Source organism: Actinomadura rugatobispora, assembly GCF_055379765.1.
Genome location: NZ_AP029191.1, coordinates 9,657,187 through 9,714,857, shown reverse-complemented (window position 1 = coordinate 9,714,857; position 57,671 = coordinate 9,657,187). Strand labels below are relative to the sequence as shown.

Here is a 57,671-nt window from a genome sequence, read left to right as displayed (position 1 = left end):
TAGCGGGCCGCGATGACCTCGCGCAGGCCGGCCAGCCCGGCGGGCTCGTACCCGGGGCCGGAGCTGTAGCGCGGCAGTTCGGCGACCGCGGCGGCGACGGCCTCCTCGAAGATCGCCGGCGCGCCCGGGGTCGCGCAGCCCAGGTCGATGAAGCCGGGCACGTCGGCGGGCGCGTGCGCCATCCCGAACCGCCCGTCCGCCGCGCCGGTCCGCACCGGCGCCGGGCGGGGGGCGAGCGCGGACATGGTGGTGGGCGGCAGCGCCGTCCAGCTGCCCGCGCCCTGCCGGCTCTCGACGTACCCTTCCTCGCGCAGCCGGTCGTAGGCCGCCGTCACCGTCGTGCGGCTGACCCCGAGGGCCGCGGCCAGGTCGCGCTCGGCGGGCAGGCGGGTGCGCAGCGCCAGCCGCCCGTCCAGCACCAGCGCGCGCACCGCCCGGGCCAGCGCGGCGTAGTACGGCCGCTCCTGCGGCACGTCCCCCAGCATCCGGGCCAGCTGCGACCCGCCCACGTAACGCGTCCCCATAAAGGCCACTTTTCCACATTGGCCCTTCAATCACCAGGCCACCGGCGGCGAGACTGGCCATCATCATCGGTGGATCTTGGGAGGGTTCGCGAAAATGGCCCTGATGGCACGCAGGCTGGTGCAGCTGTACGCGGGATTGGCCCTGTACGGGCTCGGCATCGCGCTGCAGGTGGCCTCCACGCTGGGCAACGACCCGTGGGACGTGTTCCACCAGGGCCTGTCCCGGCGGTTCGGGCTGTCCATCGGCGCGTGGATCATCATCGTGGGCGCGCTGGTGATGCTGTTCTGGATCCCGCTGCGGCAGCGCCCCGGCCTGGGCACGATCAGCAACGTCGTGCTGGTCGGCCTGTTCGCCGACCTGTTCCTGTGGCTGCTCCCCGACCCGGGGGCGGCGGCCGCGCGCTGGGCGTACCTGGCCGCCGGGATCCTGGCGGGCGGCGTCGCCACCGGCTGCTACATCGGCGCCGGGCTGGGCCCGGGACCGCGGGACGGCCTGATGACCGGGCTGGCCGCGCGCGGGCGCTCGGTCCGGGTCGTCCGCACCGCCATCGAGCTGACCGTCCTGGCCGCCGGCTGGCTGCTGGGCGGCACGGTCGGGATCGGGACGCTGCTGTACGCGGTCGCGATCGGCCCGCTGTCGCACGTGTTCCTGCCGATGCTGGAGATCAAGGACCCGAAGGCGGCGCCCGCGGGCGAGCCGGACGCCGAACCCGGGCCCGGCCCCCGATCCGAGCCCCGTCCCGAGCCGGAGGCCGCCCGCCCCTGACGGCCGGCCGCTCCGCCGGTCAGGCCAGGCGGAGCCGGACGACCTGCTCGGCCAGGTCGGCCAGCAGCCGGTCGGCGGAGCCGGTCAGCTCGTCCAGGGTGCGGGCCCCGTCGGCCAGGCTGAAGGCGGCGGTGAGGCCGAGCGCGTGCAGTTCGTCGAAGGGCCCGGCGACGCTCCCGGCCAGCGCCACCGCCGGCACGCCCCGCTCGCGGGACAGCGCGGCCACCACGGAGACCGCCTTGCCGCCGGCGCTCTGGCCGTCCACCCGGCCCTCACCGGTGATCACCAGGTCGGCGCCGTCCAGCGCGGCGGGCAGGCCCACGGTGTCGGCCACCAGGTCGGCGCCGCGGGCGGGCTCGGCCCCGAGCAGCGCCACCAGCCCGCCGCAGGTGCCCCCGGCCGCGCCCGCGCCGGGCAGGTCGTGCACCCGGACGCCGGTGTGCTCGGCGAGGACGTCGGCGAGCCGGGTCAGCGCGGCGTCCAGCGCGGCGACCTGCTCGGGCGTGGCGCCCTTCTGCGGGCCGAAGACCTCGGCCGCGCCGCGCGGCCCGACGAACGGGTTGGTCACGTCGCAGGCCACCCGGAACCGGGTCTCCCGGACCTCCTTGGACAGGCCGCTGTCGTCGATCGCGGCGAGCCGGGCGAGGGCTCCGCCGCCCGGCGGCAGCTCCTTGCCGGCCGAGTCCAGGAAGCGCACCCCGAGGGCGCGCAGCAGTCCGGTGCCGCCGTCGGTGCTGGCGCTGCCGCCGATGCAGACCAGGATCTCCCGGGCGCCGTGCCCGACCGCGTCGGCGATCAGCTCGCCGGTCCCGGCGGTGTCGGCGCGCAGCGCGTCCAGGCCCGAGTCGGCGAGCAGCGGCAGCCCGGACGCCGAGGCCAGCTCCACCACCGCCGCGTCGCCGTGCGCGGACAGGGCGTAGCGGGCCCGGACCGGGCGGCCCAGCGGATCTTGGGCGGTCAGCACCAGCTCCTGGCCGCCCAGGACGCTGAGGAAGCAGTCCAGGGTGCCCTCGCCGCCGTCGGCCATCGGCACGGACGTCACGTCGGCGTCGGGGTAGGCGCGGCGCACGCCCGCCTCCACGGCGGCGCACACCTCGACGGCGCCGAGGCTGCCCTTGAACGAGTCGGGCGCCACGACGATCCGCGGCGGACGGGACTCCCGGTTCAACGAAGGCTCCATCCGGTCACGGCTCGGCGGTCAGCGTGGTGAGGACCGAGGCGAAGTCGGCGGGCAGCACCAGCGCGTCGTCCTCGTACCTGGTCTCCAGCAGGGTCATCTCGCCCGCCCGCCACCAGTACAGGTGCGGGCTCAGCGACCCGGGCCCCTCCTCGTAGGCGGTGTGGGCCTGGCTCTGCAGCTCCTTGGCCGCGGCGACGGCCGCGCGGTAGCGGGCGCGGGGGCCGCCCTCGGCGGGCTGGATGGGGTGGGCGACGATGAGGCTGCGGTTGGGGGCGATCACCAGCGCGCCGTACGGGCCGATCGGCAGGTACTCCTCCAGCCAGGCCAGATGGGTGACGGCGTAGAACGTCCAGCCGTGCAGGGCCGCCACCCGGACGCCGCCCACGTCCTGCTCCTCCAGCTGCAGCGGCCCGTCGGCGCGGACGTTGGCGCGGCCCAGCATGAACAGCGCGTCGCCCGAGACCGGCCAGCCCTCCATCTCGTCGGTGGTGACGGTGCGGACGGTGGTGGGCGTGTCGACGACCACCACCTCGATCAGCCCGGGCGCGAACGGCCGTGCGGCGAGCACGCCGTTGTCGGCCTCGGCCGGGTAGATGCGGGTGCGCAGCAGGTGCTGGGCCAGGTCGAAGTCGCTGAGGTCGAGGGGCTCCTCGATCGCGGTCACGATCGTGGTGACGTGGTCGGAGACCAGCGCCGGCCAGTCGTCGCGGGGCACCAGCCGGGCCAGCTGGCGCAGGTTGCGCATGCTGACGTGCAGGCGGTTGGCGCCCTCCAGCAGCATGACGTCCCCGGGGACCCGCCGGGACGCGTAGCCCAGGCTCTCGGCGACCAGCACCAGGAGGGAGTCCAGGGTGCCGTCGTCCGAGGGGTCGGGACGGGCGTGCCGCCCGCTCATCGCACACCTCCCTGAGGCGCGGCGGCCAGGGTCAGCGCGCCGGTGTCGAGCCGGTGGGGGGCGCCCAGCTCCAGGGTCAGCTGGCACGGCCCGTGCCCCGCGGGGAGCCCGGCCAGGATCGGCACGCCGAGCGGCGCCAGCCGCCCGGCCAGGACGGCCTCGACCTCGGCGGGGTCGCCGCAGCCGGTCCAGGTGCCCAGCGCGATCCCGGCCGCGCCGTCCAGCCAGCCCGACCGCAGCAGCTGGGTGAGCATCCGGTCGATGCGGTAGGGGGCCTCGGAGACGTCCTCCAGGAAGACGATCCGGCCGGCGGCGGGCGGCGGGTGGTCGGGGGTGCCCAGGAGCGCGGTGAGCAGCGACAGGGTGCCGCCCGTGAGGAGGCCCTCGGCGCGTCCGGGCCGCAGGGCGCGGGTGCCGGTCACCTCGCCGCTCCCCCGGCCCGCCGCGGGGCGCCTGGGCCCCTCTTCGGCGCCGTGCGCGGCACCGCCGGAGGTCTGGGGGGCGTCGCCGGCGTCCGGGGCGAACAGGACCTTCCGGAAGTGCTCCAGGGAGCGGTCGCGGTCCTCGCCGCGGCCGCCCGCGAACACCTCGCCCGCGGGCATCGGCCCAAAGGAGGTGGTGACGCCCAGCCGCGCCCCGAAGGCCACGTGCAGCGCGGTGACGTCGCTGGAGCCGTGCAGGATCTTTGGAGCGGTCCCTCGGCCCGCCGCCGCCATCGCGTCCCAGTCCAGCAGGCCCAGGAGGCGGGTCGCGCCGTAGCCGCCGCGGGCGCACAGCACGGCGCGCACGCCGGGGTCGCACCAGGCGGCCCGCAGGTCGGCGGCCCGGTCGGCGTCGCCGCCGGCCAGCCGCTGCCAGCCCTCGCGCGCCGGTCCGGCCAGGCCGGTGCGGTCGAGCGCGTGCGGGGCCACCGTCACCTCCAGGCCGAGCCCGGACAGCACCGCGCGGCCGGCCTCGAGCCGATCGGGGTCCACGGGTCCGCTGGGAGCGATCACGACCACTCGGTCACCCGGGCGGAGCCGGGCGAAGCGCCGGGGCCCGGAGGCGGGCGCCCGGCCCGGTTCGTCGCCGGGATCGAGGCCCGGATCGCGCTCCCCGTCGCCGTCCGATCCGGACAGGCGATCGGAGGTACGGTCAAGTGGCCGGTCGGACACGCTCCGGCGGTCGTCCTCTGCCCCCGCGCGGGCGACCCCGCTCACCAACCCGATCCCTCCTCGCTCCGCAACGGATAGAGCTTGTCAGGATTGAGCCCCGAGGGGAAGAGGGCGCCGGTCACGACCCGGCGACAAAGCGTGGCCCTCCCCACGCCGGGGCGGCCTCCGGTCGCCGTCGCGGCACGGACCGTCACGGCGCGGAGCCGAGGGCGAGGGCGACCAGCCGCGGCAGCGTCTCGCCGATCGGCCTGCGCAGCACCGCGTCGGCCAGCTCGTCGTAGGGCGTGGGCTCGGCGTTGACGATCACCAGCCGGGCGCCGGTCTCCACCGCCTCCAGGCACAGCCCCGCCGCCGGCTGGACGGTCAGCGAGGTGCCCACGGCCAGGAACAGCCCGCAGGAGCGGGCGGCCCGCAGCGCCGCGTCCAGCACGTCCTCCTTCAGCGCCTGCCCGAACGAGATCGTCGCCGACTTCTGGATGCCGCCGCAGTCGGGGCAGGGCGGGTCCTCCTCGCCCGCGTCCACCCGGGCCAGCACCTCGGGCATCGGGGTGCGCAGCCCGCAGGACAGGCACTCGGCCTCGCGCATGGTGCCGTGGATCTCGATCACCGCCGACTCGCCCGATCCGGCGCGCTGGTGCAGCCCGTCGATGTTCTGGGTGATCAGGGCGCGCAGCCGGCCGGCGCGCTCCAGGTCGACCAGCGCGGCGTGCGCGGCGTTGGGCTCGGCGTCCCAGGCGGCGTGGTCGCGGCGGGACCGCCAGGCGCGCCGCCTGACCTCGGGGTCGGCCAGGTACGTGCCGATCGTGGACATGGCCTCGGCGGTGGGGTCCTTGGTCCAGACGCCCTGGGGCCCGCGGAAGTCGGGTATCCCGCTGTCGGTGCTGATTCCGGCTCCGGTGAGTACGGTGATCATGCCCGACTCCGGCAGCCAGCCGGCCAGGGTGGTTGCGCTCATGGTCACAGGCTAGGACCGGAACGCCCCATTCTGGACTGATTATCCTGGCAGGCTACGGGGAGGACAGGAGACGCCCGGAACCCGGGCCCGCGCCGAAGTGAGAGACTGGGCGGTGGTATGAAGGCAACGCCGCACATCCTGGTGATCAACGGGACCAAGGTCCGGCGCCCGGTGTTCGTGCTGGGCTCGCCGCACTCCGGTGCCGATCTGCTGGCCCGCGCCGTGAAGCGCTCCGCCGGCTTCCATCTGACGGTCGGGCGGCCCGGCGTGCTCCGGGTGACCTACGCGTTCGCGCGGCGGCCGTCGATCGCCTCCGACCGCGGCCGCGGCGCCGCCCGGGTCCTGCGCGATGCCTACGCCGAGGCCTGGCAGATCTCCGGGCGCGGCTGCGCCGAGTGCCCGGCCGAATGCTGGGAGGCGGCCGGGCTGCGCCCGCTGCCGGAGGGCGGCGACCCCGAGTCCGGCCCGTGCGCGGAGCCGCGCGGCGTCGACCGCTTCGCCGACGCCTCCCCCGACCTGATCTACAGCGCGGACGTGCTGCTGGACGCCTTCCCCGACGCCCAGCTGGTCCAGGTGATCCGCGACGGCCGGGACGTGGTCGCCGACATGCTCGACGACGAGCGCTGCATGGCCTGGTTCAAGCCCGGCCTGACCAACCTCGACGAGGTGTTCCCCAACCCGTTCCTGGGCGTGGAGGAGGTCATGGAGCGCGCCCGCTGGCCCCGCGCGGCCGCCGCGGTCAAGTGCGCGCTGCGCTGGCGCGGCTCGGTGCGGCTCAGCGCCAGGCTGCGGGCCCAGACGCCCGAGGAGCAGCTGCTGACCGTCCGGTACGAGGACCTGGTGCGGCGGCCGGGCCAGGTCTCCGACGAGGTGTCGGAGTACCTGGGCTCGCAGATCTCCAAGCTCGCCCTGACCAACCTGGCCCGCGAGGCCGGGGCCCGCGGCGGCGAACCGCGCCGGGCCGAACCGCGCCGGGCCGAACCGCGCCGGGCCGAGCTGCGCAGGCCCGAGGCGCGCCTCGGCGACTTCCTGCGCCCCGACCTCCGCAAGGCCGACCCGCGCAAGACGGACCTGCGCAAGGCGGACCTGCGCAAGGGCGAGGGCCGCAAGGGCGACCGCGACCCGGCCGGCGCCGGGGGCTGGCGCGAGCGTCTCACGCCGCGCCAGCTCGCCCAGGTCGAACGGATCGCCGGTACCGAGCTGAGCCGCCTGGGCTACCCGCTCAGCGCCGGCGCAGCAGCCCGGACGGAGCGGCCGTGAGCCGCGGGCCGAGCCACCCGATGGCCACCCCCGCCGCGCCCAGCCCCACCAGCATGACCGTGTAACGGGCCGGACCGTTCTTGGCCACCTGTGCCGCGCTGGGCACCGGGCCGATCGTCAGACGCACTTTGCCGCTCCTCTTCATCTCCATGTCGATCCCGCCTGTCGTCCACCGCGCGCGGGTGACGGCGGCGCGCACCGGCGACCGCCGCGCCGGGACGCTCCGTGCGGACGCCGGCGCCGCGCTGACACTCTGTGCTGAACTCTGACGCGCGCGGATGGCCGCCGGGTTGCCGTCCCGGCGCGGCGAAAGAAAGACAAGGAAACCGCATCCGAAGCGCGGACACGGGTGATTCCCCGGAAACCGGGGGTTACTCCTGGGAAAGCAGGGACGCGGCCCGCCCGCCGCCGTCCCCGTCGCCCGCCTGGCGGGCGAACTGGGTCCGGTAGAGCTCGGCGTACAGGCCGCCCTCCAGCAGCAGTTCCTCGTGCCGGCCGCGCTCTGCCACCCGGCCGCCGGAGATCACCAGGATCTGGTCGGCCTCCCGGATCGTCGACAGCCGGTGCGCGATCACCAGCGAGGTGCGGCCCGCCAGCGCGGTGCGCAGCGCCCGCTGCACGGCCGCCTCGGACTCGGAGTCCAGATGCGCGGTGGCCTCGTCCAGGACCACCACCGACGGGGCCTTCAGCAGCAGCCGGGCGATCGCCAGCCGCTGCTTCTCGCCGCCCGACAACCGGTAGCCGCGGTCCCCCACGACCGTGTCGAGCCCCTCGGACATGTCCGCGATCAGCTCGCCGACCTGCGCGGCCTCCAGCGCGGCCAGGATCTCCTCGTCGGTCGCGTCGGGACGGGCGTAGCGCATGTTGACGCGGATCGAGTCGTGGAACAGGTGGGCGTCCTGGCTGACCACGCCGACCTGCGCCCGCAGCGACTCCAGCGTGACGTCGCGGACGTCCTGCCCGCCGATCCGGACCGCGCCGTCCGACACGTCGTACAGGCGGGAGACCAGGTGGGTGATGGTCGACTTGCCCGCGCCGGACGGCCCGACCAGCGCGACCAGCTGCCCCGGCGCGGCCGTGAACGACACCCCGTGCAGCACCTCGCGGCCGGGCGCGGTGTCGGTGCGGGCGATCGACTCCAGCGAGGCCAGCGACACCTCCTCGGCGGAGGGGTAGGCGAACTGGACGTCGTCGAACTCCACCGAGGGGGCCTCCGCCGGCACCTGCCCGGGCCCGGCCGCGCGCGCGTGGCCCTTGCCCAGGTCGACGCCGCCGCCGACGTCGAGGACGTGGGGAGCCCCACCCGTCCCGGAGGCGGACCGCCCGTCCGGGCTCGCCGGGCTCTCCGGGCCGTCCGCGCGGCCCCGGCCGTCCAGGGCGTCCAGGTCGCCGCCGGGCGAGGCGGCGCCGTCGCGGCCGCCCAGGACGCGGGCGTCCTTCTTGTCGGCGATCAGCGGCTTCAGGTCGAGGACCTCGAACACCCGGTCGAAGCTCACCAGCGCGGTCATCACGTCGACGTGGACGTTGGACAGCGCGGTCAGCGGGCCGTACATCCGGGTCAGCAGGGTGGCCAGCGCCACCAGGGTGCCGAGCTGGAAGTTCCCGTCCACGACCAGGAAGCCGCCGACGCCGTACACCATGGCCGTGGCGAGCGCGGCGACGAGGGTGAGCGCGGTGAAGAACACCCGGCCGTACATCGCGGCGACCACGCCGATGTCGCGCACCCGGGCGGCGCGCTGGGAGAAGTTCTCCTCCTCCTCGGCGGGGCGGCCGTACAGCTTGGCGAGCATCGCCCCGGCCACGTTGAAGCGCTCGGTCATCAGCGAGCTCATCTCCGCGTCCAGCTTCATCTGCTCGCGGCTGATGCCCGACAGCCGCTTGCCGACCCACTTGGCCGGGAAGATGAACACCGGCAGGAGCAGCAGGGCGATCAGCGTGACCTGCCAGGACAGGATCATCATCGTGATCAGCACCAGCACCAGGCTGATCACGTTGGAGACCACCGAGGACAGGGTGGTGGTGAGGGCGCGCTGGGCGCCGATCACGTCGTTGTTGAGCCGGCTGACCAGCGAGCCCGTCTGCGCCCGCATGAAGAAGGCGACCGGCTGCCGCTGCACGTGCCCGAACACCTGGGTGCGCAGGTCGTAGATCAGTCCCTCGCCGACGCGCGCCGAGTACCAGCGCTGGGCCAGCCCGAGCACGGCCTCCAGCAGCGCCAGCCCGGCCACCGCCACGGCCAGCCAGACCACCAGGTCGTGCCGCTGGGGCACGATGCCGCGGTCGATGATCGCCTTGAGCAGCAGCGGGTTGGCGACCACGATCAGCGCGCCGAGCGAGTTCAGCGCCAGGAACAGCACCAGCTCGCGCACGTACGGGCGGGCGTAGCCCGCGATCCGCTTGACGGTCCCGGGCTTCAGCCGCTGCTGCGTGACCGACCCGTCGCGGCGGAACGAGGCCATCACCTGCCAGCCGTTGCCCGGCATTCCCGGCATCCCCACTTGCAGCCTCCGAGATCTCTGCGGCACCGCCCACATCGACACGCGCGCCCCGGCCGGGGGCACGTAATCAAGTAAGCATCTCAGTGTCCGCCGACCAGAACGCCCCGCGACCGCCGGGGCTTCCCCGCTCCGCTCACGGCGTAACGCCCGGGTCACGCGTTCGGCTCAAGAAGGTCGATATCGGGCCACCGGCTGGACGCCCGCGGTCCGGCGGGTTACAAGTGATCGACATCGTCAGGCTCATCACCCCCTGGAGCCCCCGTGACACGACGTCTCACACGAGGCGGCGCCGGCGTGATCACCCTCGTCGCCGCGCTGCTCGCCACCGCCGCGCCGCCCGCCGGGGCGGCCCCCGCGCCGCCGCGGATCAAGGTCGAGAACGGCCAGACCCAGCCGGTCTTCTCCCGCGCCGAGGCGGTCACCCAGACCGTCAGCATCGAGACCACCGTCGACAGCGACCGGGACGGCGTCCGCGACCGGGTCCAGCTGCGCGTCATGCGGCCGAAGGAGACCGACCGGGGCCTCAAGGTGCCGACCATCCTGGAGCCCAGCCCGTACTGGGCCGGCACCCACGACATCCCGCTCTACCCCGTGGACGTCGACGGCGCCCAGACCCGCAAGAGCGCGGCGCCGAAGCGGAATCTCGCCGAGATCTTCCCCGGCTACTACGACAACTACTTCCTGCCGCGCGGCTACGCCGTCGCCAACCTCGACAGCATCGGCACCGGCGGCTCCACCGGCTGCCCGACCTCCGGCGACCGCGCCGAGCAGGCCGGCACCAAGGCCGCCGTCGACTGGCTGAACGGCCGGGCCCGCGGCTGGGCGCCCGACGGCACCCCGGTCACGGCCGGCTGGTCCACCGGGAACGTCGGCATGATCGGGCAGTCCTACAACGGCACCCTGCCCAACATGGCGGCGGCCAGCGGCGTCGAGGGGCTGAAGGCGATCGTGCCGATCGCCGCCATCTCCAGCTGGTACGACTACTACCGCGCCAACGGCGGCGTCGTCGCGCCCGGCGGCTTCCAGGGCGAGGACCTGGACATCCTGGCCAAGGTCGTCCTCACCCGGAAGGACCCCGAGGTCTGCCGGACGGTGATCGACGAGCTGACCGCCACCCAGGACCGGGAGACCGGCGACTACAGCAGGGTGTGGGCCGAGCGCGACTACGTCGGCGACGCCCGCAAGGTCCGCGCCGCCGTCATGGTCGTGCACGGCCTCAACGACTGGAACGTCAAGGTCAAGAACTCCGTGCAGTGGTGGAACGCCCTCAAGCAGTCGGGCGTGCCGCGCAAGCTGTGGCTGCACCAGGCCGACCACGCCACCCCCTTCCGCTGGCGGCTGGAGGAGTGGCTGCGGCAGACGCACCACTGGTTCGACCGGTGGCTGTACGACATCGACAACGGCGTCACCCGGGAACCGCGCGTCGACATCGAACGCGCCCCCGGCCAGTGGGAGACCGCGCGCGACTGGCCCGTCCCCGGCACCCGCAGCGTGCCGCTCAGCCTGAACGCCGGCGCGGGCGCCGCCCAGCCGGGTTCCCTGTCGCCCCTCCCGCGCCCCGGCGCCGCGCAGTCGCTGGTGGACGCCGGGCGGACCCGTACCGCCGAGCAGCTCCTGGTGAACCAGGACCAGGCCGACCCCAACCGGCTGGCCTACCTCACCCCGCCGCTCAAGGCGCCCGTCCGGATCAACGGCATCCCGAAGGCCGACGTCAGGGCGTCCCTGGACGGCCGCTCGCCGTACCTGACGGCGCTGCTGGTCGACTACGGCACCGACACCCGGCCGACCGGGGCCCGCTACGACACCGGTGAGCGGGTCTGCTACGGCCAGGGCGTGCCCGGCGACGACGGCTGCACGACCCGGCTGGGGCACCGGACCGAGACCGCCCCCTTCAAGATCATCACGCGGGGGTGGCTGGACGCCCGCAACCGGCACAGCCCCGCCCGCACCGAGCCGATCCGGGCCGGGCAGACCTACGACTTCCGCTGGGACTTCGAGCCCACCGACTACGTGGTCAAGCCCGGCCACCGGCTCGGCGTGATCGTCCTGTCCACCGACCACGACTACACGCTCCGCCACCCGGCCGGGACGGAGCTCGCCCTCCGGCCGGGCGCCAGCAAGGTGTGGCTGCCGCTCGCCCCCGGCGGCCGCGAGGCCCTCGGCTGACGGCCCCGGCCGACGGGCCCCGCTGACGGGGATCCGTCGGCCTCAGGGCCGGGAGGCGAAGAGCTCGCGGAGGCGGCCGATCTGCTCATGGCGTTCGGCCGCCGCCTGCTCCTCCAGCGTGCGCTCCGGGGCCTGCCACAGCAGCCGCTTGGTGGCCGCGGCGGCCCCGGCGTTCACCGCCAGCAGGGAGTCGACCAGGCCCCGCACGGCGGCGTCCAGGCCGTCGCGGGGCGTCACGATCTCGGCCAGGCCGAGCCGGGCGGCCTCCTCGGCCCCGACGGTGCGGGCGGTCAGGCACAGCTCCAGGGCGCGCGGCACGCCCACGATCTCCACCAGCGGCTTGGTGCCGGTCAGGTCGGGCACCAGCCCGAGCGCCGGCTCCTTCATGCAGAACGACGTGTCGTCGGCGATCACCCTGATGTCGCAGGACAGCGCCAGCTGGAACCCGGCGCCGATCGCGTGGCCGTGCACCGCCGCGACCGACACGACGCCGGGACGGCGCAGCCAGGTGAAGCCCTCCTGCAGCCCGGCGATGAACCGGTCGGCCTCGGCCGGGTCGGCGCCGCCGGAGAAGCGCCGCTCCCCCTCGCCGCCGGGGGCGAACATGCCCAGGTCGATCCCGGCCGAGAAGGACGGCCCCGCGCCGCGGACCACGACCACCCGGACGTCCTCGGGCAGGCTCCGGCCCACCGCCGCCATCGCGTGCCACATCGCGAACGTCATCGCGTTGCGGCGCTCCGGGCGGTTCAGCGTGAGCGTGGCGACCGGGCCTTCGACGTCGAGGCGGAGCCCCGCCTCCTCCAGGCCGGGCCCGGCCTCCGTGCCCCGGCCGGGCACGCCTTCGCCGGAGACGCCGTCCGCGGCCCGGACCGGCCCCTCCCCGGCCGATCCGTAGGCCGCGTCGCCGGAGGTGGCGGCCCGCGCCGCCGCCTCCGGACGCGTGGCCGGTTCCGGCCGTGCCCGCCCGACCCTGTCGTCCGCCATCCCGTTCCCCTTCCGCGCCCGCATCGATCGGGTGCGACCGCGTCCGGCGCGGCCGCGCCGGACGCGCGGCGGGTGCGGGGACCGGGTTCCCCGCGGCCCGCCCGCCGCCGCGACCGAACCTTACTCGGACGGTCGGGACGGCGGGCCGGGCGGTGCGCTCAACCGGGGGTGGTAAGCCTCCGTTTCAGGACTTCTTGCCGCGGGTCGCGCCGCCGCGACCGCGCAGGTTGACGCCGGATTCGGTGAGAATCCGGTGGATGAACCCGTACGAGCGGCCGGTGGCGGCTGCCAGGGCGCGGATGCTCTCGCCGGAGTCGTACCTCTTCTTGAGTTCCGCCGCCAGCTTGTCGCGCTCGGCACCGGTCACGCGGGTGCCCTTCTTAAGGGTCTCGGCCACGAGTACCTCCCGTAGTGATGTGGTGACCGCTGCGTTATCCCCCGCCATGATCAGTCATTCCCGCGCGTTCGGCTACCCACTCCACCAGAAAAGATCTGCGTGGGACGTCCTGCAGGTCACGCAAGCGCCACCAGATCGGCAAACTCGTCACTCCAGATGTCTTCCACACCATCGGGCAGCAAAATCACTCTTTCCGGCCGGAGCGCGCCCACCGCGCCCTCATCGTGGGTCACCAGGACGATCGCGCCGGTGAAGGTGCGCAGCGCGGCCAGGATCTCGGCGCGGCTGGCCGGGTCGAGGTTGTTGGTGGGCTCGTCCAGCAGCAGCACGTTGGCGCTGGAGACCACCAGCATTGCCAGCGCGAGCCGGGTCTTCTCGCCGCCCGACAGGACGCCCGCGGGCTTGTCCACGTCGTCGCCGGTGAACAGGAACGAGCCCAGGATCTTGCGCACCTCGACGGGCGCGAGGCCGGGCGCGGCCGACTGCATGTTCTCCAGCACCGAGCGCTCGACCTCGAGGGTCTCGTGCTCCTGGGCGTAGTAGCCGACGCGCAGGCCGTGTCCGGCCACCACCGTGCCGGTGTCGGGCTTGTCGACCCCGGCCAGCAGCCGCAGCAGCGTGGTCTTGCCGGCGCCGTTCAGGCCCAGGATGACGACCCGGCTGCCGCGGTCGACGGCCAGATCAACATCGGTGAAAATCTCCAAAGATCCGTACGATTTCGACAAACCCTCCGCGGTGAGCGGGGTCTTGCCGCACGGCGCCGGGTCGGGAAAGCGGATCTTGGCGACCTTGTCGGCCTTCCGCTCGCCCTCCACCCCCGCCAGCAGCTGCCGGGCGCGCCGGTCCATCTGCTGGGCGGCCTTGGCCTTGGTGGCCTTGGCCCGCATCTTGTCGGCCTGCGAGAGCAGCGCGCCGGCCTGCCGCTGCGCGTTGGCCGACTCCCGGCGCCGCCGCCGCTCGTCGGTCTCGCGCTGCTGCAGGTACTTCTTCCAGCCGACGTTGTAGATGTCGATCACGCTGCGGTTGGCGTCCAGATGGAAGATCCGGTTGACCACGGCGTCGAGCAGGTCCACGTCGTGGCTGATGACCACCAGGCCGCCCTGGTGGGACTTCAGGAAGTCGCGCAGCCAGACGATCGAGTCGGCGTCCAGGTGGTTGGTGGGCTCGTCCAGCAGCAGCGTGTCGGCGCCGGAGAACAGGATGCGGGCCAGCTCCACCCGGCGCCGCTGCCCGCCGGACAGCGTGCCCAGGGGCTGGGACATCACCCGGTCGGGCAGGCCCAGGCTGGAGGCGATCGAGGCGGCCTCGGCCTCGGCGGAGTAGCCGCCGAGCACGTGCAGCCGCTCCTCCAGCCGCCCGTACCGGCGCACGGCCTTGTCGCGGTCGGCGCCGGTCGCGGTCGCCATCCGCTCCTCGGCGTCGCGCAGGTCGCGGATCACCTCGTCCAGGCCGCGCGCCGACAGGATCCGGTCGCGGGCCAGTTCCTCGAGGTCGACGCCGCGCGGGTCCTGCGGCAGGTAGCCGACCGTGCCCGAACGGGTGACGCTGCCCTGCGCGGGCTGCGCCTCGCCCGCCAGGACCTTGGTGAGGGTGGTCTTGCCGGCCCCGTTGCGGCCGACGAACCCCACCCGGTCGCCGGGGTTGACGCGGAAGGCGGCGCCTTCGATCAGCAGCCGGGATCCGGCGCGCAGCTCGATGTCGTTGGCAATGATCACGGTGAGGGCTTCCCCTGACGGAGGACACGGCGGACTGGCTCGGCGGGAGGGTCGCACGGACGCGAAACAGCGCGTCACGATCCGTGATCATGACGCGCTTGGAGCCGGTCAGCTCGGGAACGAAACCATCTGATCAGTGTACGTGACGCCGGCGGCCGGTCCCGGCCATGCCGAGGCCGCCCGGCCCGTGCGCGCCGCCGCCCGGCGGCGGCGCCGCATGGCGGCACCGCCACATGATGCCGCCACATGAAGCGGCACCACACGAATACGGCACCACCACACGAAGGAGTGTGCGTCCGATGACCCATCTCACCAGCAACCCGCCGGTGGGCACGCCCACCTGGCTCGACCTGGGGATCCCCGATCTCGGGCGGGCCAAGGAGTTCTACGGGGGCCTGTTCGGCTGGGAGTTCCAGGACTACGGGCCCGAGGCGGGCCACTACCACGCCTGCCTGCTGCGCGGCGAGCCGGTGGCGGGGATCATGCAGCTCCCCGAGCCGACCGGCGACTACTGGTGGAACGTCTACTTCGCCACCGACGACTGCGACGGCACCGTCAAGCGCGTCACCGACGCGGGCGGCAGCGCGGTCGAGGCGCCCATGGACGTGATGGACCAGGGCCGGATGGCGATCCTCAAGGACCCGGTGGGCGCCCAGTTCGGCCTGTGGGAGGGACGCGCGCACATCGGGTCCCGGATCGTGAACGAGCCCGGCTCGTTCGTCTGGAACGAGCTGGTGACCGCGGACTCGGCACGGGCCGCCGACTTCTACCGGGCGGTGTTCGAGTACACGCTGGAGCCGATCCAGGGCGATATGGACTACACCGTGCTCCACCGGCCCGACGGGCAGAGCATCGGCGGCGTCATGGGCTCGCCCGGCGCCTCGTCCGGCTGGTTCACCTACTTCGACGTCGACGACCCCGACGCGGCGGCGCGCAAGGTCGGCGACCTCGGCGGCACGGTCGTCGACGAGCCCCAGGACACGCCCTACGGCCGGATCGGCACGGCCGAGGACCCGTTCGGCGTCAGGTTCCACCTGATAAGGCCGTCCGAGATGTAGCCGGCGCCGGGCACGCCGTGCGGGCGGTGCGGAGGTGGCGCGCCGCCCCCGCACCGCCCGCACGGCGCCCGTTCGCACGGCGCCGGGCGCGGGTCAGTCCTGGCGTTCGGCGGCCAGCCGCTGCCCGATGGTGTGGTGCAGCCGCTGCAGGCCGTTGGTGCCGAGCATGCCGACCTGGCCCTCCAGGTCGCGCAGCAGCGTGTCCTCGCCGGTCACGACCTCCGAGGACTGCATGAGGACGGTGCCCTGCCCGGTGAAGTCGAACTGGTGCTCCTCGCCCGAGGTGCCGCCGATGCCGAACACCATGCGGGCGGCGCCGAGCACGCCCCTCATGTACGAGTGGTCGTAGTGGTGGCACGGCGAGGGGCAGTCGGCCCAGCCCAGCAGCGCCTGCGGGTCGACCCGGATCGGCGGCTCCACGAAGTGGACCGGGCCGTTGGAGGCCGCCACGAACCGGCCCGTGCCGATCAGCGTGAGGAACCCCGGGATGATCGACTGCTTGAGCTCCAGCCCCGGCTCGAACGCCAGCAGGTTCCCGGCGCGGATGGTCAGGTTGCCCTGGTCCAGGTCGAAGGAGTTGACGTCGAAGCCCCGGTCGGCCAGCACCAGCTTGCCCTGCCCCTGGGCGACGATCCAGTCGTGCGCGTACAGCGGGGAGTGGAAGGTGGAGGCGACCAGGGAGTCCAGCGGGCCCGACGACAGCGCCTCGAACCTGATCTGCCCGTAGTAGGCGATCATCTTGCCCTTCTGCGCGAACCACTGGCCGTTCAGGTCCACGCTGAAGGAGTAGGCGTTGACGTTGTCGTTGGACGGCAGCGTCATCGCGTTGAACGTGGCGGGCGGCGCGGGCGGAGGCCCGGGAGGCGGCATACTCACGTCAGATCTTCCTCTCACTCGCCTGGACGTAGACGACGCCGGTGCCGCTGAGCTCCAGCTGGAAGCCCTCGCCCGAGCCGCGCCCGACCAGGTCGCGCAGCCCCACCGCGGTGGTCAGCTTGTTCTGCACCTGGCCGCGGTGGGCGACGTAGGCCTGCGGGTCGACGTGGACAGGCCGCTGCGGGTTGATGGGCATCTGCATGACGCCGCCGTGCGACAGCAGGGCGCACGACCCGTGCCCGCTGAGGGTGGTGGTGAACAGGCCCTGGCCGCTGACCGCGCCGCGGATCACGCCGCCGATCCCGCCGTCCTTGCCCATGAACATGGTGCCGACCTGCAGGGTGGCGTCGTGCACCAACAGCCGGTCGGCCTCGACGACCAGCGTGTCGGCGCCGTTGAGCTCGATGACCTCCACGTACAGCCCGGCGTGCCCGAACATCGCGGTGCCCTGCCCGGTGACGTGCATCATCGAGGTGTGCTCTCCGGCGACGGCGCGGCCGAGGGCGCCGCCGAGGCCCTGCCCGGAGGTGCTGGTGGGCGCGAACGACACCCGTCCGCTGTAGGCCAGCATCGCGCCGCGCTTGCTGTAGACCTCCCGGCCCGGCGCGATCGCCACCTGGAGCATCTTTGAGTTGATCGACTCGTATCCGGGCATGCTCAGATCTCCAGAATTCCGCCGCGCTCGGCCGGCTGGACGTAGACCAGCCCGTGCCCCTGGTACCGGAACTGCACGCTCTCGCCCGAGCCCTGCCCCAGCACGGTGCGCCAGTTGACGTCGGTCACCACGTCCTGCTGCAGCTGGCCGTGGTGGGCGACGTAGGCGTGCGGGTCGACGCAGAGCGGCATCTGCGGGGTCACCTCCAGGGCGATCGCGGGGCCGTTGGACAGGATCGCCACCGTGCCGTGCCCGCCGACCTTGGTGGTGGCCAGGCCCTGGCCGGTGCCCATGCCGCGGAGGCCGACGAACTCCACCCCGGTCTGCAGCTGCCCGTCCAGCGCCAGCAGGCTCTCGGACTCCACGAACAGGGTGTCGCCGGTCAGCTGCACGAGCGTGACCTCGGTGGCCTCGCTGGCCAGGTAGACGGTCCCCTGGCCGCTGATCTCCATCAGCGTCATGCCCTCGCCGGCGATGCGGCGCTTGAGCGCCCCCCGCAGGCCCTCGCCACCGGTCATACCCTGCCGCTTGAAGGACATCTGCCCCTCGTAGGCGACCATGGACCCGTTCAGCGCTCTGATCGTCTCGCCGCCCAGATCGACGGCCAGCATCTTGGAGCCGTTCATTCGGAATTGCGCCACGAGGCCACAAGATACCGGGTGGAGCGGCCGCGTCCCCCGGTCACGCGCACGGACATGGTTTCGCTTGGTTTCGGCGCGGCACGCGGCTTTGGGCACGGCGGGTACGACCCTGTGCCAGGGAGGCGCAAAATCTCGCGCGTTGCAGGCGCCGTTCGCGGTACAGATCAGGAAGGATGGCGTTCATGTGGATCGCCCCCGAGAACCGGAGCCTCAGCCGGTGGATCGTGCCCGGGATCGTGCTCGGCGCCGGCGCGGTGGTCGCGACGGTGCTGGCCACCGACGGCCGGACGGAAACGGGACTCATCGCGCTGGCCGTGCTGGCCGGGTACGCCGCCGCCCTGGCCTACCGCCGCAACGAGCCGGCGCTGACGATCAGCGAGGGGTTCGGCACCGGCCACCGGGCCCGCGCCCACCTGCGCGCGGCCGCCATGACCGGCGACGTCGTCACGGCGGCGCTGGTGGCCGCGGTGGTGGTGCAGGGGCTGCGCGGCGCCGACATCATGCCGTACGTGTGGCCGGCGGCGCTGGCGGGAGGCACCTACGCGCTGTCGGCCATGGCGAGCGCCCGCGCCCTCTGAGCGCCGCGCCCCCGAAGGGCCGCCCGAGCGACTCCGGACGCGCCGCCGAAAACGGGCCCCCGAACGCGCCGTCGGGGGTGTCCCGCGCGGGTGCCGGAACGACGGTGACGGAGCGTCAGCGGCGGCTCGCGCATACGCGGTGACCAGGGACGTCGCCGACGAATTGTGCGTAAACATCTCCTAACAAGTGCGCTTTCATCCGTTTTAGTACGGCATGATGCGGATGTGTCAGCCGTTGATGTCCTGCTTCCCTCCCGGGCGGTGTTCCAGCCGGTGGTCGATCTCGACACCGGGCATGTCGTCGCGGTCGAGACCCATGCGGGCCCTCCGGCGGCGCAGACCCCCGAGGACCCCCGTTCCCCCCACTACCCCGCGCTGCGCATCGACCCGGCCGGCGAGGACGTCCGCCGGGCCGTGGCCGCCGCCCGCGCCACCGCGGACCTGCGCACCCGGCTGCCCCTCCAGATCGGCCTGCGCGCCGAGACGCTCGGGCTCGGCGAGGCCTTCCTCGGCGAGCTGCACCAGGGCCTGGGCGAGGCCGGCCGCCGCCCGCACGAGATCATCCTGTGCGTCCACGGCGGCTTCCCGCCCGCGCAGCGGCCCGCCGTCGCCACCGCGATCCGCAAGCTGAGGCAGGCCGGGTACCTGATCGGCCTGGCCGGGCTCGGGGCCGTGCACGCCCCGCTGGACCTGCTGGTGGAAGGCTCGCCCTACCTGGTCAAGCTCGACCCCGAGCTGGCCCGCCGGGCCGGCGCCGACCCGCGCCGCGCCGCGCTGGTCACCTCGCTGGTGGAGCTGGCGCACCGGCTGGGCGTCCACGTCCTGGCGCCCGGCCTGGCCAGCGAGGAGCAGGTACTGGCGCAGCGCGAGCTGGGCGTCCGCCTCGTCCAGGGGCCCGCCCTCGCCCCGCCCGAGTGGCGGCCGGGCATGCGGGTCACGGTGCCGGTGGCGGCGCGGGAGGAGCCCCGCCGCGAACGGCCGGAGGCGCTCCTCGGCCCGCGCGTCTCGGAGTTCACGCTGCCCGCGGTGACCGTGGCGCACACCGCCACCGCCGACGAGGTGCTCGAGGTGCTGAACGCCGAGACCGGCACCACCAGCGTGGTGCTGATCGACGAGCGGCAGCGGCCCAGGGCCACCGTGGACCGCACCCGGTTCCTGCTGCGGCTCTCGGGGGCGTACGGGCACGCCCTGTACGCGCAGAAGCCCGCCGGCATCCTCGCCGACGTACCGCGCCTCGTTCCGCGGACCGTGCCGGCCATCGCGGCCCTGCGCGCCGCCGGCCAGGAGAACGACCGGGTCTACGACGACCTGGTCGTCACCGACGAGCTCGGGCGCTGCCTGGGCATCGTCCGGGTCGCCGACCTCATCCGCAGCCTCTCCCCCTGACGCCCCCCGATCTGAACCGCCGGTCTGAACCGCGGGCCGGAGCCGCGGGCGGAGCCGCGGCCGGGGCAGCGGCTACGGCGTGGGCCCGGACTCTCGGCCGGGCGGGGCGCCCGCGGCCGTCTCCTGGGCGAGGATGGCCGCCTGCACGCGGCTGCGCAGCCCCAGCTTCCCCAGGATCCGGCTGACATGGGTCTTGGTCGTGGTCTCGGCCATGTCCAGCCGCTCGGCGATCTGCACGTTCGACAGGCCCTCGCCCAGGCAGGCGAACACCTCCCGTTCCCGCGGCGTCAGGTCGGCCAGCACCGCGGGCGGGGCCGCGGGCGCCGGACCGGCCGCGAACGCGCCGATCAGCCTGCGGGTCACCCTGGGGGCGATGATGCCCTCCCCCGACGCCACCGTGCGCACCGCGTCCACCAGCCGGTCGGCGTCGACGTCCTTGAGCAGGAACCCGGCGGCCCCCGCCCGCAGCGCGCCGAAGACGTACTCGTCCACGTCGAAGGTCGTCAGCACCAGCACGTCCGCGATCCCGACGATCTCCCGGGTGGCGGAGATCCCGTCCAGGCGGGGCATCCGGATGTCCATCAGCACCACGTCGGGGCGCAGCTCCCGGGCCAGCGCCACCGCCCGCTCCCCGTCGGCGGCCTCGCCGACCACGGTCATCCCGGGCGCGGAGCCCAGGATCAGCACCAGCCCGGCCCGGACGGCCGCCTGGTCGTCGGCCACCAGCACCCTGATCACGCGTTCTCCCTCTCCACCTCGACCGGCAGCTCGGCGCGCACCCGCCAGGCGCCGTCGCACGGCCCGGCCTCGAACGTGCCGTCCAGCATCGCCGCCCGCTCCCGCATCCCGATGAGCCCGGCGCCCGAGCCGGGCAGCCGCGGGCCGTCCGGCCCCAGCGGGCTGCGCACCTCGACGACCACCCTGTCGCGAAGGTAGCCCACCTGGACCAGGGCCCTGCCGGGGCCGCCGTGCTTGAGCGCGTTCGTCAGCGACTCCTGCACGATCCGGTACGCGGCCAGCTCGACCGCCGCGGGCAGCTCCGGCGGCTCGCCGCGCACCTCCAGCGCGGCCGTCAGATCCGCGCGCCGGGTGTGCCCGACCAGCCGCTCCAGCCCCTCCAGCCGGGGCGCGGCGGGCGGATCGCGGTCCTCCTCCTCGCCCTCCCGCAGCAGGCTGATCATGCGCCGCATCTCGGCCAGCCCCTGGACGCTGTTCTCCCGGATGATCTCCATCGCCCGGTTGAGCGCCTCCCGGTCCAGGTCGGGCACCTTCAGCACGGCCGAGGAGTGCAGCGCCACCGCGCTGAGATGGTTGGCGATCACATCGTGCAGCTCGCGCGCCATCCGGGCCCGCTCGGCGTTCACGGCGCCGCGCCGGTCCAGCTCGGCCAGCCGCGCCATCTGCTCGGCCCGCTGCCGCTCGGCCTGCGCGGTGAACCGGTGCTCGCGCACCGCCATCGCGGTCATCACCGGCATGAACCAGGTCACCCCGGCGATCGCCGCGACGATCACGGTGAGGCTGACGCTGTGCGTCGTGACCAGCGCGAAGCCGCTCAGGGCGAGCGTGCCGGCGGCGGTCGCGGCCAGCAGCCGCTCGGCGGTGCGCCGCCGCCCGTAGAGCGACGCCGCGTACAGCAGGTCGCCATAGATGATCGCCGAGGCGAACCCCGGTCCCAGGACCAGATCGGCGATGTTGAACGGGGTGGCGGCCAGCAGCGCCATGCGCGGGGCCGTGCGGCGGAACGGTATGGCCGCGACCAGGCCGAGCAGCGGCAGCACCCGCCAGCCCTTCCCCGCGTCCCAGCCCTGCGCCCAGGTCGCGTACCCCTTCGCCGCGATCAGCAGGAGGCCGCCCGCCAGCGCGACCACGGCCACGAGCGTGTCGTTCCGGGTGACGCGCGGGAGGCGCACGGGTGGTCTCGTCGATCGCACCCTCCCATCTCAGCATCCCCCGGGAGCGCTCCGCCTCCGCCTGGATGACGGCGCGCCGTACATCGTTCGGACGACCCCCGTTTTCGGCATCCGTGAGGAGGCGCGGGCCCCGCCGCCGCGACACCATCGAAGGCAGGACCGACCAAGGGGGAACGTTGCTGCTCGCGCTGATCGCCGCCAGCGAGATCGGGTTCTGGCTGCTGCTGCTCGCCGGTCTCGCGGTGCGCTACCTGCTGGGCCGCCGCCGGCTCGGGGCCGCGCTGCTGATGTGCGTCCCGCTGCTGGACGTCATCCTGCTGACCGCCACCGTCGCCGACCTGCGCGGCGGCGGCACGGCGAACTTCACCCACGGGCTGTCGGCCGCCTACCTGGGCTACTCGGTCGTGTTCGGGCGCAGCATGATCCGCTGGGCCGACGAGCGCTTCGCGCACCGCTTCGCGGGCGGGCCGCCGCCCAAGGGCAAGCCCAGGTACGGCCGCGCCCGCGTCCGCTACGAGTGGCGGGAGTTCGGCAAGGCGTCGCTGGCCACGGCCATCGCCTGCGGCGTGCTGCTCAGCATGATCGTGATGGTGGACGACACGGCCCGCACCGAGGCGCTGCTGGGCTGGACGCAGCGGCTGCTGACGGTGCTGGCGATCTGGTCGATCTGGCCCATCAGCCACACCCTGTGGCCCGCCAAGCCCAAGCCCGGCGAGGAGGAGCCCGCCGCAGGCCAGGCGCACGGCGCGTCCGCCACCCACCGCTGACGGCCCGGAAACGGCGGCGCCCCGCCACCTCGCGAAGAGGCGGCGGGGCGCCGGCGGTCGTTCGGGCCGGACGTCGAAAGCGCGTCAGACGTTGAAGCCCAGGGCGCGCAGCTGGTCCCGGCCGTCCTCGGTGATCTTGTCCGGGCCCCACGGCGGCAGCCAGACCCAGTTGATCTTGACGTCCTTGACCAGCCCGTCCAGCGCGCTGGCGGCCTGGTCCTCGATCACGTCGGTGAGCGGGCAGGCCGCGCTGGTCAGCGTCATGTCCAGGGTGGCGACCTCGTCGGCCAGGTTCACGCCGTAGACCAGGCCGAGATCGACCACGTTGATCCCCAGCTCGGGGTCGACCACGTCGCGCAGGGCCTCGAGGATCTCCTCCTCGGCCTCGTTCGAGGTGACGGCCGTGGTGCCCGCGGCGGCCTCCGCGGCCTCCGCGGCGTCCGTGCCGGTGGTGTCTGCGGGGGTGTCGCTCATGATGCCTCTCCGAGTGCTCGGGCGGTCGCGTCCTTCCACGCCATCCAGGCGAGCAGGGCGCACTTGATCCTGGCGGGGTACTGCGAGACCCCGGCGAAGGCGACGGCGTCCTCCAGGACGTCCTCGTCCGGCTCGCCCTGACCGCGCGACTGCATCAGCGCCAGGAACTCCTCGCCGACCGCCATCGCCTCCTTGACGGACTTGCCGATGATCAGATCGCTCATCACCGACGCGCTCGCCTGGCTGATCGAGCAGCCCATGGCGTCGTAGGACACGTCCGCGACGCGGGCGTCCTGCCCCTCGCCGTCGAGGTGCACGCGCAGGGTCACCTCATCGCCGCACGTGGGGTTGACGTGATGCGCCTCGCCCTCGTACGGCTCCCGCAGCCCCTTGTTCAGGGGGTTGCGGTAATGATCCAGGATGACCTCCTGGTACATCGCCTCGAGCTGCATGTCGTCCTTTTCTCCTCCGAGGGGCCGTCAGTGCGTGCCGAAGAACTTCTGCGCGTGCCGTACCCCGTCGGCGAGGGCGTCAACGTCGGCGAGGGTGTTGTAGAGGTAGAACGTCGCCCGCGTGGTCGCCGGGATGTTGAAGCGGCGGCAGATCGGCCACGCGCAGTGGTGCCCCACCCGGATCGCCACGCCCAGCTCGTCCAGCACCTGCCCCACGTCGTGCGGGTGGATGTCGTCCACGGTGAACGACACCGCGCCGCCGCGCGCGTCGGTGCTGAGCGGGCCGATCAGCCGGACGCCGGGGATCTCCCCGAGCCGCTCCAGCGAGTAGGCGACCAGCGCCTCCTCGTGCGCGTGCACCCGGTCCATCCCCAGCTCGGTCAGGTAGTCGCAGGCCGCGCCCAGGCCGATCGCCTGCGCCGTCATCGGCACCCCGGCCTCGAACCGCTGCGGCGGCGGCATGAAGGTCGAGCCCTCCATCCGCACCACCTCGATCATGGACCCGCCGGTGATGAACGGCGGCATGGCCTCCAGCAGCTCGCGGCGGGCCCACAGCACGCCGATCCCGGTCGGGCCGAGCATCTTGTGCCCCGAGAACGCCAGGAAGTCGACGCCCAGCGCGGCCACGTCGACCGGCTGGTGCGGGACCGACTGCGCCCCGTCCAGCAGCACCAGCGCGCCCACCTGCCGGGCCCGCGCCGTGATCAGGTCGATCGGCGGCACCGTGCCCAGCACGTTGGACTGGTGGGTCAGCGCGACCAGCCTGGTCCGCTCGTTGATGATCTCGTCGAGGTGCTCCAGGTCGAGCCGGCCCTCGTCGGTGATGCCGAACCAGCGCAGCGTGGCCCCGGTCCGCTGGCAGAGCTGCTGCCAGGGGACCAGGTTCGCGTGGTGCTCCATCTCCGAGACGACGATCTCGTCGCCGGGGCCGACCTTGAACCGCTCGGACTCAGGGCCCGATGTCGCCGCGTTGCTCATCGCGTACGCGACCAGGTTGATGCCCTCGGTCGCGTTCTTGGTGAACACCAGCTCGCCCGGCACCGCCCCGATGAACGTGGCGATGGTGGCGCGGGCGTCCTCGTACCGGCCGGTGGCCTCCTCGGCCAGCAGGTGCGCCCCGCGGTGCGGCGCCGCGTTGTGGCGCTCGTAGAACTCCCGCTCGGCGTCCAGCACCCGGACGGGCTTCTGCGATGTCGCCCCGGAGTCGAGGTAGACCAGGTCGCGCCCGCCGCGCACGGTGCGCTGGAGCAGCGGGAAGTCCTTCTTGAGCTCTTCGGGGAGCAGGGTCATGCCGATGCGCCCGCCTTCACGTACTTCTCGTAGCCCTCGTTCTCCAGGGTGTCGGCCAGCTCCGGGCCGCCCTCGGCGACGACCCGGCCGCCGGCGAACACGTGCACGAAGTCGGGCTTCACGTACCGCAGGATCCGGGTGTAGTGGGTGATCAGCAGCACCCCCGTCTCGCCGGAGCCGGAGAACCGGTTGACGCCCTCGGAGACGACCTTGAGGGCGTCCACGTCCAGGCCCGAGTCGGTCTCGTCCAGCACCGCGATCTTGGGCTTGAGCAGCTCCAGCTGCAGGATCTCGTGCCGCTTCTTCTCGCCGCCGGAGAAGCCCTCGTTCAGCGAGCGCTGCGCGAAGGCCGGGTCGATGGACAGCGCGTCCATCGCCCGCTTCATCTCCTTGGAGAAATCGCGCAGCTTCGGCGCCTCGCCCCGGACGGCGGTGACCGCCGAGCGCAGGAAGTTCGACACCGACACGCCGGGCACCTCGACCGGGTACTGCATGGCCAGGAACAGCCCCGCGCGGGCGCGCTCGTCGACGCTCATGCCCAGCACGTCCTCGCCGTCCAGCGCGACCGAGCCGGAGGTCACCTCGTACTTGGGGTGGCCCGCGATCGCGTACGCGAGGGTGGACTTGCCCGAGCCGTTGGGGCCCATCAGCGCGTGCGTCTCACCGGCCCGCACGGTCAGATCGACCCCGCGCAGGATCTCCTTGCTCCCGTCGGCGCCGTCGGCGACGGAGACGTGGAGGTCGCGAATCTCTAGGGTGGTCATGATCTTGTATCTCTCAGTCGTCTCTCAGTCGCCGGAGCCCAGCGAGACGTACACGTCGCCGTCCTCGACCTTGACCTTGTACGTGGCGATCGGCTGGGTCGCCGGCGGGTTGGTGGGCTTGCCGGTGCGCAGGTCGAAGCAGGACCCGTGCAGCCAGCACTCGATGGTGCCGTTGTAGACCTCGCCCTCGGACAGGGAGACCTCGGCGTGCGAGCAGATGTCGTTCACCGCGTGCACGGCCTCGCCGGCGCGCACCAGCGCCACCGGCGTGTCGTCGATCTCGACGCCGAGCGCGCCGTCCGCGGGAATCTCGGTCAGGGCGCACACCTTGACGTACCCGTCCTGGGAGGCCGTCCCCCCGGCCCCCGCGGGCTTCGCGTCCGAGGTCATCTCTCCCGGGCTCCCCGGTCGAGCTCGGCCTCGATCGCCTCGGCCACCTTCTCGCGGACCTCCTCGACCTCGATCCGCTCGATCAGCTGGCCCAGGAAACCCCGCACCACCATGCGCCGGGCGTCGTCGTAGGTGATCCCCCGCGCCTGCAGGTAGAACAGGTGCTCGTCGTCCAGGCGGCCGGACGCCGAGGCGTGCCCCGCGCCCGCGACCTCACCGGTGAGGATCTCCAGGTTCGGCACCGAGTCGACCCGGGTGCCGTCGGTCAGCACCAGGTTGCGGTTGAGCTCGTAGGTGTCGGTGCCCTCCGCCTCGGCCCGGATGATCACGTCGCCGATCCAGACCGCGTGCGCGTCCCGGTCCTGCAGCGCGCCGCGGTAGTCGACGCGGCTGCGGCAGTGCGGCACGGCGTGGTCGACCAGCAGCCGGTGCTCCAGGTGCTGGCCGCCGTCGGCGAAGTAGACCCCGTACAGCTCGGCGTCGCCGCCGGGCTTGTCGTAGGACACCGTCGGGGAGATCCGCACCAGGTCGCCGCCCAGCGTCACGTTGTGCGAGACGAACCGGGCGTCGCGGCCCAGCAGCGCGTGCTGGTGGGAGACGTGCACGGTGTCGTCGGACCAGTCCTGCAGGCTGATCACCGAGAGCCGGGCGCCGTCGCCGACGACGAACTCGACGTTGTCGGCGTAGGTGGCCGGGCCGCGGTGGCTGAGCACCACGGTGGCCTCGGCGAACGGCTCCAGGAGCACGGTGGTGTGGCCGTAGGCCGCCGCGGAGGCGTCCTCGCCGCGCAGCCGCAGGACCGTCGGCCGGGACGCGACCGTCTCCTTCGGCACGGTCACCACCATCGCCTGCGTGAACGAGGCCCAGGCCTGCGCGCTCACCCGGTCGGCGGGCACGTACGCCTTGCCCAGCCGGGCGTCGTCGCGCCCGACCGACTCCACCCGCACCTCGGGCGCCGCGTCGGCCTCGACGATGACCTTGCCGTCGGGCTCGGCGGTGCCGTTGTGCAGGCCGCGCAGGCGGCGCAGCGGGGTGAACCGCCACTCCTCCTCGCGGCCCGTCGGGACCTCGAAGTCGGCGACCTCGTAGGAGGCCCTCTCGTGCAACGTCGAGAGAGGCCGTGTCTCCAGCCCCATCAGCCGACGGCTCCTTCCATCTGCAGCTCGATCAGCCGGTTCAGCTCCAGGGCGTACTCCATGGGCAGCTCGCGCGCGATCGGCTCGACGAACCCGCGCACGATCATCGCCATCGCCTCGTCCTCGTTGAGGCCCCGGCTCATCAGGTAGAACAGCTGGTCCTCCGACACCTTGGAGACGGTGGCCTCGTGGCCCATCTCCACGTCGTCCTCGCGGACGTCCACGTAGGGGTAGGTGTCGGACCGGCTGATCTGGTCGACCAGCAGCGCGTCGCACTTCACCGTGGACCTGCTGTGCTCGGCGCCCTCCTGGATCTCCACCAGGCCCCGGTAGCTGGTGCGGCCGCCGCCGCGCGCCACCGACTTGGACACGATCGTGCTGGAGGTGTTGGGCGCGGCGTGCACCATCTTGGCGCCGGCGTCCTGGTGCTGGCCCTCGCCGGAGAACGCGATCGACAGCGTCTCGCCCTTGGCGTGCTCGCCGAGCAGGTAGACCGCCGGGTACTTCATGGTGACCTTGGAGCCGATGTTGCCGTCGACCCACTCCATGGTGGCGCCCTCGTAGGCGACGGCGCGCTTGGTCACCAGGTTGTAGACGTTGTTCGACCAGTTCTGGATCGTGGTGTAGCGGACGCGGGCGTCCTTCTTCACCACGATCTCCACGACCGCCGAGTGCAGCGAGTCGGACTTGTAGATCGGAGCGGTACAACCCTCGACGTAGTGCACGTACGAGCCCTCGTCCGCGATGATCAGGGTCCGCTCGAACTGGCCCATGTTCTCGGTGTTGATCCGGAAGTATGCCTGCAGCGGGATCTCCACGTGCACGCCCGGCGGCACGTAGATGAACGACCCGCCCGACCACACCGCGGTGTTGAGGGCGGCGAACTTGTTGTCGCCGACCGGGATCACCGAGCCGAAGTACTCCTGGAAGATCTCCGGGTGCTCGCGCAGCCCGGTGTCGGTGTCCAGGAACAGGACGCCCTTCTCCTCCAGGTCCTCACGGATCTTGTGGTAGACGACCTCGGACTCGTACTGGGCCGCGACCCCGGCGATCAGCCGCTGCTTCTCGGCCTCGGGGATGCCCAGCTTGTCGTAGGTGGCCTTGATGTCGGCGGGGAGGTCCTCCCACGTCGCCGCCTGCTTCTCCGTGGAGCGCACGAAGTACTTGATGTTGTCGAAGTCGATCTCCGACAGGTCCGCCCCCCAGCTCGGCATCGGCTTCTTGCCGAACAGGCGCAGACCCCTGAGGCGCAGGTCGAGCATCCAGTCGGGCTCGCCCTTCTTGCCGGAGATGTCGCGCACGACCTCTTCGTTCAGGCCGCGGCGCGCCGATGCTCCGGCCGCGTCAGGGTCGGACCAGCCGAACTTGTACCTGTCGAGCCCTTCCAGCTCCGGGTGGGCTGCCGTCGTCATATGGGGGTCCTCCCGGACTCCTCGTCGCTTGTGTCACCGTTCGACGCGTCCCCGGCCGCACCTGTCGGCGCGGACGGATCGGCGCCCGACCGCTCGCCGGCCGCGGCGGGATCGCCGTCCTCGTCCCCGTCCCCCCTGGTGAGGGAGCGGGGGCTGACGTGGGTGGTGCAGATCCCGTCGCCGTGGGCGATGGTCGCCAGCCGCTGGACGGGGGTGCCCAGCAGGCGGCTGAACGCCTCGGTCTCGGCCTCGCACAGCTGCGGGAACTCCGCGGCGACGTGCGCGACCGGGCAGTGGTGCTGGCACAGCTGCTCGCCCCCGCCGGGCCTGGGGCCCTTGGCGGCCGCGGCGGCGTAGCCGTCGCCGGAGAGCGCCTCGGCCAGCTTGCGCACCCGCTGGTGCGGCGGGGCGTCCCGCACCACCGGCAGGTAGCGGCGCTCCAGGTCGGCGATCTGCCGCCGGGCGAACTCCGATACCGCGCGCTCCCCCGCCTTCTCGGCGAGGAACCGCAGGGCGCTGGAGGCGAGATCGTCGTAGGCGTGCACGAACGCGCTGCGCCCGGCGTCGGTGATCGCGAACCACTTGGCCGGCCGCCCGCGGCCGCGCCGCGTCTGCGGCCGTGCCCGGCGGATCTCGATCATGCCCTCGGCCAGGAGCGCGTCCAGGTGGCGCCGGATCGCGGCGGGCGTGAGACCCACCCGGTCACCCAGCGCCGAGGCGGTGATGGGACCGTGTTCGAGCACGAGCCGGGCCACCCGGGCGCGTGTGTCGCGCTCGGTCACCCCGCTCGTCGTCTTCTCGCCCACGTTTTTCACAACATCAGTGTGCCGTAATTCCTTCCCGGCGACCAACGCCTTCCCGGATGTCATGGCTCACGCAGGTTAGCCTTACCTAACCTGCGATGATGCGATTCTCCGGCCCCCCGGGGGCGGGTCCGGCCAGGGCGCGTCGGATGGGACGCCGCCGGCGTTCGGATGCCGTGCCGCGCGACCCGGCTTCGCCCGGGGCGGACAGATTTTGCCCCGGGGCGGGCAGATCATGGTCGCGGCTTGAAGCGGCTTGAAGCGGCGTGGAATTCGTCGCCCGATCGAAGGGCGCGGGCGAACGGCCGTCCGATGCGGCGCGGGGAAGGCGTCAGGCGCGTCAGGGCCGCAGGCGCCCGCGGGGGCCGCGCGAGCGCGTCCCGGCCCTGTCCGCGTTCTGAGCCGCCACCAGCAAGGACACCACGACACCCGAGACCAGGAGCGCCCCCACCAGGGCCGCCGGGGCGACCGCCCGCAGCGACGCCAGGTAGCGCGCGAGCCGGCGGCGCGAGCCGACCTCGACGACCTCGATGCGCCGGACGACGCGCTCCGCCTCGGATCCGCCGGCGTTCTCCGCCGCGCCGTCGCCGCCCTCCGCGGAGCCGCCCTCGCGCTCCGCCGGGCCGTGGAGGCCGTCGGACACCAGGCGCCGGACGAGCTCGGGATCCTCCTCGGCCATGCGCCGGGCGATCTCGTTCAGCGTCCGGATCTCCTCTGCCGACAGCGCCATATCCGACCCCCAAAGGCCTACGGGTTGCGATGGTTCCAGTGCGCGGGTGACAAAGCAGGTTTATTTGCTTTTGTCACGCGTGTCCAATTTTTGACCTTGCCATTGCTGTGACCTGGATCACCCTCCACGGGACCGTTCCACCGCAGACCGGGGCACGCGCGCGCGGAGGCGTCCGGGGGCCGACCTAAACTCGGGTCCATGGCACCCCCTGGAGAGAGCGCGGTCGAGGTCGCGGACCTGGTCAGGCGCTACGGACCGGTCACCGCCGTGAACGGGCTCTCGTTCCGCGCCGCGCGGGGCGCCGTGACCGCGATGCTGGGCCCCAACGGCGCCGGCAAGACCACCACGATCGAGATCTGCGAGGGCTTCCGCCGCGCCGGCTCCGGGCTCGTCCGCGTCCTCGGGCTCGACCCGGCCGCCGACGGCAAGGCCCTCAAGCCCCGCGTGGGCGTGATGCCGCAGTCGGGGGGAGTGCCGGGCACGGCGCGGGCCGGCGAGTTCCTGCGCCTGATCGCCTCCTTCCACAGCCGCCCGCTCGACCCGGCCGCGCTGCTGGAGCGGCTCGGCCTGACCGGGCAGGCCCGCACCCCGTTCCGCAGGCTGTCGGGCGGCCAGCAGCAGCGGCTGTCGCTGGCGGTCGCGCTGGTGGGCAGGCCCGAGCTGGTCTTCCTGGACGAGCCCACCACCGGCCTCGACCCGCAGGCCCGCCACTCCACCTGGGAGCTGGTCGAGGAGCTGCGCGGCGCCGGGGTCTCGGTCGTGCTCACCACGCACTACATGGAGGAGGCCGAGCGCCTGGCCGACCACGTCGTCATCGTCGACCACGGGACGGTCGTGGCGCAGGGCGCCCCCGCCGACCTCGCCGGAGCGGAGCGGCAGCTGCGCTTCCGGGCGCGGCCCGGGCTGGGCCTGGACGAGCTGCTGTCGGCCCTCCCGCTGGGCAGCGCCGCCAAGGAGTCCCCGGCCGGCCACTACCTGGTCGAGGGCGACGTGCGGCCCGAGCTGCTGGCCACGGTGACCGCCTGGTGCGCCTCGCACGGCGTCATGGCCGAGGAGCTGCGCATCGAGCGCCGCACCCTCGAGGACGTCTTCCTGGAGCTGACCGGACGGGAGCTGCGCTCATGACCACCGCCGAGCCCGCACCCTCGTCCGCCGGACCTCCGCTCGACCTCTCCCCCGCGCCGGGCGCGGTCCCGCTGCCGCGGATGATCCTCGCCCAGGCCGGCTACGAGCTGCGGACCCTGCTGCGCAACGGCGAGCAGCTCCTGCTCACCATGATCATCCCGGTGGTGCTGCTGGCGCTGTTCGGCGGGACGTCCCTGCTCGACCTGGGCCCGGGCCCGCGCGTCGACTTCCTGGCCCCCGGCGTCCTCGCGCTGGCGGTGATGTCGACCGCGTTCACCGGGCAGGCCATCGGCACCGGGTTCGAGCGCCGCTACGGCGTGCTCAAACGGCTCGGCGCCACGCCCCTGCCGCGCTCCGGGCTGATCGCCGCCAAGACCCTCACCGTGCTGGCCGTGGAGGCGCTCCAGGCCGCCGTGATCTGCGCGGTGGCGCTGGCCATGGGCTGGAGCCCGCACGGCGACCCGGTGTCGGCGCTGGCGCTGATCCTGCTCGGCACCGCGGCGTTCAGCGGCTTCGGCCTGCTGATGGCGGGCACGCTGCGCGCCGAGGCCACCCTGGCCGCCGCCAACCTGGTGTACGTGCTGCTGCTGGCCGTCGGCGGAGTGGTCTTCCCGTTGGAGCGCTTCCCCTCGGAGGTGCGCTCGGCGCTGGAGCTGCTGCCGATCTCGGCACTGGCCGAGGGGCTGCGGGACGTTCTCCAGCACGGCGCGGCGTTCCCTGGCGGGCCGCTGCTCGTCCTGGCGGTGTGGGCCGCGGCGGGGCTCGCCCTGGCCGCCCGCTTCTTCCGATGGGAGTGACGCCGACGGGCGGGGCCGTACAGAGCACGGGAAGGGACCCAGGAAGGGAACGGACGGGAGCGACGCATGGCACTGGCTGAGGCCCCCGGCTCCTACGGCCGTGCGGGCGGCTTCCCCGAGCGCCTGCGGCTGCTGTCGCTCGGCGCGCTCCCGCCGCCCGCCCTCATCCTGCTGGGCATCCTGTCGCTGCAGATCGGCGCGGGCATGGCCAAGCACATGTTCGACCGGATGCCGCCGAGCGCGATGGTGCTCATGCGGCTGCTCACCTCGGCGATCGTGCTCGGCTTCCTGGCCCGCGGGGCGCTCCGCGGCGTGCTGCGCGACCACTCCCGCACGAGCCTGGCCGTCGCCGCCTGCTTCGGCCTGTCGCTGGCGCTGATGAACTTCTCGATCTACCAGTCGTTCTCCCGGATCCCGCTGGGCATGGCGGTCACGATCGAGTTCCTGGGGCCGCTGCTGGTGGCGATCGTGGCCTCCCGCCGTCCCCGCGACCTGGTCTGGGCGGCGCTGGCCGGCGGGGGCGTGGTGATGCTGGCGCGCGGCGGCGGCGAGGCCGACCTGGTCGGCATCGGCTTCGCGCTGCTGGCCGGGGCCTGCTGGGCCGCCTACATCCTGCTCAGCGCCGCCACCGGGCGGCGGTTCGCCGGGTCGTCCGGGCTGGCGCTGGCCAGCGTCGTCGGCACGTTCGCGATCCTGCCGCTGGGCGTCGCCGAGGGCGGCTCCGCCCTGCTCGACCCGCGGCTGCTGGCGCTCGGCATCGGCGTGGGGCTGCTGTCGTCGGTGATCCCCTACTCCCTGGAGCTGGAGGCGCTGCGCCGGATGCCCCCGCGCGTGTTCGGGATCCTGATGAGCCTGGAACCGGCGGTGGCCGCGCTGGTCGGCGTGGTGGTGCTGGGCGAGATCCTCACCGGGCGGCAGTGGGTGGCGATCGCCTGCGTGATCGTCGCCTGTGCCGGGGCCACCCTGGGCCCGGCGAAACCGCCGCCCGCCGCCGAGCCCTGACGCCCGCGGGCCGGCGCCGTCCCCGGGCGGGCCCGGGCGGCCTGGGAGCCCGGGCGCGGTGGCGGGAGGCTCGGCGGAGGTGAAAGGATCCGTGCAAGGATCATCGCAGGACGCGTGTCGGCGAGGAGTTCGAGAGGGGTCACCGTGACCGGCTGGGCAGAGGATCAGGGACTGCCGCCCGAGTACTTCGAGGCGGGCGCTCCGTCGTTCGTCGACTTCCTGCGGGTCCATTCGCCCGAGTCGCTCCCGGTCAACCGGGTCCCGCGGGACGGCGGCGCCGGGCTCGAACTGCCCCACGGCACCACCGTCCTGGCGCTGACGTTCCCCGGCGGCGTGATGATGGCCGGCGACCGCCGCGCCACCCGCGGCCACCAGATCGCCTACCGCGAACTGGAGAAGGTGCAGCGCGCCGACGAGTACTCGGTCGTCGCCTTCGCCGGCACGGTCGGCCTCGCGCTGGAGATGGTCCGGCTCTTCCAGGTCGAGCTGGAGCACTACGAGAAGATGGAGACCGTGCCGCTGTCGCTGCCGGGCAAGGCCCGCCGCCTCGGCGCCGTCATCCAGGCCAACCTCGCCCAGGCGCTGCAGGGCCTGGCGGTCGTCCCGCTGTTCGCCGGGTACGACCCCGACACCGGCGAGGGCAGGATCTTCACCTACGACATCACCGGCTCGCCGCAGCCCGCCCGCGACTTCCACGCCGAGGGCTCGGGCTCGCCGTACGCCGCCGGCTCCCTCAAGAAGCTCTACCGGCCCGACCTGTCGGTCGAGGACGCGGCCGAGGTGTGCGTGCAGGCGCTCTACGACGCCGCCGACGACGACACCGCCACCGGCCTGCCCGACCGCACCCGGCGCATCTACCCGGTGGTGTCGGTCGTCACCGCCGACGGCTACCGCAGGCTGCCCGAGGAGCAGGTCGCGGAGATCGTCGACCGGGTCGTGGAGGCCCGCCACGAGCGTCCCGACGGGCCGGTCGCGCCGCTCCGCTGACTGTCGTACCCCCGCCCTAGACTCGCGGTATGGCACGGGCGAACGAAGAGGCCGCGGCACTCATCCAGGAGCTGGCGGACCTGCTGTCGATCACGGGCGGCGACGCCTTCAAGATCAGGGCGTACGAGAAGGCGGCGCGGGCGATCGCCGGGCACCCCGACGACATCGCCGGCATGGACCTGGCCGGGCTGCGCACCATCCCGACGGTCGGCGAGGCGATCGCCAAGAAGGTGCTCGACTACACCACCACCGGCACCATCCGGCAGGTGGAGGAGCTGCGCGCCCAGATCCCCGCGGGCGTCCGCGCCCTGACCGCGATCCCCACCCTCGGCCCCAAGAAGGCGCTGGCGGTGTACGAGGAGCTCGGCATCGCCTCGGTGGGCGAGCTGGCCGACGCGATCCGCGCGGGGCGGCTGCGCGGCCTCAAGGGCTTCGGCGCCAAGACCGAGGAGAACATCCTGCACGGCATCGAGCTGATGCAGCAGTCGGGCGAGCGGGTCCTGATCGACGTGGCCACCGATCTGGCCGAGGAGATCACGGCCGCCCTGTCCGCGGTCACCGGCTGCCTGCGCTGCACGTACGCGGGCTCGCTGCGGCGGATGCGGGAGACGATCGGCGACATCGACGTCCTGGTCGCCGCCACCGAGCCCGGCCCGATCATGAAGGCGTTCACCGAGCTGCCGATCGTGGCCGAGGTCATCGCGAGCGGCGAGAAGAAGACCTCCGTCCGCACCGCCAAGGGCCTCCAGGTCGACCTGCGGGTCGTCCCGCCGGAGTCGTGGGGCGCCGCACTGCAGTACTTCACCGGCTCCCAGGCCCACAACATCCGCACCCGGGAGATCGCCGTCCGCGCCGGTCTCAAGCTCTCCGAGTACGGCCTGTTCGACGCCGAGTCCGGGGAGCTGATCGTCTCCGAGACGGAGGAGGAGGTCTACGCCCGGCTCGGCCTGCCCTGGATCCCGCCCGTCCTGCGGGAGGACCGCGGCGAGATCGAGGCCGCGCTCAAGGGCGCGCTGCCGCGCCTGGTCACCGTCGAGGACCTCCGGGGCGACCTGCACTCCCACACCGACCTCACCGACGGCGTCGCCACGCTGGAGGAGATGGTGGAGGCGGCCGCCGCCCGCGGCCTGGAGTACTACGCGATCACCGACCACGCGCCCAACCTGTTCATGCAGCGGATGACCGACGAGAAGATGCTCGCCCAGCGCGACCAGGTCCGCGCGCTGCAGAAGCGCCATCCCGATCTCACCCTGCTGCACGGCACCGAGCTCAACATCGACCCCGACGGCGGCGTCGACTGGGACGCCGGCTTCCTGGCCGGTTTCGACATCTGCGTGGCGTCGATCCACTCCCACTTCACCCAGGACCAGGCCGCGATGACCCGCCGCCTGGTCCGCGCCTGCGAGAACCCGCACGTCCATGTGATCGGCCACCCCACCGCCCGCTCGATCGGCAGGCGCCGCCCGGTCGACGCCGACTGGGACGAGGTCTTCAAGACCGCCGCCCGCACCGGCACCGCCCTGGAGATCGACTCCTTCCCCGACCGGCTCGACCTGCCGGAGGACCTGATCCGCCGCGCGCTCCACCACGGCGTGAAGTTCGCCGTCGACACCGACGCCCACTCCCTGGGCCACCACCGCAACATCCGCTACGGCATCGGCACCGCCCAGCGCGGCTGGCTGACCCCTGACGACGTCATCAACACCTGGCCGCTGAAGGACCTCCGCGCCTTCCTCAACAAGCCCGCCTGACCGCCGAAGCCCCGCCTACCACCCCTGACACCGCGGAATCGCGCTGCGTCCGCCGGGCCGTCCCGAGGTCGCCAGGAGGCCCGGCGACGGCCGCCGATGTCCGAGCGGCTGACGGTCGGCGGACCGTCCCGCGAACACCACCCCGCGGGGGCGTGTCCTGGACACCCGGCCGAGATCTCGCGAGGGCGGCCACCAGGATCGCGCTGGAGGCCAGGCCGACCTGGTCCGCGGCGAACGCCTGGCAGGGCCTGCCAGGACGTGGCCGCGCCGCGATCTGACCCCCGTCCGCGTCCCGGCGCTCAACCTCCCGGACCCACGACCCTCGACGGCGTGAGCACGATCAGGGGGTTCCGCCGGGTTGCAGGGTGGTCAGGGCGGCCAGGACTTCCGAGGCGGCCGCCGGGGGAAGGTCGCCGAAGGTGAGGCCGGCCGTCTCGGCGAAGGTGTGGTCGGTGAGCCGGACGGCCTCGATCACCTGCTCGGGTACGAGGTCGCCGCCGTCGAAGTGCAGGCCCGGGTTCAGGTCCACGACGACGTGGCGGGCGCCGGGCAGGACGCGGGAGACGCCGCCGGGGGTTCCGCGGTCCCAGCCGCGGTGCGACAGCGCCAGGACCCGTGTCGTCCGCACCTTGAGGCCCTCGAAGCGGGCGAGGCGGGCCGAGGCCCGTTCCTCCGCGCTGAGGGCGTAGGTGGGCCGTTCGAGCTGCGGGAACGGCTGCAGGATCTCGTAGTCGCCCAGGAGCGTGCGCCAGGCGGCCAGGTCGTCGCCCAGGTCAAGGGGGTGCGCGATCCGCACGGTCGCGGTGCCGGGAAGGGTGAACGGCTCGTCGCGGACGTCGGCGAACGTGCGGTCCTCGGCGACGCGGAAGGCGTCTCCGGCCAGCCAGACCAGGCGGCGGGCGATGTGCCAGACCAGCGGATGGTCGACGAACAGCGCCCGGAACTCGCCGGCCGTCCAGCCGCGGCCGGCGACCATGGCCGCCTCCAGCCGCCGGACCTGCTCGGCGGACGCCTCGCGCGCCACCTTCCGCATCGAGGAGAAGCGCCGGTGGGCGGCCGGGGCCAGATCGGGATCGTCGCCGGCGGCGGGCTTGGGCAGGGTCGTGCGGCGGCGGCCGTCCCCGTCGACGGCGAAGGGCTGCAGCGCCTCGTCGAAGCCGACGGTGAAGCGGCGCGGGCCGTAGTCGAGGGTCATGCTGCCGTCGGGGTCGAGCCCGAAGTCGGGGACGAAGCGGTCGGCGAGCCGTTCCGGGGTCAGCCCGCGCGCCGCCGCGATCTCCTCGATCTTGTCCTTGGCGCGGGCCCGCAGGCCCGTGGACCGCACGTGCCCGGCGAGGGCGTGCAGGTGCATGAGGGCCAGGTCGGTGCCGATCGCGGCGAAGACGTCCAGCTCGGTCACGGCCCGCCTGTGGTGGGCGTCGCCGGGCCAGGCGCGGACGGCGGCGGCCAGCGCGCGCACCGTGCCGTCGTCGCCGAGCACGCCGAGCTGCTCCAGGGCCCAGCCGTCCTTGGCGGGCGCGCCGTGCCGCTCCCAGCGTTCGAACAGGGCCCACCCGAACTCGGCCAGGGACCTCCGGTCGCACAGCTCCCGGACCACGTCCAGGCCCGCGTACGCCTCACCCGGCCGCGACATCGCCAGCATCGTGATCACGTGCCCCGCGGCGGTCGCCGGGAGGGCGCGCCCGCGCCCTCGCAGCAGGATCTGGGGGAGCGCGCCCGCGTCGGCCCAGTCGCCCACGGCGGGCGCGCGGGCCGGGAGGATGTCCAGGGGGTCGGCCGCCAGTAGCGCCTCGATCGCGCCGGCCGCCTCGGGGCCGAGGTCGCGCGCGGCCGCCGCGATCTCCTCGGCGCCGTGCCGGGCGGCCAGCAGCCGCAACGCCCCCTCGGCCTGCTTCCGGGCCTTCCCCGCCTTGCCCAGCGCGGCCGGGAACAGCATCCGCGCGGCGCCGGCGCCGTGCCTGCCGAACCAGGTGATCGCGGCGTGCCGCGCCGTCTTCCGCTGCGCGAGCCACTCGGCCATCAACGTCGCGACCTCGGCGTTCAGGTACGGCAGGAGCACGCGGGCGCAGGTGCCGGGATTGCTCCGGACGGCGGTCATCAGCAGCGGGAGCGCGTCGAACCCGTACCGGCCCACGACCGATTTCATCCACGAGACGTCGTCGGCGTTCCAGAAGAAGTGGGGGTCGTGCCTTTCGGCGAGCATCGGCCGGACGATCTCCGGCGGCCCCTGCGCGACCAGGACGTCCCACCGGACGCGGCCGGCCCGGTAGGCCGCCGCCACCGCCGACCAGTCGCCGCCGGCCGGGTAGGGCCGGGCACCGCTCGGGAGGGCGAGGACCGACCACGCCTCCCGCTCCCCCTCGGCCCAGGTCATCCGCTGCTCGGCGGGCGGGGCCAGGCCGGTGACGACGACCGCCTTCGGCGCCTTGCGCCTGCGGGTCCACGGCGGCTCGACCAGCAGCCGGGGCAGGTCGCCCGTGTTCGCCTCGGGGAGGCGGACGTCGGCCGCGACGGCCTTCTCCACGGTCGCGCGGGCGTCGTCCGGGAGCGCGGGCAGGACGGCGGCGGCCACCTCGGGATGGGCCCGCACGTGCTCGGCGAGCGGCTCGGTGACACCGGCCTCGGCCAGCCGCCGCAGCGCCCGCGCCGGGTACCGCGCCATCGCCGCGATCAGCACGGGCCGGACGTACTTCTCGTCGATGCGCTCCACCAGCGCCCGGAACGCCTCGTCGGCCGGGATCAGGCCGAGCACCTCGAGCAGGCGCCTGCGCTCGGCCGCGTCGACGTGCCCCTCGTCCAGCGTCCGCGCGAACAGCGGAACGGCGTCGGCCGCGGCGGCGTCCGCCAGCGTCACCAGCAGGCTCATCGGGCAGTCGTCGCGGAAGAGCAGCCCGTCCTTCGCCAGCTGCCGAGGCGTGCTGTAGGCGTGCCGCAGCAGCCACCACCTGGGGCTCTCCCTGCCGTACGGTTCGTGGCACTCGTCCAGCCAGTCCTGCCGGGTGGGGATCAGGTACGAGGCGACGGCCTTCTGCGCCTGGGTCCCGCGGTGCGCGGCCAGCCGCTCGACGGCGTCCCGGTGGTCATCGTCGGCGGCCTCGGCCAGCAGGGTGCGCATGCGGCGGCCGGTCTCCCACCCCAGCCGGACGTCCTCGCCGGGCAGGATCCGCACCCTGGACGGCGGGAATCCGGCCCACGCGGTCGTGACCGTGCTGAGCTCGACCAGCGCGCAGGCCGCGAACGCCACCCCGTGCTCGGCGACCCACGCGTCGGCGAAGGCGCTCTGCGCCGCGTCGTCGGGGTACAGCCGGACCCCCTCGCCCCGGGCGGGGTCGGCCGTCGGCCGCGTCCACGCGGCCAGGGTGACGGCGGCGGCGCCCGCGGGGCTCGTCTCACCGGCCAGGTGCGCCCGCGCGCGCTCCACCCGTTCCGCGTCCCCGGCCAGCCGGTCCGGGACGGAGCCGGGGCCCGGGAACGCCTCGTCCACCAGCGCCCTGATCCACACCGCCGCGGACGCGTCGACCTCGACCGGGGCGCCCGCCGAACCGCCCCGCCGGGGATGCAGGTACGGCCGCAGCTCGGCGGGGAGCTCCAGGACGTCCTCGCCGCGCGCCGGGGCGTGTCGATCGCTCATGGGCGCACACCGTAGCCGCGCCGTCCGACAACCCGCCGGAACGCCGGGTCAGGCAGGCTGCGGCTGGCGCTCGGACGGCGCCGAGGCGTCCGGGACGGCGACGGGCCCGCGCTCCCGGGTGGCGAGGATCACCCGCAGCGCGGCGATCCACATCAGCGCGGCGCCGACCATGTGCAGGACGACCAGCGGCGCCGGAACGCCGGTGAAGTACTGAACGTAGCCGACCAGCCCCTGCGCCAGCTCGATCGCGAACAGCTCCATGGCCCGGCGCCGCAGCACGGCCGGGGCCTTCACCCGGTACAGGACCACCAGCAGCGTGATCGTGAGGACGACCGTGACCCAGGCGAGGAGGCTGTGGATCCGGGAGACGTCCTCGATGTTGAAGCCGTAGCGGCGCGAGTCGGAGTCGCCCGCGTGCGGCCCGGTGCCGGTGACGACCGTCCCGGCGACCAGGACGACCGCGGTGGCGGCGGCCAGGGCCACGGCCAGCCGCCGCACCGCCGGGCCCACCAGGTGGCGGGGCGGCTCGTCGCCCTCCCCCGCGCGCACCCACAGCGCCACGCAGAAGATCAGCAGCGCGGGCGAGACCAGGAAGTGCAGCGACACCGACGCCGGATGCAGTTCGGTGAGGACCACGATGCCGCCGATCATCGCCTGGGCGATCACGCTGGCGGGCTGGGCCGCGGCCAGCAGCACCAGGTCGCGGCGGCGCGGCCGCATCCGCAGCGCGGCGACGAACACCATCGCGCCCACGGCCAGCACCAGGAAGGTGAGCATCCGGTTGCCGAACTCGATCGCCATGTTGATCGTGGCGTGCTCGGGGTGCGGGGTCGGGACGAGGCTGTCCCCCGTGCACTTGGGCCAGGCCGGGCAGCCCAGGCCGGACTCGGTGACGCGGACGGCACCGCCGGTGCCGATGATGCCCGCGTTGCCGATCACGCCGAGCAGGGCCAGCAGCCGCATCGAGGCGGGCGTGGGGCGCCACACGGCGTCGCGTGCACGGGTCAGGGGATTTCCTACAGCCACGGCATTCATCGTATGGGCGGGGACCGAAAGCTCGGATCCGACCCCCGCCCAGCGCCCCTCACCAGGGAGCGCGCGGAGCCGTCCCGCCGCCGCCCGCGGGCGGCATGAACCCCGAGGGCTGCCGGGGCGCCCAGGGCGGGGCGTTCTGCGGCGGCGTGCGCAGGAACGCCTGGCGGGCCACCGACATCAGGCCGAGGAGGGCGTCACGGCGCGTCTCGAACCACCGCGGGTCGGCCACGCCGCGTTCGGCGCGCTTGTGCAGCAGGGCCAGCTCGGTGGCGGCGAGCTGGTAGTCGGTCATGGCGCGGGCGGCGCCGGGGCCGCCCACGCGCCGCGCCCAGCGGCGGGCGGCGCGGCGGCCGTGCATCCCGCGCAGCATCTGGACGTCGGCGGGCGTCACCAGCCCGGTCGCCGCGTACATGGGCAGGTAGGACTCGATGCGCCGGACGGTGGCCCGCCGCTCCACGAACACCACCGCGATCAGCGCGACGAGGATGAAGAAGTCCAGCACGTACACGACCGCCAGGCCGCCCAGGCCGAAGGAGGTGGCGCCGTTCCACAGGCCGTGCAGCACCATGGCGGCCAGCAGGCCCAGCACGGGCGCGGCGAACCGGCCGCGCCGGTGCGTGGCGGCCCAGGCCACGCCCAGCCCGATCATGGACGTGAACAGCGGGTGGCTGAACGGCGCGATGATCCCCCGGAGGATGAAGATGGCCTGCAGGCCGTCGGTGCCGCTCTCGTCGAACGCCCGCATGTAGTAGGTGACGTTCTCCATCATGGCGAAGCCGAACCCGACCATGGCCGCGTAGATGATGCCGTCGACGAACCCGTCGATCTCGTTGCGGCGGAACCACAGCATCCCGAACAGGACGGCGCCCTTGAGGGTCTCCTCCACCAGCGGGGCGCCGAACGTGGCGCTGACGAAGTGGGCCTTGTCCTCGCCGAAGACGGGGACGGTGACGTACAGCATGCCGAGGGTGTTGAACACCAGCGCGCCCAGCACGGCCACGCCCGCGCCCCACATGAACGAGAACAGCAGCATCCGCGGCGGCTCGGGCTCCAGCCGGTCGAGGGCGAGCACCAGGGCGATCAGCAGCGGGATCGGCAGGATGGCCAGGACCAGCCCCGCCCAGAATCCCGCCCCGCCGTACACGGCGTCGACGCCCAGCGCCAGCAGCGCGCACACCGACGAGACCGACAGCCCGATGATCAGAGCGATGGGCGGGCGCCCGGGCACCCGCCCCTCGAGCACCGCCTTCGGATCCACACGCGCCATTCCGTGAGCGTAACCGCCGTTTCCCGCTCACGCCACGCGAGGTCGCCCCCGCCCTTCACAGCGGCCTAAGCCACCCCGAGCGCGATGCCGCGCTCGCCAAGGCTCGGTTAGACGCGAGCCGCCAGGCGAGCGTCGTAGGCCGAGACTTAAGTAAACAGAGGATCGAGCGCGACCGCGGTGAAGAGCAGGGCGAGGTAGACGTTGGAGAGGTGGAAGAACCTCATCGGCCGCAGGTGCACGCCCGTCACGCCGGCGCGCGCCGCGCGCAGCAGCCGGTGGCCCTCCAGCAGGAAGACCGCGCCCAGGACCAGGGCCAGCGCCCCGTACACCATGCTCATCCCTGCGACCGGCCACAGCAGCACCGAGCAGGCGACGGTGGCCCAGGTGTAGAGCAGGCTCTCCACGATCACGCGCCGCTCGGTCGCCACGACCGGGAGCATCGGGACCTTGGCGACGGCGTAGTCCTCGCGGTAGCGCATGGCCAGCGTCCAGGTGTGCGGCGGCGTCCACAGGAACACCACGCCGAACAGCACGAACGGGGTCCAGGCCAGGCTCTCGGTGATGGCGGCCCAGCCGATCAGGACCGGCATGCAGCCGGCGATCCCGCCCCACACCACGTTCTGGGAGGTGCGGCGCTTGAGCAGCAGCGAGTAGACGAAGATGTAGAACAGGATCGCGAACAGCGACAGGGACGCGGCCAGGGCGTTGACGGCCAGCCAGAACCCCGCGGTGGACGCGGCCGCCAGCACCACCCCGAACACCAGCGCCTCGGTCGGGGAGACCTCGGCGCGGGCCAGCGGGCGGCGGCGGGTGCGGCGCATCTTGGCGTCGATGTCGCGGTCGATGTAGCAGTTGATCGCGTTGGCGGCGCCGGCCGACAGCGTCCCGAACGCCAGCGTGGCCAGCGCGGTGCCCAGCGGCGGCACGCCCCCGGCGGCCAGGAACATCACCGGCAGCGTCGTGATCAACAGCAGCTCGATGACGCGCGGCTTGGTCAGCGCCACGTAGGCGCGCAGCAGCGCGCCGACCGGGCGGCGGCCGGTCCGGGGAGCGCTCCCGGCCGAGCCCGCGGGGGGCGCGGCCGGCAGCGGGGGCGCGGGCGGGATCTCGTCGTCGAGCTCGACCGCGAGCTTGTTACTGAGCACCGTCACAATCGGGTCCACGTCCAACTAGGCATGAGAAATCGCGTACCACTTCGGCGGTGTGCCCCCGCGCGATCTGGCCGCACCTCGGATCAGGTATTTGTTCGCGGCCACTGTTGTCCAACCGCGGAATCACTGTAGTCCGCCCCCTCCGCAGGTCGAGCACCGGGGCACCTCGACGCGCCGCCGCGCCGCGCGGCAGGGCGCCACGGCGCAGGTCGGCGGGGGCCCGCGGGACCGTTCCGCGGACGGCGGGCCCGCCCGCTCCGCGCGGCCCGGGCCGAGGGCCGCCGCCGGGGTGGCCGGGGTTCCCCCCGGGGTTCACCCGCGCGGGGGGTTAACGGCGAAATCGTCCGGGCAAGGGTCGACAAGGACGCGGGAAGCCCTGCCGCAGGCGATCGACGTCGATGGTGGCGGCCGACTCGTTCGATAGGCTCGGGAAGGGCAAGGCATGATCTTCACCGGGCCGCGCGCAGCGGCCGTGGGCGGGGCGATCGGGGGCCGGACCAGGCGCGGCGCGACGGCTCCGCGGCGAACCGGCCTCCTGGGAGGACACGTCCGGGAAGACACGCCCCGGCGGCCACGTCCGGGTGGAAGGGCCGTGTCGCGCGGCCGTGCGGGGGGCGGGCGCGCGGCGGAACGGCCCGGGCCGGACGTGGGCGGACATCTTTACATTCGGTTCGACGATTTCGGTCGAGATTCGGTTCGAGAGGAGCCTGGCGTTCCGTGAGTGGGGACATCAGCACGTTTGAATGGTCCGATCTGGACCGGCGGGCGGTGGACGCGGTCCGCGCCCTCGCCATGGACGCGGTCGAGGAAGCGGGCTCCGGCCACCCCGGTACGGCGATGAGCCTCGCGCCGGCCGCCTACCTGCTCTTCCAGCGGTTCCTTCGGCACGACCCGACGGACCCGTCCTGGGCGGGCCGCGACCGGTTCGTGCTCTCCTGCGGGCACTCCAGCCTGACGCTGTACATCCAGCTGTACCTGTCGGGCTACCCGATGACGCTGGAGGACCTGAAGGCCCTGCGCAAGTGGGGCAGCCTCACCCCCGGCCACCCCGAGCACGGGCACACCGCGGGCGTGGAGACCACCACCGGCCCGCTGGGCCAGGGCATCGCCAACGCCGTGGGCATGGCGATGGCGGCGCGGCGCGAGCGCGGCCTGTTCGACCCCGACGCGCCCGCCGGCGAGTCCCCCTTCGACCACACCGTCTGGGCGTTCTGCTCCGACGGCGACATCGAGGAGGGCATCAGCCACGAGGCCAGCGCGCTGGCCGCGCACCAGCGGCTGGGCAACCTGGTCATGCTGTACGACGACAACCACATCTCGATCGAGGACGACACGGCGATCGCGCTGTCGGAGGACGTGCGCGCCCGCTACGCCGCCTACGGCTGGGACGTGCACCACGTCGACTGGACCGTCGGCGGCGACTACGAGGAGAACGTCGCGGAGCTGGCCGCCGCGCTGGAGGCGGCCAGGGCCGAGACCGAGCGGCCGTCGTTCATCGCGCTGCGCACCATCATCGGCTGGCCCGCGCCGAACAAGAAGAACACGGGCAAGATCCACGGTGCCGCGCTGGGCGCCGAGGAGATCGCCGCGACCAAGAAGATCCTCGGGCTGGACCCGGCGAAGTCGTTCGACGTCCCCGAGGAGGTGCTCGAGCACGCCCGCGCGGTCGCCGACCGGGGCCGGGAGCTGAACGCCCAGTGGCACAAGCGGTTCCGCGCCTGGCGGGAGGCCAACCCCGAGCGCGCCGCCGAGTTCGAGCGGATCTCCGCGCGCCGGCTGCCGAACGGGTGGGCCAAGGCGCTGCCGGAGTTCGAGGCGGGCAAGGCACTGGCGACCCGCGCCGCGTCCGGGCAGATCCTGGGCGCGCTGGCGCCGGTGCTGCCGGAGTTGTGGGGCGGTTCGGCCGACCTGGCCGAGTCCAACAACACCACGATGAAGGGCGAGCCGTCGTTCATCCCCGAGGAGTTCCAGACCAAGGAGTTCCCCGGGCACCGCTACGGCCGCACGCTGCACTTCGGGGTGCGCGAGCACGCGATGGCCGCGATCTGCAACGGCATCGCGCTGCACGGCGGCACCCGCCCGTACGGCGGCACCTTCCTGGTCTTCAGCGACTACATGCGCCCGGCGGTGCGGCTGGCGGCGCTGATGAAGCTGCCGGTGACGTTCGTGTGGACGCACGACTCGATCGGCCTGGGCGAGGACGGGCCGACGCACCAGCCGGTCGAGCACCTGTGGGCGCTGCGCGCCATCCCCGGCCTGGACGTGGTGCGCCCCGCCGACGCCAACGAGACCGCGGTGGCGTGGCGGACGATCCTGGAGCACACCGACCGGCCCGCCGGGCTGGCGCTGACCCGGCAGAAGCTGCCCACCCTCGACCGCGAGAACGGGCTGGCGCCCGCCGAGGGCACCGCGCGGGGCGGTTACGTGCTGGCCGACGCCTCCAACGGCCGTCCGGACGTGGTCCTGATCGCGACCGGCAGCGAGGTCGAGCTGGCGCTGGAGGCGCGGGACGCGCTGGAGGCCGAGGGCACCCCGGCCCGGGTCGTGTCGATGCCGTGCGTGGAGTGGTTCGAGGCGCAGGACGACGCGTACAAGCAGCAGGTGCTGCCGGCGTCGGTGCGCGCCCGGGTCTCGGTGGAGGCCGGGATCGCGCTGGGCTGGCGGCAGTACGTCGGCGACGCCGGCGAGTCGGTGGGCCTGGAGCACTTCGGCGCCTCGGCCGACTACAAGACGCTGTTCCAGCAGTTCGGGATCACCGCCGAGCGCGTGGTGGCGGCGGCGCACGCCAGCCTCATCAAGGCGGCGGTGCACGGCGCCGGGCGCGGTGAGACCACGGGGAACTGACCGGCCGGCGCCGGCTTCACCAACGGGCCGTCCCCCGGCGACCCGCCGCAACTCGACGAGGAGAAAGCGATGACCGACAACCTGAAGAGGCTCTCCGACGAGGGCGTGTCGATCTGGCTCGACGACATCAGCCGGGAGCGGCTGCGGACCGGCAACCTGGAGCAGCTGGTCAAGGAGCGGCACGTGGTCGGGGTGACCTCCAACCCCACCATCTTCGCCAAGGCGCTGAGCAAGGGCTCGGCGTACGACGACCAGGTCCGCGACCTGGCGGTGCGCGGCGTGGACGTGGAGGAGGCCGCCCGTTCGATCACGACCTTCGACATCCGGTGGGGCTGCGACGTGCTGCGCCCGGTGTACGACCGGACGCAGGGCCTGGACGGCCGGGTGTCGATCGAGGTGGACCCGCGGCTGGCGCGGGAGACCGAGAAGACGGTGGCCGAGGCCCGGGCGCTGTGGTGGATGGTGGACCGGCCCAACCTGTTCATCAAGATCCCGGCGACCCGGGAGGGGCTGCCGGCGATCACCCGGGCGCTGGCGGAGGGCATCAGCGTGAACGTGACGCTGATCTTCTCGCTGGAGCGGTACGGGGAGGTCATCGACGCCTACTTCGCGGGTCTGGAGAAGGCCCGCGAGAACGGGCACGACCTGTCCGCGATCGCGTCGGTGGCCTCGTTCTTCGTCAGCCGGGTGGACACCGAGATCGACAAGCGGCTCGACAAGGTCGGCTCGGACGAGGCGAAGGGGCTGCGGTCCAAGGCGGGCGTGGCCAACGCCCAGCTGGCCTACGCGCTGTACGAGGAGAAGTCCGGGACCGACCGGTGGAAGGCGCTCAAGGACGCCGGGGCCCGGCCGCAGCGCCCGCTGTGGGCCTCCACCGGGGTGAAGGACCCGAACCTGCCCGACACGCTGTACGTCGACCACCTGGTCGCGCCCGGCACGGTGAACACCATGCCGGAGGCGACGCTGGACGCGGCGGCCGACCACGCCGAGGTGCCGGGCACCCCGATCCAGGGCACCTATGACGAGGCCCGCGCCCACATGAACGCCCTCAAGCAGGTCGGCGTGGACTACGACGACGTGGTCCGCGTCCTGGAGGACGAGGGCGTGGAGAAGTTCGAGGCGTCCTGGAACGAGCTGCTGGCCACCATCGCCGGCGAGCTCCGGGACAAGGGCGCCGGCCAGCAGGGGGCCGGCGCGTGACATCGGTGGTGACCGCCGGGGGGATTTCGGTCACCATGCGGGGCGCCCTCGTGGACGGGACCGAGCCGCTGCTCGACCGCCTGGTCTCCGACGGCGTCCCGGTACGGCTGGCGTCCGGCGCGCGGGGCGGGTCCGTCCCGTCCCGCGCGTCGCGGCTGTGGGGGCCGGACGCGGCCGCGGCGGCCGAGCGCGGGCTGGGCTGGCTGGATCTGCCGGAGCGGTCGCGGGGGCTGCTGGGCCGGCTGGCGGAGCTGGCGGGCGAGGCGCGCGGCGCCGGGCTCGACCGGGTGGTGCTGGCGGGCGGGGGCGGCGCGGGCCCGGCGCCCGAGGCCGTGGCCCGGACCGCCGGGGTGGAGCTGACCGTCCTGGACGGCACCGATCCGCACCAGGCCCGGGCCGTGCTGGGCGACGGCCGGCTGGCCCGCACGCTGGTGGTGCTGACCGGCACCGCCGATCCGGGCGAGGCCGGCGGCGCGCTCCGGTCGTTCGGGCCGCCGGAGGTCGACGTCGAGACCGACGCGCACCGGCGGATCTTCGAGGACGCCTTCCGGCGGGCCGGGATCTCCGGGGCCGCGCTGCGGCGCCGTTTCGCGGTGGTGGCCGTGCCGGGCTCGCCGCTGGCGGCGCTGGCCGAGGAGTCCGGTTACCGGCTGGTGGAGGCCGAGGGCGACGCGGGCGGGCCGTTCGCGGCGCTGGGCGCGGCGGGCCTCCTGCCGGCCGCGCTGGCGGGCGCGGACGTGGCGCGGCTGCTGGACGAGGCCGCCGCGCTGGCGCCGACCCTGGACCTGCCCTACGACAATCCGGCGCTCGCGCTGGGCGCGGCGCTGGGCTCCTCGGCGCTGGCGGGGCGCGACAAGCTGGTCGTCGCCGATCACACTCCGGGCCTGGCCGGGTTGCGCGACTGGGTCGAGCACCTGGTCGCGGGCGCGACGGGCAAGGACGGCAAGGGCGTCCTGCCGGTGGTCGTCGAGGGCGTGGAAGCGCCCGGTTTCGGGGCGGCCGGGGACGTGCGCCGGGTGCTGCTGGGCGACCGTCCCGACGAGCCCGGGCAGGGCCGTGCCACCGCGGGGGGACGGTCCTCCGCACCCTCCGAGCCGGGCCGGGAGGCGGGGCTGAGCGTCACCGGGCCGCTGGGCGCGCAGTTCCTGCTGTGGCAGTACGCGGCGGCGGTGGCGTGCCGGGTGATCGGCGTGAACCCGTTCGCGCGGCCTGACGTGCGCGAGTCGCGGGACAACGCGGCCGCGCTGCTGCGGGCCGAGGAGGGCGTCTCCCCCACGGTGATCGCGCGTCCGGCGGCGCTGGTGTCGGGGGCGGTCGAGGTGCACGGCCCCGAGGACCTGATCGGCGGCGCCCGGACGCTCACCGACGCGCTGGAGGCCGTGCTGGCGGGCGTGCCGGAGCGCGGCTACCTCGCCGTCATGGCGTACCTGGACCGCTGGGGCGACCCGGACGCGGGCGGGCTGCGGTCGCTGCTGGCCGAGCGGGGCGCGGCGGTGCGCAGGTCGCCGGTCCCGGTGACCTTCGGCTGGGCGCCGCGGTGCCTGCCCGCGACCGGCCAGTACCACAAGGGCGGGCCGCCGAACGGCACGTTCGTCCAGGTCACCGGGCGGGTGAAGGACGATCTGCCGGTGCCCGGCCGGCCGTACACGCTGGGGCAGCTGCAGCTGGCCCAGGCGTTCGGCGACATGCGGGTGCTGCGCTCGCGCGGCCGTCCGGCCGTGCGGCTGCACCTGCGCGACCGGGTCGACGGGCTGGCGCAGCTCACCAAGGCGCTCACCGCCTGAGCCGCGCCGGGCGCCCGGGCCGGGCGCCCGGGCCGGGCGCCCGGCGCGCGCCGCGGGCGGGACCGGCCGCGACTCACGTTCCGGAACCAGAAGATCGCGGAGAAGGTCGCGGACGCCCGTTGACTCCTGGAACGATGGGCGTCGGGAGGAACGGTGTCCGGATTCGACGTACTGACGCGCGGCGAGGTGCTCGACGCGGCGCTGCAGGCACGCGACTATCTCGTGAGCTGCGGCGTTCCCGGCGCGCTCGCCGCCAAGGACCCGCGGCTGTGGGGCCGTCGCGCGGTGGACCACAGCCGGCTGGGCTGGCTGGATCTGCCGCACGCGTCCCAGGGGCTGCTCAAGCAGATCGAGGGGCTGATCACGGAGGTCCGCTACACGGGCCTGGACCACATCGTGCTGATCGGCCTGGGCGCGGAGAGCCTGGCCGCTGAGGCGATCATGGCGGAGGCCGCGGACGCGGCGGACGCGGACGCCGGCGGGGAGGGCGCGGCCGGGGCGCCCGGCGCCCGGGGCGGCCCGGGCCCCGGCCGGCTGACCGTGCTCGACGGCGGCGACACCGCCGCGCTGGGCTTCGCGCTGGAGCGGCTCGACCGGACCCTGGTGGTGCTGTCGAGCAAGTCGGGGGTGTCGCTGGAGGGCGACGCCTACCGGCGGATCTTCTCCGAGGCGTTCCGCCGGCACGGCCTGTCCGAGCAGGAGATCGCCGGCCGCTTCCTGGTGATCACCGACCATGGCAGCCCGCTGCACGACTACGCCCGGCAGAGCGGCTTCCGGATCGGGCTCACCGATCCGCACCTGCCCGGCCACTTCAGCGCGCTGTCGGCCTACGGGCTGGTCCCGGCCGTGCTGGCGGGCGCCGACGCGCACCGGCTGCTGGAGGAGGCGGCGGTGCTGACGCCGTCGCTGGGCAAGGACGAGGACAATCCCGGCCTGCTGCTGGGCGCGATCCTCGGCGGCTGCGCCCAGCAGGGCGTGGACGGGCGGCCGCGCGACAAGCTGGTGCTGAGCGAGCCGGGCGTTCCGGCCGCGCTGTCGGGCTGGATCTCCCACCTGCTGTCGGTCGGCACCGGCAAGCGGGGCCGCGGCGTGCTGGCGTTCGACCCGGCCGGCAGCCCGGGGCCGCTGGCCGACGCGCACGAGATCGCGATCAATCCGCGGTCGCCGCGCGGGGACGCCGACACCTCGCTGTTCGCCCCGCTGGGCGCGCAGTTCCTGCTGTGGGAGTACGCGGCGGCGGTGGCCGGGTGGCTGCTGGGCGTCAACCCGTTCGAGCCGGGAGGCACGGTGGTGCAGGAGGCCGAGGACGACGCGGTGACGATGCTGCGCGCGGTCGGCCAGGCGCCGCTGGCCGCCGACCGGCCGCCCGTCTCCGTCGACGGCGACATCGAGATCTACGCCGATCTGGCCTGGCAGGGCGGCGCGGCGGCGGCCCCGCCGGTCGCGAGCGTCCCGTCGATCCTGGACGCGCTGCTGGCCAGCGTGGCGCCGGACGGCTACCTGTCGGTCGTGACCTACCTGTCGGGCGGCCTGTCCGGCCGCGACCTGGCGCCGGCGCTGGCCCGCCGGTCCGGGCGGCCGGTGTCGTACGGCCCGGGGCCCGGCTACCTGCACTCGACCGGCTCGGTGCACAAGGACGGCCCGGGGACGGGGGCGTTCCTGATCGTGAGCGGCGACCCGCCGGCCGGTGACGCGCTCGCCGACCATCCCGTGCCGGGCCGCCCGTACAGCCTGGGCAAGGTGCGGCTGGCGCGGGCGATGGCGGAGGTGCGCGCGCTGCGCCAGCGCGGGCTGCCGGTGGTGCGCCTGCACCTGCGCGACCCGGTGGCGGGCGCGGAGCAGCTCGGCGAGGCGGTGCGGATGGCGGCCCGGGCGTGACCACCTACACCTCGGTCGTCTCCGGTGGGACGGCCATCACCGCGCGCGGCCCGGTCCGCGAGGCCGCCGAGCGCACGCTGGGCCGGCTCTGGATCGACGAGGTCCCGGTCCGGCTGGCGTCGGAGGACGCGGCGCTGTGGCCGTCGGCGGCCCGGGCCGCCGAGGAGGGCCGGACGCTGTGCTGGCCGGGCCAGCCGGGCCCGGCGCGGGCGCTGCTGGAGCGGCTGGGCGAGCTGCGCGCCGCGGCCGAGGAGTCCGGGCTGACCGAGGTGGCGCTGCTGGGCCGGGGCGCCCCGGCCCGCGCCGCCGACCTGATCTTCCGCCATTTCGCCGCGCGCTCCCCCGCCGGCGGGCCGGGGGACGCGGACGGCGCGGCGGCGGCCGGCGGCGCCGGTGCGGGTTTCCTGGAGATACCCGAGAGGCCCGGGAAGCCGGAGCGGGCGGCGGGGGCCGCGGAGCCGGCGGGCCCGGCGGCGGCCGTCGGGGCGTTCGAGACCTCCACCTGGCCGGCCGAGCCCGAGCGGGGGCCCGGCGGGATGTCGCTGACCGTCCTGGACGGCCCGGAGCCGGGCCCGCTGATGCGCCTGGGCGGCGACCGCGACCGGCTGCGCCGCACCCTGGTGGTGGTGACCGGGAACGACCAGGCCACCGACACGCTGCGGCGGGTCTTCGTGCGGCTGTTCGGCGAGCTTGACCTGAGCCCGGAGGAGATCGCGCGGCGGTTCGTGGTCGTGACGGCGCCGGGCGGCGTCCCGGCCAAGAAGGCCGCCGACGCCGGGCACGCGCTGATCGAGGCGCCCGAGGCCACCGCGTTCGGGGCGCTGTCGCCGTACGCGCTGGTCCCTGCGGGGCTGGCCGGGGCCGACGTGGCGGCGCTGCTGGACGAGGCCGCGCGGGTGCTGCCGTCCCTGACCCGCCCGGAGAACAACCCGGGCCTGGTGCTGGGCGCGATCCTGGGCGGCGCGGTCCGCACGGGCCGGGAGACGGTCGTCCTGGGCGGCTATCCGGCGATGGCGGCGGCCCGGCCGGAGCCGGGGCTGGCCGATTGGATCGCGCCCCTGCTGTCGGAGGCGACGGGCGGCCGGGTGCTGCCGCTGGTCCAGCACGGCGGGCTGCCGGTCGTGCCGGGCGACGACCTCTTCCTGGTCACGCTGGAGGGCCGTCCCCACCAGGACGACGCCACCGTGTCGGGGCCGCTGGCGGAGCAGCTGGTGGTGTGGGAGTACGCCGCCGCCGTCGGCGCCTACCTGCTCGGCGCCGACCCGCTGCGCCCGCCGGAGCGCGACCCCGGTGAGGGCGCGCCCGGGGCGCCGGTGTTCGAGGAGGGCGAGCCGGGGCGGGCCGTCGAGGTGCACACCTCGGATCCGGTGTTCGCCGCCGCCGCCGACCTCTCCGGGCTGCTGGAGGCGGTGGTGCGGCAGGCGGCCGCCGACGGCCATCTGGCGATCGTGGCGCATCTGGACCCGGATCCGGCACGCGGGCAGGGCTCGCAGGTCAGGCGGCTGGCGGCGGTGCTGGCCGCGCGCTGCGCGCGGCCTGTGACGATCAGCTGGGGGCGGCGTTACCCGGCGATCGGGAATGATCAGCAGGAGAAGGGCGTATACCTGATGATGACCGGGAACGTCGTCCACGACGTGCCCGTTCCGGGCCGGCACCAGCGGCTGGGCCCGCTGCAGGCGGCACGCGCGCTCGGGGAGGCCCGGGCGGCGCGCGAGGGCGGCCGGCCGGTGGTGCGGCTGCATCTGCAGGACCGCTGGGCGGGCCTGGCCCGGCTGCTGGAGGCCGCTCGGGGAGGGGCATGACCGGGAGGCACCGCGGCGCGGCCGGAGGGCCCGGCAGGCACGGCATGAGCCCGGCGGCGCGGCCGACACGTACCACGCACGGCGGTACGGGGTATGGCAGGACCGGGCATGACCGGACCGGGCACGGCAGAACACCCATGGCATGAGAAACACCACAACGACACAGCGGGCGGGATCGGTCCCTGCACCGGTCCTCGGCATCGTGCGAGAAGAGGGGGCCCTCACGTGACCACCAAGACACCCAACCCGCTCCGGGATCCCCGGGACAAGCGGTTGCCACGGGTGGCGGGGCCGTGCGTGCTGGTGCTGTTCGGGGTCACCGGAGACCTGTCGCGCAAGAAGCTGCTGCCCGCGATCTACGACCTGGCCAACCGGGGGCTGCTGCCGCCGGGGTTCTCGCTGGTGGGGTTCGCCCGCCGGGACTGGGACCACCAGGACTTCCGCCAGATCGCCTACGAGGCGGTCAAGGAGCACGCGCGCACGCCGTTCCGCGAGGACGTCTGGCGGCACCTGGCCGAGGGCATGCACTTCGTCCCGGGCGAGTTCGGCGACCCGGGCGCGTTCGACGCCCTCGCGATGGCGGTCAAGGAGCTGGACGAGACCCGCGGGACGGGGGGCAACTACGCGTTCTACCTGTCCATCCCGCCCAAGTTCTTCCCGCAGGTGGTGGAGCAGCTGCAGCGCAGCGGCCTGGCCGAGCGCGAGCCGGGGTCGTGGCGGCGCGTGGTGGTGGAGAAGCCGTTCGGGCACGACCTGGCCAGCGCCCAGGAGCTCAACGACACCGTGCACCGGGTCTTCCCCGAGGAGTCGATCTTCCGGATCGACCACTACCTCGGCAAGGAGACCGTGCAGAACATCCTGGCGCTGCGGTTCGCCAACACGATGTTCGAGCCGATCTGGAACCGGTCGTACGTCGACCACGTGCAGATCACCATGGCCGAGGACATCGGGATCGGCGGCCGGGCCGGCTACTACGACGGGATCGGCGCCGCCCGCGACGTCATCCAGAACCACCTGCTGCAACTGCTGGCGCTGATCGCGATGGAGGAGCCGACCTCCTTCAGCGCCGAGGCGGTCCGGGCCGAGAAGGCCAAGATCCTGTCGTCGGTGCGGGTGCCGGGCGACCTGCACCTGGCCACCGCGCGCGGGCAGTACGCGGCGGGCTGGCAGGGCGGCGTGAAGGTGCGCGGCTACCTGGAGGAGGACGGCATCCCGCCGGACACCCGGACCGAGACCTACGCGGCGATCAAGCTGGAGATCGACAACCGGCGCTGGGCGGGCGTGCCGTTCTACCTGCGCACCGGCAAGCGGCTCAGCCGCCGGGTGACGGAGGTGGCGCTGGTGTTCCAGCAGGCGCCGCACCTGCCGTTCTCGCACACCGACACCGAGGAGCTGAGCGAGAACACGCTGGTGATGCGGGTGCAGCCGGACGAGGGCATCACGCTGCGGTTCGGGTCCAAGGTGCCGGGCACCTCGATGGAGATCCGCGACGTCAACATGGACTTCGCCTACGGCGAGTCGTTCACCGAGTCCTCCCCCGAGGCCTACGAGCGGCTGCTGCTGGACGTGCTGATCGGCGACCCGCCGCTGTTCCCCCGGCAGGAGGAGGTCGAGCTGTCCTGGAAGGTCCTCGACCCGATCGAGGAGTACTGGGCCGCGCACGGTGAGCTCGAGCAGTACAAGTCCGGCGGCTACGGGCCCGAGAGCGCCGACGAACTGATGGCCCGCGACGGGCGCGCTTGGAGGCGACTCTAGAGATGAACATCGACCTCACCGACACCAGCACCCGCCGCATCCAGGACGCGCTGACCCAGGCGCGGCACCTGATGGGCGGCCCGGCCGTGGGCATGGTGCTGACCCTGATCATCGTGACCGACGAGTCGGCCCAGTACGACGCGGTGCGGGCGGCCACGGAGGCGGCCCGCGAGCACCCGTGCCGGGTGCTGACGGTCATCTCCCGCGACTCGCGGGGCAGCTCCTCCCGGCTGGACGCCGAGATCAGGATGGGCGAGACCGGGCCGGGCGAGACGGTGCTCCTGCGGATGTACGGCCCGCTGGCGCTGCACGCCGACTCGGTCGTGGTGCCGCTGCTGATGCCCGACACTCCGGTGGTGACGTGGTGGCCGGGCGGGAAGGTGCCCAAGGTGCCCAGCGACGACCCGCTGGGGGGGGCTGGCGCAGCGGCGGGTGACCGACGCGTACGCGGCCCGCGACCGGCTGGGCACGCTGGCGCGGCTGGCGAACGCCTACCGGCCCGGCGACACCGACTTCACCTGGACCCGCCTGACGTCGTGGCGGTCGCTGCTGGCCGCCTCGCTCGACCAGGACCACGAGGAGATCCTGTCCGGGGAGGTCGCGGCGGAGCCCGACAGCCCCAGCGCCGAGCTGCTGGCGGCGTGGCTGTCGCTGCGGCTGGCCGTCCCGGTGTCGCGGGTGGTCTCCGACGGGCCCGGGATCACCGGGGTGCGGCTGACCACGCGGGCCGGTGACATCGCGGTGTCGCGCCCGGACGGCCGGGTGGCGACGCTGGCGCGCCCGGGGCAGCCCGACCGGCAGGTGTCGCTGATGCGGCGGCCGCTGCCGGAGCTGCTGGCCGAGGAGCTGCGGCGACTCGACCCGGACGAGGTCTACCAGGAGGCGTCCGCCCGGTTCGCCAAGGACCTGGCGGCGTCGTCCACGGAAACGGACCAGGCGTCCCAGGTGGCCGTGGCGGTGAGCGGCGGCGACCTCGTCGAGGACACCGGCGACGACGCGGAATCCGGCGACGGCGGCGGCGCGGGCGACGGGGGACGCCGGCGGCGCGGAAGGCGCGGGCGGGCGATGACGCCGCCGGCCGTGCTGGTCCACCGCGACCAGGAGCTGCTGGCCAAGGCCGCCGCCGCGCGGCTGGTGACGCGGATCGTGGACGTGCAGGCGGCGCGCGGCAGCGCGTCGATCGTCCTGACCGGCGGCGGCGTGGGCACCGCGGTGCTGGCCGAGCTGGCCGCCAGCGGCGCCCGCGAGGCGATCGACTGGCGGCACCTGGACATCTGGTGGGGCGACGAGCGGTTCCTGCCGTCCGGCCATCCCGAGCGCAACGAGACCGGGGCGCGCGAGGCGCTGCTGGACCACGTGGACGTCGATCCGGCGCGGGTGCGCCCGATGCCCGCCTCCGACGGCCCCGGCGGCTCCGATCCCGAGGCGGCCGCCGACCGGTACGCGGCCGGGCTGCGGGCGGCGGCGCGTCCCGAGGACCACGGCCCGGTGCCGTCGTTCGACGTGCTGATGCTGGGCGTCGGGCCGGACGCGCACGTGGCGTCGCTGTTCCCGGAGATGCCCGCGCTCTACGACGAGCGGCCGGTGGTGGCGGTGCGCGGCGCGCCCAAGCCGCCGCCGACGCGGATCACGCTGACGCTGCCGTCGATCCAGGCCGCCCGCGAGGTGTGGGTGCTGGCGGCGGGCGGGTCGAAGGCCACGGCGGTGCGGATGGGCCTGTCGGGCGCCGGTCCGGTGCAGGTCCCGGTGGCGGGCGCGCGGGGACGGCAGCGCACGCTGTTCCTGCTCGACCGCCCGGCGGCGGCGCAGCTGCCCCCGGGCATCGAGCGCATCGCCTCGCCCTGAGCCGGGCGTGTCGCGTCCGGCGAGTCGCGCGGCGCTTGACGCCCTTCACCCAAATTCGCCCGGATTCTCCCTTTGCTCTCCGCATACTCTGGCGGGCGGGGGAATGCCCCCGCGGGTGGCGAGGTCGAGCGTGGAGGAGGGTCCGAGGTGCTCAAGGGTCGGACGGTCCTGGCGGGCACGGCGATCACGGGAGCGGCCGTCCTGGCCGCCGCGGGATGCTCGTCGGGAGGCGGCGGCGACGGCGGCGGGGACGCACCCGCCGCGAAGGTCGCGATCACCCCGGCGAACGGCAGCCGCGACGTGGCGCCGGACCAGCCCGTGGTCGTGAAGTCCGACCAGGGCAGGCTCGGCGCGGTCACGGTCGCGGATCCGAAGGGGCGCAGGGCGGAGGGGCGGCTCGCGGCGGACGGCCGGTCGTGGCGGACCTCGTGGGGGCTGCGGCCGGCGACGACGTACACGGTCACCGCGCAGGTCGCCGCGGACGGCGGCAAGCCGGTGACCTCGTCGTCCACGTTCACCACCCTGACGCCGGCGCAGCGGCTCGAGAGCGGCATGTCGCCGCTGGAGGGCGAGAAGGTCGGCGTGGGAATGCCGATCCAGCTGCTGCTCGGCAAGCCCGTGACCACGAAGCAGGGCAGGCAGGCGGTCGAGCGCGCCCTCGAGGTGCGCATGTCCGAGCCGGTCGAGGGCGCCTGGTACTGGATCAGCGACAAGGAGGTGGACTTCCGCCCGCGCGACTACTGGCCGGTCGGGCAGAAGGTCCAGGTCGTCGCCCGGCTGACCGGGGTCCGGGCCGGTGAGGGGCTGTGGGGCGTCAAGGACCGCACGCTGAACTTCACCGTCGGGCCGCGGCACGTCACCAGGATCGACGCCGGGAAGTACGAGGCGACGGTCACCGACGGCGGCCGTACCGTGCGGACGATGAAGGTCAGCCTCGGCAAGCCCGGCGACGACAGCTACAGCGGGGTCATGATCGCCCAGGAGAAGCAGGCGGCGATGGTCATGGACTCGTCCACGACCGGCAACCCCGGCGAGTACCGCACGCCGACCAAGTGGAACGTCCGGATGACCTACAGCGGCACGTTCATCCACTCGGCGCCGTGGTCCACCGGCTCGCAGGGCAGCGCCAACGTCAGCCACGGCTGCGTGAACGCCTCCCCCGCCGACGCCAGGTGGTTCTACGAGTTCACCAACCGCGGCGACGTCATCGAGGTCACCGGCACCACCCGGAAGCTGCGGTTCGGCAACGGCCCGACGCCCTGGGCCAAGTCGTGGCAGGACTGGGTGAAGGGCAGCGCGCTGGGGGCCCCGGTCAAGGGCGTGCCGCTCCGCTGAGCGGTGCGGACGCGACCAAAGTCGGTGCGGTCACCGACGTGCGGCGCCTCCCGGAGCGCCCCGGGCTGAGTAGCGTTGGTCCGGTGAGGTTCCGCAGGGCTCGTCAAGGGGTGCGCGACGTGTGCGTCGCGGCCGGCGCCGTCGGCATCGGGCTGCTGACGATGGAGGGCTCGCGGCAGACCTATCCCCATCCGAGCGACTTCCATCTCGCGCGGGACCTGGTGATCGGCGCGCTCGCGTGCGCGGGCCTGCTGCTGTGGCGGCGGCGCTGGCCGGTCCGCGTCGCGCTGGGCCTCACGGTCGTCGGCTTCCTCTCCGCCTCGGCGTGGGGGGCGATGGCGATGGCGCTGTTCACCGTGGCGGTGCACTCCGCGTGGCGGGCGACCGCCGCGCTCACCGCGCTCAACGTCACGCTCATCACGGTGATCTTCACCCAGGTCGACGAGATGAACCGCCGCGAGCGCGTGGAGTCGATCGTGGTGTTCCTGCTCGGCTACGCGGTCCTGGTGATCACCGGTCTGCTGGTCCGCTCGCGCCGGCAGCTGATCGAGTCGCTGCGGGAGCGGGCGCGGCAGGCCGAGGAGGGGCAGCGGCTGCGGGTCGAGGAGGCCCGGCACCTGGAGCGCGAGCGGATCGCCCGGGAGATGCACGACGTGCTGGCCCACC

General features: G+C 74.0%; 49 protein-coding genes and 1 pseudogene (2 of these 50 only partly in view). 22 read left to right on the top strand and 28 right to left on the bottom strand.

Features of this window, described 5'->3' with window-relative positions:
* On the bottom strand, positions 1-524 hold the 5' portion of the coding sequence (yczR, locus tag ACZ466_RS43705) for a MocR-like transcription factor YczR (protein WP_378285428.1). The gene continues 958 nt to the left of window position 1, outside the view; the window shows 524 of its 1,482 coding nt (coding positions 1-524); its start codon is at positions 522-524; the stop codon falls past the left edge of the window.
* Positions 525-618: 94 nt separating this feature from the next.
* On the opposite strand from yczR, the gene yczE reads away from it, so the two are divergent.
* Positions 619-1,290: a membrane protein YczE gene (gene yczE / locus ACZ466_RS43700; protein WP_378285429.1), complete on the top strand. Its 672-nt coding sequence runs from the start codon at positions 619-621 to the stop codon at positions 1,288-1,290.
* Between the two features lie 19 nt (positions 1,291-1,309).
* On the opposite strand, the gene ACZ466_RS43695 is transcribed toward yczE, so the two are convergent.
* From ACZ466_RS43695 to ACZ466_RS43680, 4 genes are all read right to left on the bottom strand, one after another.
* A complete protein-coding gene (locus ACZ466_RS43695) occupies positions 1,310-2,458 on the bottom strand; it encodes a glycerate kinase (protein ID WP_378285430.1) in 1,149 nt (382 codons plus the stop codon).
* 16 nt (positions 2,459-2,474) lie between these two features.
* Positions 2,475-3,365: a hypothetical protein gene (locus tag ACZ466_RS43690; RefSeq protein ID WP_378285431.1), complete on the bottom strand. Its 891-nt coding sequence runs from the start codon at positions 3,363-3,365 to the stop codon at positions 2,475-2,477.
* Complete coding sequence (locus tag ACZ466_RS43685; protein ID WP_378285432.1) at positions 3,362-4,564, bottom strand: S66 peptidase family protein; 1,203 nt, start codon at positions 4,562-4,564, stop codon at positions 3,362-3,364. Before ACZ466_RS43685 ends, ACZ466_RS43690 begins: the two co-directional genes overlap by 4 nt.
* Before the next feature lie 145 nt (positions 4,565-4,709).
* Positions 4,710-5,474, bottom strand: coding sequence for an SIR2 family NAD-dependent protein deacylase (locus ACZ466_RS43680; protein ID WP_378285433.1), 765 nt, complete (start codon positions 5,472-5,474; stop codon positions 4,710-4,712).
* 117 nt (positions 5,475-5,591) lie between these two features.
* On the opposite strand from ACZ466_RS43680, the gene ACZ466_RS43675 reads away from it, so the two are divergent.
* The gene (locus ACZ466_RS43675) at positions 5,592-6,734 is read left to right on the top strand and encodes a sulfotransferase family protein (protein ID WP_378285434.1); all 1,143 of its coding nucleotides are present in this window, start codon (positions 5,592-5,594) and stop codon (positions 6,732-6,734) included.
* On the opposite strand, the gene ACZ466_RS43670 is transcribed toward ACZ466_RS43675, so the two are convergent.
* Together ACZ466_RS43670 and ACZ466_RS43665 are read right to left on the bottom strand one after the other, a co-directional pair.
* Entirely contained in the window at positions 6,697-6,861 is a 165-nt protein-coding gene (locus tag ACZ466_RS43670; protein ID WP_378285435.1) for a hypothetical protein, read from the bottom strand. The genes ACZ466_RS43675 and ACZ466_RS43670 overlap by 38 nt on opposite strands.
* Positions 6,862-7,105: 244 nt before the next feature.
* Positions 7,106-9,226, bottom strand: coding sequence for an ABC transporter ATP-binding protein (locus ACZ466_RS43665; RefSeq protein WP_378285443.1), 2,121 nt, complete (start codon positions 9,224-9,226; stop codon positions 7,106-7,108).
* Between the two features lie 267 nt (positions 9,227-9,493).
* On the opposite strand from ACZ466_RS43665, the gene ACZ466_RS43660 reads away from it, so the two are divergent.
* A complete protein-coding gene (locus tag ACZ466_RS43660; RefSeq protein ID WP_378285436.1) occupies positions 9,494-11,398 on the top strand; it encodes a Xaa-Pro dipeptidyl-peptidase in 1,905 nt (634 codons plus the stop codon).
* A gap of 42 nt (positions 11,399-11,440) precedes the next feature.
* Here the strand turns inward: ACZ466_RS43660 and ACZ466_RS43655 are convergent, their stop codons facing one another.
* The 3 genes from ACZ466_RS43655 to ACZ466_RS43645 form a co-directional block, all read right to left on the bottom strand.
* Positions 11,441-12,382: an enoyl-CoA hydratase/isomerase family protein gene (locus tag ACZ466_RS43655; protein ID WP_464041923.1), complete on the bottom strand. Its 942-nt coding sequence runs from the start codon at positions 12,380-12,382 to the stop codon at positions 11,441-11,443.
* Between the two features lie 184 nt (positions 12,383-12,566).
* Positions 12,567-12,779 carry a helix-turn-helix domain-containing protein gene (locus ACZ466_RS43650; RefSeq protein WP_012852589.1) on the bottom strand — a complete coding sequence of 71 codons (213 nt, stop codon included), beginning with the start codon at positions 12,777-12,779 and terminating at the stop codon, positions 12,567-12,569.
* A 116-nt stretch (positions 12,780-12,895) separates the two neighbouring features.
* On the bottom strand, positions 12,896-14,494 hold the full coding sequence (locus tag ACZ466_RS43645) for an ABC-F family ATP-binding cassette domain-containing protein (RefSeq protein WP_378289125.1): 1,599 nt from the start codon (positions 14,492-14,494) through the stop codon (positions 12,896-12,898).
* Positions 14,495-14,793: 299 nt separating this feature from the next.
* Here ACZ466_RS43645 and ACZ466_RS43640 point away from each other — a divergent pair, with 299 nt between their 5' ends.
* Positions 14,794-15,552 carry a VOC family protein gene (locus ACZ466_RS43640; protein ID WP_378289123.1) on the top strand — a complete coding sequence of 253 codons (759 nt, stop codon included), beginning with the start codon at positions 14,794-14,796 and terminating at the stop codon, positions 15,550-15,552.
* A 93-nt stretch (positions 15,553-15,645) separates the two neighbouring features.
* Here ACZ466_RS43640 and ACZ466_RS43635 read toward each other — a convergent pair whose 3' ends face one another.
* From ACZ466_RS43635 to ACZ466_RS43625, 3 genes are read right to left on the bottom strand one after another with little or no spacing between them, the layout of a single operon-like run.
* Positions 15,646-16,422, bottom strand: a complete 777-nt coding sequence (locus ACZ466_RS43635; RefSeq protein ID WP_378289131.1) for an AIM24 family protein — start codon at positions 16,420-16,422, stop codon at positions 15,646-15,648.
* Positions 16,423-16,429: 7 nt separating this feature from the next.
* Complete coding sequence (locus tag ACZ466_RS43630; RefSeq protein ID WP_378289121.1) at positions 16,430-17,083, bottom strand: AIM24 family protein; 654 nt, start codon at positions 17,081-17,083, stop codon at positions 16,430-16,432.
* 2 nt (positions 17,084-17,085) lie between these two features.
* Entirely contained in the window at positions 17,086-17,724 is a 639-nt protein-coding gene (locus ACZ466_RS43625) for an AIM24 family protein (protein ID WP_378289119.1), read from the bottom strand.
* Positions 17,725-17,906: 182 nt separating this feature from the next.
* On the opposite strand from ACZ466_RS43625, the gene ACZ466_RS43620 reads away from it, so the two are divergent.
* Both ACZ466_RS43620 and ACZ466_RS43615 read left to right on the top strand, forming a co-directional pair.
* A complete protein-coding gene (locus tag ACZ466_RS43620; protein ID WP_378289116.1) occupies positions 17,907-18,302 on the top strand; it encodes an ABC transporter permease in 396 nt (131 codons plus the stop codon).
* 225 nt (positions 18,303-18,527) lie between these two features.
* Entirely contained in the window at positions 18,528-19,688 is a 1,161-nt protein-coding gene (locus ACZ466_RS43615; protein ID WP_378289114.1) for an EAL domain-containing protein, read from the top strand.
* Between the two features lie 72 nt (positions 19,689-19,760).
* On the opposite strand, the gene ACZ466_RS43610 is transcribed toward ACZ466_RS43615, so the two are convergent.
* Entirely contained in the window at positions 19,761-20,426 is a 666-nt protein-coding gene (locus ACZ466_RS43610) for a response regulator (RefSeq protein ID WP_378289112.1), read from the bottom strand.
* Complete coding sequence (locus ACZ466_RS43605) at positions 20,423-21,598, bottom strand: sensor histidine kinase (RefSeq protein WP_378289109.1); 1,176 nt, start codon at positions 21,596-21,598, stop codon at positions 20,423-20,425. The genes ACZ466_RS43610 and ACZ466_RS43605 overlap by 4 nt, the downstream gene beginning before the upstream one ends.
* Before the next feature lie 176 nt (positions 21,599-21,774).
* Here ACZ466_RS43605 and ACZ466_RS43600 point away from each other — a divergent pair, with 176 nt between their 5' ends.
* Complete coding sequence (locus ACZ466_RS43600; protein ID WP_378289107.1) at positions 21,775-22,365, top strand: hypothetical protein; 591 nt, start codon at positions 21,775-21,777, stop codon at positions 22,363-22,365.
* 84 nt (positions 22,366-22,449) lie between these two features.
* Here the strand turns inward: ACZ466_RS43600 and ACZ466_RS43595 are convergent, their stop codons facing one another.
* From ACZ466_RS43595 to ACZ466_RS43555, 9 genes are all read right to left on the bottom strand, one after another.
* The gene (locus tag ACZ466_RS43595; protein WP_378289105.1) at positions 22,450-22,839 is read right to left on the bottom strand and encodes a metal-sulfur cluster assembly factor; all 390 of its coding nucleotides are present in this window, start codon (positions 22,837-22,839) and stop codon (positions 22,450-22,452) included.
* Positions 22,836-23,291, bottom strand: coding sequence for a Fe-S cluster assembly sulfur transfer protein SufU (sufU, locus tag ACZ466_RS43590; protein ID WP_378289103.1), 456 nt, complete (start codon positions 23,289-23,291; stop codon positions 22,836-22,838). The genes ACZ466_RS43595 and sufU overlap by 4 nt, the downstream gene beginning before the upstream one ends.
* Positions 23,292-23,318: 27 nt before the next feature.
* On the bottom strand, positions 23,319-24,581 hold the full coding sequence (locus ACZ466_RS43585; RefSeq protein WP_378289101.1) for a cysteine desulfurase: 1,263 nt from the start codon (positions 24,579-24,581) through the stop codon (positions 23,319-23,321).
* The gene (sufC, locus tag ACZ466_RS43580; RefSeq protein ID WP_378289098.1) at positions 24,578-25,345 is read right to left on the bottom strand and encodes a Fe-S cluster assembly ATPase SufC; all 768 of its coding nucleotides are present in this window, start codon (positions 25,343-25,345) and stop codon (positions 24,578-24,580) included. The genes ACZ466_RS43585 and sufC overlap by 4 nt, the downstream gene beginning before the upstream one ends.
* Before the next feature lie 24 nt (positions 25,346-25,369).
* A complete protein-coding gene (locus tag ACZ466_RS43575; RefSeq protein WP_378289096.1) occupies positions 25,370-25,735 on the bottom strand; it encodes a non-heme iron oxygenase ferredoxin subunit in 366 nt (121 codons plus the stop codon).
* The gene (sufD, locus tag ACZ466_RS43570) at positions 25,732-26,871 is read right to left on the bottom strand and encodes a Fe-S cluster assembly protein SufD (RefSeq protein ID WP_378289094.1); all 1,140 of its coding nucleotides are present in this window, start codon (positions 26,869-26,871) and stop codon (positions 25,732-25,734) included. Before sufD ends, ACZ466_RS43575 begins: the two co-directional genes overlap by 4 nt.
* Positions 26,871-28,283 (bottom strand): Fe-S cluster assembly protein SufB, encoded by a 1,413-nt coding sequence (sufB, locus tag ACZ466_RS43565; RefSeq protein WP_378289092.1) that lies wholly within the window; start codon positions 28,281-28,283, stop codon positions 26,871-26,873. The genes sufD and sufB overlap by 1 nt, the downstream gene beginning before the upstream one ends.
* Positions 28,280-29,089, bottom strand: a complete 810-nt coding sequence (locus tag ACZ466_RS43560) for a helix-turn-helix transcriptional regulator (protein ID WP_378289089.1) — start codon at positions 29,087-29,089, stop codon at positions 28,280-28,282. The genes sufB and ACZ466_RS43560 overlap by 4 nt, the downstream gene beginning before the upstream one ends.
* A 337-nt stretch (positions 29,090-29,426) precedes the next feature.
* On the bottom strand, positions 29,427-29,816 hold the full coding sequence (locus ACZ466_RS43555) for a DUF3040 domain-containing protein (RefSeq protein ID WP_378289087.1): 390 nt from the start codon (positions 29,814-29,816) through the stop codon (positions 29,427-29,429).
* 198 nt (positions 29,817-30,014) lie between these two features.
* On the opposite strand from ACZ466_RS43555, the gene ACZ466_RS43550 reads away from it, so the two are divergent.
* The 5 genes from ACZ466_RS43550 to polX all read left to right on the top strand — a co-directional run bounded on the left by ACZ466_RS43550 (position 30,015) and on the right by polX (position 35,478).
* Positions 30,015-30,941, top strand: coding sequence for an ABC transporter ATP-binding protein (locus ACZ466_RS43550; RefSeq protein ID WP_378289085.1), 927 nt, complete (start codon positions 30,015-30,017; stop codon positions 30,939-30,941).
* Complete coding sequence (locus ACZ466_RS43545) at positions 30,938-31,738, top strand: ABC transporter permease (protein ID WP_378289083.1); 801 nt, start codon at positions 30,938-30,940, stop codon at positions 31,736-31,738. Before ACZ466_RS43550 ends, ACZ466_RS43545 begins: the two co-directional genes overlap by 4 nt.
* Before the next feature lie 66 nt (positions 31,739-31,804).
* The gene (locus tag ACZ466_RS43540; RefSeq protein ID WP_378289080.1) at positions 31,805-32,740 is read left to right on the top strand and encodes an EamA family transporter; all 936 of its coding nucleotides are present in this window, start codon (positions 31,805-31,807) and stop codon (positions 32,738-32,740) included.
* 144 nt (positions 32,741-32,884) lie between these two features.
* Positions 32,885-33,727 (top strand): proteasome subunit beta, encoded by an 843-nt coding sequence (gene prcB / locus ACZ466_RS43535; RefSeq protein ID WP_378289078.1) that lies wholly within the window; start codon positions 32,885-32,887, stop codon positions 33,725-33,727.
* A gap of 29 nt (positions 33,728-33,756) precedes the next feature.
* Positions 33,757-35,478 carry a DNA polymerase/3'-5' exonuclease PolX gene (polX, locus tag ACZ466_RS43530; protein ID WP_378289076.1) on the top strand — a complete coding sequence of 574 codons (1,722 nt, stop codon included), beginning with the start codon at positions 33,757-33,759 and terminating at the stop codon, positions 35,476-35,478.
* Between the two features lie 340 nt (positions 35,479-35,818).
* Here polX and ACZ466_RS43525 read toward each other — a convergent pair whose 3' ends face one another.
* The 4 genes from ACZ466_RS43525 to ACZ466_RS43510 all read right to left on the bottom strand — a co-directional run bounded on the left by ACZ466_RS43525 (position 35,819) and on the right by ACZ466_RS43510 (position 42,562).
* Positions 35,819-39,109, bottom strand: coding sequence for a DUF4132 domain-containing protein (locus tag ACZ466_RS43525; protein WP_378289074.1), 3,291 nt, complete (start codon positions 39,107-39,109; stop codon positions 35,819-35,821).
* A 48-nt stretch (positions 39,110-39,157) separates the two neighbouring features.
* Positions 39,158-40,144, bottom strand: coding sequence for a COX15/CtaA family protein (locus ACZ466_RS43520; RefSeq protein WP_378289072.1), 987 nt, complete (start codon positions 40,142-40,144; stop codon positions 39,158-39,160).
* Between the two features lie 49 nt (positions 40,145-40,193).
* Positions 40,194-41,411 (bottom strand): PrsW family intramembrane metalloprotease, encoded by a 1,218-nt coding sequence (locus ACZ466_RS43515; RefSeq protein ID WP_378289070.1) that lies wholly within the window; start codon positions 41,409-41,411, stop codon positions 40,194-40,196.
* Positions 41,412-41,557: 146 nt separating this feature from the next.
* Positions 41,558-42,562 (bottom strand): heme o synthase, encoded by a 1,005-nt coding sequence (locus ACZ466_RS43510; protein ID WP_464041921.1) that lies wholly within the window; start codon positions 42,560-42,562, stop codon positions 41,558-41,560.
* Positions 42,563-43,279: 717 nt separating this feature from the next.
* Between ACZ466_RS43510 and tkt the strand changes: the two genes are divergently transcribed.
* The 10 genes and pseudogenes from tkt to ACZ466_RS43460 form a co-directional block, all read left to right on the top strand.
* Complete coding sequence (gene tkt / locus ACZ466_RS43505; RefSeq protein WP_464041920.1) at positions 43,280-45,406, top strand: transketolase; 2,127 nt, start codon at positions 43,280-43,282, stop codon at positions 45,404-45,406.
* 69 nt (positions 45,407-45,475) lie between these two features.
* Positions 45,476-46,606, top strand: a complete 1,131-nt coding sequence (gene tal / locus ACZ466_RS43500; RefSeq protein ID WP_378289068.1) for a transaldolase — start codon at positions 45,476-45,478, stop codon at positions 46,604-46,606.
* Positions 46,603-48,390 (top strand): glucose-6-phosphate isomerase, encoded by a 1,788-nt coding sequence (locus ACZ466_RS43495; RefSeq protein WP_464041919.1) that lies wholly within the window; start codon positions 46,603-46,605, stop codon positions 48,388-48,390. The genes tal and ACZ466_RS43495 overlap by 4 nt, the downstream gene beginning before the upstream one ends.
* A gap of 153 nt (positions 48,391-48,543) precedes the next feature.
* Positions 48,544-50,268, top strand: coding sequence for a phosphoheptose isomerase (locus ACZ466_RS43490; RefSeq protein ID WP_378289064.1), 1,725 nt, complete (start codon positions 48,544-48,546; stop codon positions 50,266-50,268).
* Positions 50,265-52,070: a hypothetical protein gene (locus tag ACZ466_RS43485; protein WP_378289061.1), complete on the top strand. Its 1,806-nt coding sequence runs from the start codon at positions 50,265-50,267 to the stop codon at positions 52,068-52,070. Before ACZ466_RS43490 ends, ACZ466_RS43485 begins: the two co-directional genes overlap by 4 nt.
* A 225-nt stretch (positions 52,071-52,295) precedes the next feature.
* Positions 52,296-53,825 (top strand): glucose-6-phosphate dehydrogenase, encoded by a 1,530-nt coding sequence (gene zwf / locus ACZ466_RS43480; RefSeq protein WP_378289059.1) that lies wholly within the window; start codon positions 52,296-52,298, stop codon positions 53,823-53,825.
* Between the two features lie 2 nt (positions 53,826-53,827).
* Positions 53,828-54,744 (top strand): annotated as a pseudogene (locus ACZ466_RS43475) (glucose-6-phosphate dehydrogenase assembly protein OpcA); the annotation flags it as partial.
* Between the two features lie 146 nt (positions 54,745-54,890).
* A complete protein-coding gene (gene pgl, locus ACZ466_RS43470; protein ID WP_378289055.1) occupies positions 54,891-55,670 on the top strand; it encodes a 6-phosphogluconolactonase in 780 nt (259 codons plus the stop codon).
* 147 nt (positions 55,671-55,817) lie between these two features.
* On the top strand, positions 55,818-57,005 hold the full coding sequence (locus ACZ466_RS43465) for a L,D-transpeptidase (RefSeq protein ID WP_378289053.1): 1,188 nt from the start codon (positions 55,818-55,820) through the stop codon (positions 57,003-57,005).
* Between the two features lie 83 nt (positions 57,006-57,088).
* On the top strand, positions 57,089-57,671 hold the 5' end (the start) of the coding sequence (locus ACZ466_RS43460) for a sensor histidine kinase (RefSeq protein WP_464041917.1). It continues 638 nt past the right edge of the window; only the first 583 of its 1,221 coding nucleotides appear in the window; its start codon is at positions 57,089-57,091; its stop codon lies beyond the right edge, outside the window.

Coding starts and splice junctions, on each gene's coding strand:
- ACZ466_RS43585 (WP_378289101.1), bottom strand. CDS start 24,581: ATGACCCTGCTCCCCGAAGAGCTCAAGAAGGACTTCCCGCTGCTCCAG.
- ACZ466_RS43575 (WP_378289096.1), bottom strand. CDS start 25,735: ATGACCTCGGACGCGAAGCCCGCGGGGGCCGGGGGGACGGCCTCCCAG.
- ACZ466_RS43630 (WP_378289121.1), bottom strand. CDS start 17,083: ATGCCCGGATACGAGTCGATCAACTCAAAGATGCTCCAGGTGGCGATC.
- ACZ466_RS43595 (WP_378289105.1), bottom strand. CDS start 22,839: ATGAGCGACACCCCCGCAGACACCACCGGCACGGACGCCGCGGAGGCC.
- sufB (WP_378289092.1), bottom strand. CDS start 28,283: ATGACGACGGCAGCCCACCCGGAGCTGGAAGGGCTCGACAGGTACAAG.
- sufD (WP_378289094.1), bottom strand. CDS start 26,871: ATGGGGCTGGAGACACGGCCTCTCTCGACGTTGCACGAGAGGGCCTCC.
- sufU (WP_378289103.1), bottom strand. CDS start 23,291: ATGCAGCTCGAGGCGATGTACCAGGAGGTCATCCTGGATCATTACCGC.
- sufC (WP_378289098.1), bottom strand. CDS start 25,345: ATGACCACCCTAGAGATTCGCGACCTCCACGTCTCCGTCGCCGACGGC.
- ACZ466_RS43620 (WP_378289116.1), top strand. CDS start 17,907: ATGTGGATCGCCCCCGAGAACCGGAGCCTCAGCCGGTGGATCGTGCCC.
- pgl (WP_378289055.1), top strand. CDS start 54,891: ATGACGCCGCCGGCCGTGCTGGTCCACCGCGACCAGGAGCTGCTGGCC.
- ACZ466_RS43555 (WP_378289087.1), bottom strand. CDS start 29,816: ATGGCGCTGTCGGCAGAGGAGATCCGGACGCTGAACGAGATCGCCCGG.
- ACZ466_RS43655 (WP_464041923.1), bottom strand. CDS start 12,382: ATGGCGGACGACAGGGTCGGGCGGGCACGGCCGGAACCGGCCACGCGT.
- ACZ466_RS43545 (WP_378289083.1), top strand. CDS start 30,938: ATGACCACCGCCGAGCCCGCACCCTCGTCCGCCGGACCTCCGCTCGAC.
- tal (WP_378289068.1), top strand. CDS start 45,476: ATGACCGACAACCTGAAGAGGCTCTCCGACGAGGGCGTGTCGATCTGG.
- ACZ466_RS43680 (WP_378285433.1), bottom strand. CDS start 5,474: ATGAGCGCAACCACCCTGGCCGGCTGGCTGCCGGAGTCGGGCATGATC.
- ACZ466_RS43550 (WP_378289085.1), top strand. CDS start 30,015: ATGGCACCCCCTGGAGAGAGCGCGGTCGAGGTCGCGGACCTGGTCAGG.
- ACZ466_RS43515 (WP_378289070.1), bottom strand. CDS start 41,411: ATGGCGCGTGTGGATCCGAAGGCGGTGCTCGAGGGGCGGGTGCCCGGG.
- ACZ466_RS43520 (WP_378289072.1), bottom strand. CDS start 40,144: ATGAATGCCGTGGCTGTAGGAAATCCCCTGACCCGTGCACGCGACGCC.
- ACZ466_RS43635 (WP_378289131.1), bottom strand. CDS start 16,422: ATGCCGCCTCCCGGGCCTCCGCCCGCGCCGCCCGCCACGTTCAACGCG.
- ACZ466_RS43640 (WP_378289123.1), top strand. CDS start 14,794: ATGACCCATCTCACCAGCAACCCGCCGGTGGGCACGCCCACCTGGCTC.
- ACZ466_RS43540 (WP_378289080.1), top strand. CDS start 31,805: ATGGCACTGGCTGAGGCCCCCGGCTCCTACGGCCGTGCGGGCGGCTTC.
- ACZ466_RS43675 (WP_378285434.1), top strand. CDS start 5,592: ATGAAGGCAACGCCGCACATCCTGGTGATCAACGGGACCAAGGTCCGG.
- polX (WP_378289076.1), top strand. CDS start 33,757: ATGGCACGGGCGAACGAAGAGGCCGCGGCACTCATCCAGGAGCTGGCG.
- ACZ466_RS43665 (WP_378285443.1), bottom strand. CDS start 9,226: ATGCCGGGAATGCCGGGCAACGGCTGGCAGGTGATGGCCTCGTTCCGC.
- yczE (WP_378285429.1), top strand. CDS start 619: ATGGCCCTGATGGCACGCAGGCTGGTGCAGCTGTACGCGGGATTGGCC.
- ACZ466_RS43690 (WP_378285431.1), bottom strand. CDS start 3,365: ATGAGCGGGCGGCACGCCCGTCCCGACCCCTCGGACGACGGCACCCTG.
- ACZ466_RS43525 (WP_378289074.1), bottom strand. CDS start 39,109: ATGAGCGATCGACACGCCCCGGCGCGCGGCGAGGACGTCCTGGAGCTC.